Genomic DNA, 57,671 nt, shown 5'->3' with positions numbered 1-57,671 from the left:
AAGGTGCGCTGTTCGAGTGCCGGGATCAAACCCGCTTGAAAAATGGAGCTTTTCCCAACGCCTGAGGGGCCATACACAATAGTCAGGCGAAAATCTTTGCGCTCGACCCGCTGAAGCAGAGCGTTGATATCCAGGGCTCGGGCAGACGTTTCAATCTCAGGCGCAATCTGATTATTCTGTTTAGGGGATGGTAGAGAGGGATTAGTGACTTTTTGGTTGGCCTGTAGCTTGCCGGGTCCTACAAAAGGACGAAGGTTGAACTTGCTCTGAATTTCCCGCCTCAACTGCCGCGTTTTATAGGCTTTGAGGTAGTCTTTCTGGCCAAAATAAATCTCTCGAAGTTCATCCAAAATATGGGTGTAGAGGTCAGGATCGTAGCTGGGTTTGGCGCTTTTTCGCGCTTCTTCCAGGTTTTGGGTAGCCGCTACAAGGTGACGATTTTCGCGCTGGGCTTTCCCTAAGTAATAGAGGTACCAAGGACGATGAAATCGAGTTTCCCAGTCTAGAAAGGCGGAGCGATCGCGGATCGAATCGGATAAGTCGATGGCTTTCTGCCAGGTCGTCAGTGCTAGATTGGCCCGATACTCTGCCTGAGCCCAGTTTTTTTCAGCAATGGAGACTGCGGCCATCAATCCCAGTGCCTTGGCCTGCCGGAAATAGTTGCAGAACTGCTGGTGCAGCTTGAATGCTTCACTGGCACGAGCATCTAGGGCAGCCCAGTCTTCTTGACGATGCAGAACTTCACCCAGATAGTTGATGAACTGGGCAACGCGATCAGGCTTGCCCAAACTCTGATAGTTTTGCAGTGCCGCTTCCAGATATTCTCGTGACTTTTGTAGACCTGCCCAACGATCTTGGGCGTGGCGAACTGAATAGTTTCCCCACCAAAAGCCAATGTAGAACTGCACGTGAGCGTAGCGCTCTAAATTGCCCACCTGCTGCCAGAGTTCTAGACTGCGCTCATAGTGCTGCCGAGCTTTCTCCTCGTTATTGTCAGCCGCGCGACCCAAAATGAATTGGCTGCTGGCTTCTACGTCAGGCGGCAAGGGGTCTAAATATCGATGAACTTCTTCACAAGCGGCCTGTAGCTCCATCCGGAGGGGAGAATCTTGACCTAGATCCAGAGCTTCGCTGTCTAAAAAAACATTTTCTCGGGAGTCCAGCAGCTGACCGAAGATGTCATCAGCCGTGTGTAGGATGAATTGGGTCAGAGCCGTCAGGTCACTTTCAAACTCAATGGTGACTGAAGCCCAGCTTTCAAAATCGGTAGCGTTGCGAATGAGGCGGTTGAGAATATCATCTGTCACCCAAATCACGAGCGGGCAGGGCAAATTGTTCCGGAATTCTTCTCGGGTTTGATTGGCAACTCTGAGCAAGCAATCCAAATTTTCAACGGTTTCTAGACCGTTGATGACGAGAGCGATGGGGGGATCGTCGCCTAAGGTATGGCGAATCGCTGTGTACAGGGACTGGGTTTGGGGTGTTAGGTTGACCTCCTGCAAAGGGACCTGGACCTGAGTTTTGAGTAGAGTCTGCACGCGATCGCGCAACGACCGATAATTACAGCGGGCTAAAATCAGCGAGAAGATGCCCTGCGATCGTTCGATTGACCGAATAAGCGATCGCAGGGAGTCCTGATTAGATGAAGATAGGGGAGACAGATTAGAGGTCGCCATAGAGAATCGGATTTACGTCAAACCAGTGACCGTAATCATCACTGCGGTACTCGAAAACGAACATGCTTTTCAGCAAAACTTCGTAACTCGCCTCACCCCGCACTGTCTTTTTTTGCTTGACTTGCCGCAATAGCGTCATCTCGTCAGGAGTAATTGCCCGCAGCAGTTCGTTGCGTCGTTGTCGAATGACGCGCTCAACACACTGACGTGAGAAGGGGGGATCCATACGCTGTAAGCAGCTAAACCCTAGTTTCAACAGGTTGCGGACATGTCCACCGCTCGCAAGGCATAGCTGATCGAGCGTTTCTAAATCTTCAAACACTTCTTCGACCTTGGCTAAGCGGTCTGATGAAGCGAGCGTAGGAAACGATCGCGCCAATATCACCTGGCGCAGCAGATTCAGCCCCGAATCGCAAATCCTTTCGTCGGAGTAGCGCACGATCACCATGGGCAAGACCTGGGGGTCAATGCCGAAGCGATTGGCTAATGGGTTCACTTCATTAGAAAACACCAGCACGATGGGAATCGTGTAGACGACGTGACAATTCAGCCGTCGCAGTTGTTCTCCTCGGTCTACGAACAGATAAGCTGACTGGGGTTTGCCCGCTTTTTGGGTGTTATCAAGACGGTCTAGGTTGTCGATGAGAACCACTAGACCTTTGTATCCCTTTTGCTTTAGTACTTTTTCTGCTGGCCCCAGAAGCTCTAGATTGATGGACTCTAAAATACTGTTGGTGCGGGGTTCCATAATCTGCCGCATTTGCCGCCGCAGCTCTGGACTATCTTTTGTGCTGGCCGCAACGCTAGCGAGTCCCACCGAAAACTGAACGTTGCTAATTTCAATAGGGGTTTTAAGGATCTCACTGACTTCTTTGAATAAGCTAACGAAGTAATTCGGTTTAAGGGAAATATTAATAGACTCTAGGCTGGCGCTGACCTGACGGGCGATCGCAATCAAAATATCAGTCACATCCACGTCGTTGAGGTCCATTTCGTCGCTAGATTCGAAAAAAACGACGTGAAACCCTTCCTTCGTGAGATGGTTTTTGAGGCACAGTAGCTCTGTTGATTTGCCACACCCAATATGACCTGTGAATAGTTGACAGGTGGGGCTATCTTTCAATCGCTCAATTGTTCTGGCCAATTGTCGAGTGACATTTCCCCCCCGAACGTCTGAGAAGTCAATGTAGTATCTCAAATCTTCAGCATCGGCGATATTGAGTGGCTTTGATGGATTAAACGCTTTCCAGAACCGATCTTGGTCTAGGGGCATGGCTCTTCTCGCAAATTTTGCCTGATGGCGACTAAGATGCTGCCATTGTAGAAGGCCCAGAAAAGATGCTCTTACAGATTACTGGAGATCTTCATTTTGCCAACAACTGGATTAGCATCTGCTTCGTCCAAGGGGGATCTTCAAGGGTGGACACCAGGATTTCTGAAGAAAAGCGTCGTTGACGCAGAAATGAATTCAACCCGCCTATGGCGACCTGGTAAGGCTAGTAGAGCAGCCTCCACTCACGTAGGACCATCCAAAACAGGAGGAGCAGCGTTAGGCTCATGGTGCCGATTAGATGATCGAATTGCTCGACTACACGGGGTATTTTGACTGATACCTTTTGAAAAATCAGGAGATACGCTAGCCACCCTGCTGCAATGGTGGCGAGGGGTTTGATGATGTTACTTAAGCTATAGGCTTCATAGTAAAGACTATTAGCCAGCACGAGTCCACTCAATAGCAGCACCAGAGCTGGCCAAAACCCTTTTTTGACCGTGTTATCGGGAAGATTTGAGGTGCGAGGCAGAAAAATAAACTTGGCGAATGAAATGGCTGTTCCCAACGCGGCGATGTTCATGCCAACTACTTGCCACGGGACAAGATTTTTTGAGGTGAGCACTTTAGCGCCAAATCCGGCCAGGAGTGGAAAACCTGAGATGGAAAAACTGGCGATCGCTAGCGTTATCCAAATGGGAAGCGGTATCGGATTTTGTTTCAGGACTTTGATGTCGCGGCTTGACAGGTTGCCTGCAATCAGAAACAAGGCTGATTTCACCAAACCGTGAGTGAGCGCATAAAAGCCGCCGACAGCGGGTGCGGCCAAAATGAACCCAATCTGCGAGACGGTATGAAAGGCTAGAATACGCTTCGTATCTTTGTCAAAGACCGCATAGCTAACACCTAAAACCGCTGTTGCCACCCCAAAAAAGCGCACAATAGGATCGACCTCGGGGACCATGAGTGCAAATCGGACTAGGGGAAAGACCCCTGCTTTGACGACGACACCCGACAGCAGGGCGGATATGGGTGTTTCCGATTCGGAATGGGTCAGGGGCAACCATAGCCCTGAGACGAAAATACCGCCTTTAGCCAAAAGGCCCAGAAAAATGAGTGCGATCGCATCGGTGGGCGCTTTTGCTAATTCCTCAAAAGCGAACGAATTACTAGCTTGATACACCAGCACCGCGCCGATTAGGTAAAACAGCATGGCTGTATTACTCACAAATAAATATCGCAGTCCAACCCAAATAGAACGCTCAGTGCGAGGGTAGGCAACTAGCAGAAATACCGCAATGCTAATAACCTCTAAGGCGACATAAACGCTGATCAAGTCGGCGCTGGCAAAGACGGCGTTGACACTGCCATGCAAGATAATGGCTTGTGTGTAGAAGAAAGCGTCTTTTTGACTGTGCCAACAGTAAATAATGACTGCTAGGGTGACGACGGCATTGGTCAAAATAAAGAAGCCGCTCAGACTGTCGATGAGCAAGCTGACACCAGAATGATCTAATAGCTGTAAGCTGACAGGCGCTGAATTGAGTACATGCCATAGCCCATACCCCAAGGAAATTAACGAAACTGTGATTGCCAGGACGCGATCTAATTGGGGGAAAAGATAAATACCAAACCCTACGAATAGGGGCAGGACAATCCAGATGAGGCTGAGAGCTTCATAGTCTATGATCATGTTCACTTTCAAAGCAGTCTACTGTAGGAATATCATGCGATGGTCCTATGTAGAGTATTGATGTAAAGCTGAGCTTTGCATCTCGTGACTAACTTTGATTGGTGTCAGGGCTGAGGGTTCTTAGCACCTTCGACTATGGTGAATTACGCTGCGCTAATGACACCCTACCCTCGGTAAATTCTTTTCTGGAGGTCCCTGAAGCTGAACCGCCATGGGTTTAAGACTCAATTTTCACCAAGACTAAATCGTCTTCAACTTTGGCTTCAAAGGTGCCCAGGGCGTCTGTGGCTGGCCCGGATGCCACGGTGCCATCTGGGTTGAAACTGGAACCGTGGCAGGGACAAGCAAATGATCCTGCCGCCCAATCAACACTACAGCCTTGATGGGTGCAAAGAGAGTTGACGGCAATCAGGGCGGAACTATCAACAGGGTCGCGAACAACCAAAACTTGCTGACCTTGGAAGCTTTTATCGGAGACAGAGCCTGCTTGATCCAGTTCTGCAACGGTTCCGATCGCGGCAAACCCATCTGGACGGGGTGTGGAGTCTACTTCGACAGCAGCCTCTGGGGTGTCTTCGGCAGGACCATCGGTGGGAACCGACGCTGTGTCTGGCTGACAGGCCGCGATCGCGGCGGGTAGCGAGGCTGCTAGAGTGCCTGTGCCTATCCAGTTCATAAATTCACGTCGATTCATTGCAATACCTTCTCAAGATTGTCAGCCGTGGTGAGTGGTTCGGACGGTTTGAACCAGCCGTATTGACGAGCAGCAGCGACTAATACGATCAGCAGGTCAAGTCCTACAACACTCGCGATCAGTAGTTCTGAGCCGCCCGTGCCGAAGCCGTAGCTGTGTAGTCCTGTTCCCAGGACAAAGTTCACGCCGTACCAGGCCATCAGGACCGCGTTGAAAGACACAATGCTGGCGACGTGAATGCCAAAATCGCCAATCCAGCCCACTAAACGCCCATGCAGAGGCGCGAGATAACAGAGCAGCGCAATGAGTGCCCAGGTTTCTTTTGGATCCCAGCCCCAGAAGCGTCCCCAGGAAAAGTGCGCCCAGATGCCGCCCAGAATGATGCCTGCGGTGAGCAACAGGACGCCGACTTGCAGGACTCGGTAGTTGAGTTGGGACAGCAGTTTGATGCGCTTGCTGGCTTGGGGGGTAAACAGATAGTTGCCGATCGCCACATGCCCAACCCCTAGCGCCAACGCAAAGCTGGCGTAGCTCAAGGTGATCGTCGGAACGTGGATGCTGAGCCAAAAGTTGTCTCGCAGGACGGGAACCAAGGGGGCAATGCTGGGGTCGAGCACTGCCGGCAGGCTATCTGCCAGCACCAAACAGACGACTGATAGAGGAGCCGCTGCTAACAGGTAGAAGCGATTGCGAGAGAGAAGTTCCAGCATTAGGGCGATCGCGGCAATGCCAAAGCCAACCCACACCACCGACTCATACATATTTGTTACGGGTGGGCGGTCAGCAATCTGCATTCGGAGGAAAAACCCATAGCTTTGGACGGCAATGCCTGTGGTGAAAAGACCTATGGATAGCCAATAGAGATGGGAGCGAGCAATCCACTGACTGATGAGTAGGGTTGTGAAGGCGATCGCGTAGAGCCACCACGCTTTAGCAAAGGGATGAAAGTGATTAAAATGAACCTCTCGATTCAGAACCGTATCGGTGGGGTAAATCGACTGGCTGAGCTGTCGCAATCCTTCCTTTAGTCCATCCGCTAAAGAAGCCACCATGGGAATATGGGTGGCGCCACCCTGTAACAGGGTTTGCTGCATCATGGCAAAGTTTGCCATCAGGGGCGCAACGGTCTCAGGGGCGTATAGGGTGGTCGCGTCATTCAGTCCGGCCCATTTGCCTTTGATATCGTTGGGATGAGGCACGATGGGCAAGCGGTTGTCGCCGACAGTTTGAAACAGTAGATTCAGTCGGTCTTCGATGGTCAGTGCTTCGCGTTCATTGCGAGTCAACGTCTCTTCGTTTATTTCCCTTTGATGGGCTTGTCCGGCGATCGCGCTCAACTCGCGATTCTCCATCAGCTCTCGAAAAGTAAAATGCTTGCGTTCCAAATCTAGCCCTACGGCTTCCTTCAGAGGACGATAGCTCACCAGCACAAAGGGTTCTTCGTTCCAGTTGCGGGTGTTGAACCACATTGTCAAATAGGTGCTGAGGGCATCTTCTTTGCTGCCATCGGTTGTTTTGTAGGTTGCCGACCCGTGAATCTTAGCCACGGTTTCTTGGGCAACGGTATCGAGTGGCTTTTTGCGTCCGTCGAGCTGGACGGCAAGGGATCTAAGGGCGTCTAATCCGTCTGGTTGAAACTGGCTGAGGGGACAGAGCAGTAGTAAGCAGCCCAGACATAAACCAATGAGAAATGTGATGAGTTTCATAGGTTGATATGACAGTAAAAAGAGGGGCAGGAATGAGGACAACGGGATATAGCCCTATGCAGCTTGGTCAAGTTTTAAGGGACTAGGGAGCAGGGAGTAAGGGTGTGCTTGACTCAAATGCTGCCGCTATATCGCTTTATCCCATAGCGATTGGTTGGTCCTCTGCGGTAGATTTTCGATATGGTCTATTTGCTGAAAACAGCGAGGATGGGGATGGTCTTGGGTTCGTCTATGTTAGGGGCGTCTATACCAGAGGTCTCTTTGTTGGGGGCTGTGGTTCTAGACCATTTGCGACGTTTTTTCATCAGGCCAGGACCATAGAACATGGTGCTAATGCCCAGAACGACGAGGACAGATCCAGTCCAGGTGAGTGCGGTGACCCACCAAGGCTCGCGTTTGAGCTGCAGGGTGGATTGTTGGAGATCGCCTGGATTCCAGGATGCCTGGGCAAGCTTCCAGCCTCGGAACCAGGTTGGGTGATTCATCCAGACCGCGCGGTTCACTGCGGTATCGGTTTGAGGGTCGAAAAGGGTAACTTGACTGGTCCACATGGCAACCGATTCACTGCCCTCATTGCGCTCCACAATGAAGTCATTCAGCTTGACGTAGAAGGGAAGCTGAATCATTTTGGGGCTAAAGGCCGCAAAGTAATCGCTTGTGGGAGTCTCTAATGTTGTCGGTTCTCCCCAAGGCAGCCAAAACTCTTGTCCGCCTGGTATTGCCACATGCAGGGCGGGCGATCCTGCATCGGTGATCGCCCCATCAGCAACGGGCGTTACCGGAACAACCTGCCGCTGGACCTGAGCTTGAGTGAGTTGGTCTACCAAAGAGATTTGAAAGTCTGCCCATCCTGGTGCAATAGCCTCATCAGGCGAAAAAGCACCGGACTTGAACCCCTTTGAAGAAGCCGCTGCGTAAAAGATGTGATGATCAGGTGTGGTCACAATACGGAAGTAGTCGGTGGGCGACTGTTGGGGTGCTTCGTAGGTCAGGGTCAGGTCGATGGCGTTGCCCGATCGCACTGGCGGAAATTCGGCATTCGCAAACACAAACCACTGCTCTTGAGTTTCTCCCTGGACGAGAGTGACCTGAATCGCCGGATTGTGGAACTGACTGGATGCCGATGCAGGTTGCCCTCCTTCCAGACGAAAATCTGGCCAGACGTTCGTAACCTCAAGGGTTGTGTCGGGACGGATAGCGATAGAACGGCCTAAAGTCTGCTCGATGTCAAAAACGCGATCGCCTACTTTTAGCTCACCGTAGCGACTTTCAGGGGCTGATGGCGGACTGAGAAGGTGCCGCCGCTCAGCCTCGGTTGCGGCGGCAAAAATCTCTAGGTGAGCAGGACCGATGTCCATTTGGCTGTAGCCAGCGGGGGCAACTGCCAGCCACCGGTCCAAGGTTTGGCCCATGCGATCGCTCTGCAGCCGAATCTTGACGGCTGGATTATCAACGGCACCTCCATCAACAAACTGCACTGTCTTGATGGCGCTCTCGCTGTAGCCCAGCAGAGTCAATCCTGCAAACTCGTGTGGATAAACGGAGCCATCGGGTCGGATGAAGATGTCGGCTTGTTGCCGAGTTTGCCTGGGGGCAATCACCTCTAGGAGGTCACCCTCAACGCGAATCTGATTGCCAGGTCCGCTGTCTGTCCGTACCAACAGCATTCCTTCGGTGCTGAGATGAATCACCGCTGCTGAACCTGCAATGATGATGACTAACCCCCAATGGGTCAGTGCGAATCCTAGCTTTCGTGGCCCCTTCCAAGGAAATCTACTGAGTGTAGAAAGCCCCAAATTAACGGCCAGGAGAAACATCAAAGCACCGAACCAGGCACTTTTGTAAATGTCTCTTTGTACGGTTGCAGAGCCGACTTCAGACTCATAAAAAGTCGCGCCTACTAGGATAAGTGCGATCGCGACCAACAACGGAACTGCTAATCGAATTGAACTTAAAAAGCGAATAAGCCTAGATTCCATAAGTCAACTGATTAACCTGACAAAGAACATGCAAATCTAACGTTATAAAATCCCGAAGGCACCCATAAGCTTCTGTATTAGCAGCTACTAAAAAGATCATGCCATGCATCATTCGAATTAAATCCATGCAAGAACAACATCTAAAAAAATGGCGTCGCTTGTGTTAGACAACTTTAGAAAGCAGATAATAAAAGAAATATAAGTTTATTCTTTGCTTCACATCTAATATCAAAACTTAAGTGATTAGGCCAGTTGAGCGGTGTCTATAACGAAGAAGAAGAGGCGGAGAGTCAAGTAGTGAGGCTTTCTCATGAGCAGTTCATTGGGTATCGCAAGTAATTATGAAACAGTAAAATCCTTGCCCAACAAGGATTCTGTCGATTATTTCAAGTTGGACTGATTGATTAATCCGTTTATTGCATGACTTTGATGCAATATAGGAATAACAATTTTTGATTTGGTCGTTCCTGCTACAAAAAAACAAAATTTGCTTCACTAATCTCATTCTCATCAATTGGATAGGTCCAACTAAAAGAATCTAATTTGTTAGGAATTTCGATTCTTTTAGTTCGATAAGACTAGTTTTAACCTCTGTTTGTTTTCAGCGGCAGGTGCAAGTTTGGGGCACTCTTTTTTGTGCTGCTGACCAATTTCTGTTCCTTAAGCTTTCCCTTAAGCATTTTTTGAAAATAGTTTCTAGATCGCTAACTCTGACTCAACGCCAACTCTGGCGAATGTCAGAGCGCGATTTCTGGGGCTTGAATGTGCGTGTTTGTGAGAAAAATTTTGGAGAATTTGATGGTTTCTGAAGTACAGAAGGATGTGCAGGAGACGACTTTACAAATAGAACTGCTAGAAAGCAGTTTTGAGAAAATAGCTCCCCAGGCTAATGAATTTGTGACGAGCTTTTACGGCAATTTGTTCACAGATTATCCCGCTGCCAAGCCCTTGTTTGCTCACTCCAACATGACGGAGCAGGGCAATAAATTGCTGAAGTCGTTGGTGTTTGTTGTAGAAAACCTGCGGCAGCCTGAAGCCTTGGCTGGGGCTTTGAAAGGCTTAGGGGCGCGTCATGTGAAGTACGGTGCATTACCGGAGCACTATCCCTTGGTGGGCAATACTTTGCTCAAAACGTTCGAGCAGTATTTAGGGGATGAATGGACTCCTGATACTCGGCAGGCTTGGGCAGGTGCCTATGGGGTGATTACTGAGGTCATGCTTGAGGGCGCTGATTACTCCAAGACTCAGGTTCAGCTAGATTCTCCTGAACCTGAAATCGATGAGGCCACTGGTTTGAAGGTTAGGCTGCTGGAAGAGAGCTTTGAGAAAGTGAAGCCCCACGCCAATGAATTTGTGACGAGCTTCTACGAGAATCTATTTACGGATTATCCTGCCGCCAAGCCCCTTTTCGCCCACACCGATATGAGTGATCAGGGGCGCAAGCTGTTGACGTCTCTTGTTTTCGTCGTTGAAAACTTGAGAAAGCCGGGGGCTTTGACAGGAGCGCTGAAGGGTCTGGGAGCACGTCACGTCAAGTATGGTGCGCTACCCGAGCACTATCCCCTAGTCGGCAATACTCTGCTCAAAACGTTTGGCCAATACCTCAAGGAGGATTGGACCGCTGAAACGCAGCAGGCTTGGGTGGATGCTTATGGTTTAATCACCACTGTCATGCTGGAAGGGGCTGAGTATGACGAAACGGCGGTTCAACTCCAGTCTTCAGCGGCAACGGTCGAAGTCCCCGAAAGCAACATTACTACGGGAACTGCTGCGGGTTTGATCGGGGGTGGATTAATCGCGTTAGTTGCCCTGTTCCTGCTGGTTTAACGCTTTAACGCTAGGAGACGTACGGAGCAGAATTGATGGCGTTAAGAGGTCGAGCGTTGAAATGGCGGTCTGTTCTGAATTTAAGGACAGCGATCGCCCTGACCTGCATCCTTCTGGTGAGCTGGTTTGGGGCGGCCTTTGCTCTGGATAACAAGCAGGTTTTTCTCCCTGGGGAAACCTCAGTTGGCCACTACCTGTTTGAAACCTCTTGTAGTTCCTGCCATGAGGGTTTCAAGCCTGTGAGCAACGACAACTGTATGCGCTGTCATGAGGCGGAAATGGCGGAAGACAAGCACGGTGCTGCTAAATTTCGGGATCCGCGTTGGGCCGGGGAGCTGGCGAAGGTCGAAGCCCTGACTTGCACGACCTGTCATAACGAGCATGTGCATATGTTCGGACGGGGCGTCCATTTGCAGCCTGATCTGTGTATGGCCTGTCATGAAGGCATTATTCAGGGTGATCTCAAGAGTCACGATGGCTTTGCTGCCGATGGCTGTTGGACGGCAGGTTGTCACAATTACCACGATCATCGCTCAATTTCGACCGGATTTTTGAGGGAGAATTTGGATCAGCCCCCCCTGCTGCCTGTGCAGCAGTTGCCGGAGCGGACTGTTCTGACTCAGGTGGAAACTGCGCCTGCACCTGACCTCAGTCGTGAGTTTCTAGGGGGTGCGGCATGAGGTTATTTGCCAGCTATCGGACTCTAAAGGTCTCGATTATGTCCAGAGTTTTGAGGTTTGCTTCGGCGGGCTGGCGGAACCCGAGACAGGCGAGACGGGCGATCGCTGCACTCGTCATGGCGATGCTGCTGCTTTTAGGATGGGCAACACCTGCGTGGGGTAGTGGTGTTGACCCAGCCAAGCTCGATGAAAGTACCCAGCTTTGGCAAACCAGTGCTCATGCTTTGAACAACGTCAACTGTTCTAGCTGTCACCAGGCTGATGATACGAAGGCGTTTGTGGCTCAGCCGGGAATCGAAAGCTGTCAGTCCTGTCATGAGCAATCGGTTGATACGTTCCTTTTGGGAAAGCACGGTATTCGACAGCTAGAAGGCGCATCGCCATTGACGCCAGCGATGGCACGGTTACCCATGCAGGTTGCCGCCCACGATGTGCAGATGAATTGCAGCACCTGCCATGATGTTCACTCGGTCAATACGGTGCAGGCGGCGGTAGATTCTTGTTTGGGCTGTCATAGTGATACCCATTCTTTGAACTATCCCAACTCTCGCCATGCCGAGCTATTTGCTGCGGACCGAAGTCTCCCTCGTCCGTCTGCGGCATCCGTCAGCTGTGCGACCTGTCATTTACCGCGTCACGAGCTGAAAGTCGGCAGTGATAGGGTGACACAGGTCAACCACAACAATACCTATACGCTGCTTCCCCGCGATCGCATGGTGCAAGAAGTCTGCATGAACTGCCATGGCGTGGAGTACAGCTACAACAGCATTTTTGACGATGACTTGGTGGAGGCCAACTTTGATGCCCCACCCGCCTTATCCCTAGAAACCTTTGACTTGGTCCGAGCGCTGGAGGTGCGGCGGACTGATCAGGAGGGTAGCTAGGGCGATCGTCAAATCCAGTGTTCGCATTGCCGGACTTACACAATCACACAGTGATACAGCACGGTTACGTTCCTTCAAACCTATCAACGTTTAATGATTCACTAGAGGAGATTAGTTTCCATGACACTTGTAGACCGATGGATGAGTACGATTCGGACTCGTACCGTTGCCTTCATGGCCATCATCATGGCTGTAGCTATTACAGCTATTTCCTGTAGCAGTAGCGGCACAACGGCAACAACAACGCCTGGTATTGCACCGGAAATGGTAGTTGATTACATTCATACCGTTCTGGAGGCTGACCGAACGGCTTACACTAAACACGTCGTCAACCGCTCCAAGACCCTTGAGGGTAAATCTAAGGAAGACGGTGTTCTCACCATTGAGGCAACTGAAGGCTGGCAACAAGCTGACGGTATTCCTCTGCCAGCGCAAATGTTTCGCTTGGGGTCTGAGATTGCCAACGAAGCGGGCTTTTTTACCTACAACTTGATTTCTCCCTGGTATATCAACGACAGCCATGCGCCTAAGGGTGAATTTGAGGAAGTGGCTATTGAAACCATGATTGAGACGGGTGAACCGGTGAAGGATTATCAGGAAATTGGTGGTCAGTCCTACTTTTCGGCAATGTATCCCGATGTTGCGGTGGCTGAAGCCTGCGTGTCTTGTCACAACACTCACCCTGTCCACCTGGAGCGCTATCCTGACAAGACATTTGTAATGGACGAAGTGATGGGTGGCATCGTCATCAACATTCCCCTAGAGGGCGCTTAAGGGGAGCGATCGCTGGTTACCCATGTAGCTGGCCCTTCACGTCTCCTAGTGAAGCGGACTGGAGAGGCCAATAGCCCTCGCAACTAGCCTCTCTGGTCCTGTAGAAATTGATGGTTCTAAGGCTCTCTGGCTGCCTAATCCATCTGATTTCAGCCCTTTGAGCTATTTTTCAACCCTTTTGGCTATTCCTTAAGTTTTTTCCATTTCACCCATGAGCCAGTCCCACCCCTCCCGGAACATGCTTAATCCTCAATCGCAGATAGACTCTAGCCCTGAGGATACTCTTTCTACGGATCTTGCTGCTGAGGTCACGGCAGCGATCGCCCCCCAGCGTCGTCGTCCTGCCAAGTCCAAGGGTATCCAACCTAGCTTTAAAGCGCTGATTGGACTGACGCTGCTGACGGCCCTGTTGCTAACGCCCTTCGTGTTTAGTGACTATTACTTGGATGAGTTGCGATCGCGCTCTGTCGAACTTCACCGTTTCCTGAGGGGCGAGCTATATAAGCAAGCGACGGGCTACGTTGCCCTAGCGTTTGTAGTGCTTGAGATGCTGCTAACGGTCCGCAAGCGAGGTCGAGGCTGGATTGCCAATATCAAGCTACCTGGTTCTGTCCTTTTTTGGCGTAGTTTTCACATTTTTGCTGGTGTAGCCCTTCTTGCTGTCGTGTTAGTTCACACGCTAGGAGCTAATGGCCTTAATTTTAATGCGGTTTTCCTATGGGTCTTTTTTGCCACCACTTTGACGGCTTTGGTCGGCGTTGGGACAGAGACGGGCATTGTGGAGTCGACTCGGAAGTCCTTTGGAAAGCTACCCATCACTGGCCGAGTTCTCACAAAAGGTCCCCTGATTCGAGGATTAAGGGCTGTCTGGCTAGCGAGTCATATTTTCTTTGTCTGCGTGTTTGCCGTGATGCTCGTCTTTCATATTGCTCTGGCCTATTACTACCAGTAATGTCGGTCCATAAATAGCAATCTCTTGAAAAGGAGCCAGCGCAGCAGGTCTCCCAGTCTACGCTAAACGGATACCAGGAAAACCTGATTCAAAAAGCCTTCTCATCCCTAGAGATCATCTGAGATGGCGATATCAGTCCACTGAGTTCGGCCCAGATAGCTCAGGAACACCGTGAGATTTACGCAGGAATTTTATAGGGATAAACCAGAATCGGTGAGATTGACTACTGCCTCTTCGTGGAATTGTGGGCATGGTTTAGCAATCGCTCTTTCGATGTTCTGGTACTGTCGCTCCTTTTTTTGTCGATGCTTTGATACCGGAGAGTTCTCTTATGACAATCGAGCCGCTTTCATCTAAAAACCGCCCCCAGCAGCTTGAAGCCAGCAGAGTTGGAAAATTTGCGATCGCCCTCGTCATCCTATTTGCGATCGTGGCTTTTTCCATTACCCGCTCCGTGACGGTTACTCAGAGCCTTTCTCCGGTCTCTAATTTGGTAATGCTAAGGGCGAGTGCTAGGCAAGCGTTGCCTTTGGAAACCGCAATGACGAATGGAAAGCCGACTCTGATTGAGTTCTATGCGGACTGGTGCACGACCTGTCAGGCGATGGCGCCTGCCCTGAATTCGGTGCATCAGCAGTTTGACTCAGCGCTTAACCGAGTCATGCTGAATATTGATGATCCACAGTGGCGGCATCAGGTTCAGCAGTTCAACGTCACAGGGGTTCCTCATTTAGCGTTGTTGAGAGGTGACGGAGCGATCGCGGAAACGTTTGTAGGGAAGGTGCCTAAGTCAATTTTGTTGGGTCGGCTTCAGGAATTGTTAGGGAATTTGTAGGGACACGATTGTCGCATTCCTACTCTGGCATTGCTTGAAAGTCCCCTCGCTAGAGGCTTGAAGAGGGCTTATGACTACCTCATCCCCGAATTCAGCAACACTAAGGAATTTTATTGAGAGGGGTTTGCAGCGATGGCTATTTTGAACCGTTTCCTTCACCTGCTGAAACTTATTGAAGGGCTTGTTGCCTTTGCTGAGTTTTCTACGACTCCGATTGGCGTTACAGTTGTTTTTTGTATGCTGAGTCATCAAGCCTTAGTACTCATGAGCTGTGACAGTTCTTCATCAGCAGTATTGGCGATCGCGGCTGCTCTCACTTTACACTGCACAGTGAATCGACCTGATTTTTGATTACCACCAAACCATGGCACTACACCTACGACGATGGGGACTTGGCTTTGCATTTCTAGGCGCGGTGTTTTTGACTAGCCCGCTCGCGTGCTCGGCGGATAATGGGGTTGCGCTGGAGCAGCCTGTTTCACTCAGTAGTGTTGAGGATAATGCGTTTCAGGTTTTGCAATCAGCGGATGTTGTGTATTTGGGAGAACAGCACGATAGTGCTGCTGACCATGCGGCTCAGCTTGAAATCATTGAGGGGCTATATGCGGAGGATCCCGATATGGCGATCGCCCTTGAAATGTTTCAACGGCCTTTTCAACCGGCGATTGATCGCTACCTAGCAGGAGAAATCTCGGAAGCCGAGCTAATCGAGCAGACGCAATATTTAGAGCGCTGGGGATTTCCGTGGGAGTTTTATGCCCCCTTTTTACGCTTTGCTCAGGAGAACGGTTTGCCGGTGTTGGCCCTGAATGCCCCTAGTGAAATTACTCGTCAGATCGCTCGTGAAGGACTTGCCAGCCTAGAGGGAGATGATTTTCGCTACATTCCGCCTCTCTCTGAGATTGATACCAGCAATACGGACTACCAAGAATTTGTGTCTGCGGCTTTCGGCAGTCATGGCAGCCACGGCAATTTCAACTTCGATAATTTCTTTGCCGCTCAGGTTACTTGGGATGAAACCATGGCAATGACGATCGCTGATTTTAGAACCGACAACCCAGACACTCAGGTAGTGGTGCTTGCGGGTAATGGTCATGTCATCTATGGATACGGTATTCCTGATCGTGTCGAACGGCGCTTAGGAGAGGACCTGACTCAACAGACTGTGCTGCTGAATCCCATTGAGGAATTTGAGGACATGGGTGGAGCGATCGCTGACGTCTTTTGGTACAGCGAGTAGTTCATAAACCATTGATTTCTGGGAAGTCTGTGGACTGTTTGAATTTAATGGCTATTCATCCAGCTCTAGATGAAAACCGTCCTCATAGCCCTGCGCAGCTTGGTCAAGTACATCTCAGTGTCTTAAGGGAACAGGGAATGGGGTGTGCTTGACTCGAATGCCTGCCGCTATGGCTTGAGCCATCTAGGTTTGTGCACTCAATAGCCTCCGGATGCTTCGTGCATTGCCCGATGGGTTGCGTTTTGTCCTTACGGAACCGGCGACGGCTATAGTTCGATAGAATTCGTTTTACCTGAACTGTTTGGTGACTCATGGATGTCTATGCCTTCGCCGACAAGCTAAAGACTGGCAGTGATGAGATTCAGCTCATCGACGTGCGTGAACCCTGGGAATTACAGAAAGCTGCAATCGCAGGCTTTATCAACCTGCCTTTGAGTCAATTTGCTGAATGGGAGACGCAAATCCATCAGCATCTTGATGTTGAAACGGAAACTATTGTGATGTGTCATCACGGCATTCGCTCGGCCCAAATGTGTGCTTGGCTCAAACAGCAGGGATTTACTCACGTTGAAAATTTGGTTGGCGGTATCGATGCTTATTCAATCAACGTCGATGCTTCTGTTCCTCGATATTGACCTATAGCCTGTTTCAGGTTGCTTGAGTAGGGTGTAAGGGGAGCGGGGAGTAGGAAGTGGGGGCAGGGTGATTTGTCCTCTACTGGTCGAGTACGTAACGGAGAAAGGCGTAGGCTTTGGGTGCTGGAAACCGCAAGGACTCCCCTTGATACTCGATAATGTAGTCGCCTATGACTTGGGGGCAGGCAGTGCAAGTCATGGCTTCGCGACTGAGGGCATCAACGCTGAGATCCTTAATTTGCTGTTCGAGCCAGCTATCAAATTGTTGGAGTGCGGGGGATGAATTGGGGGCAGGATTCATGGTGGATAAGCAGTAATGTGGATGATAGAAATTAGGCGTAAACGCAGTTTTTAACCTACTGAGGAACTATCAGCGAATAGCCGTTACATTTCGCAGGTGATCAGACGATTGAGAAAATAGTTCGTCATGCGGGAGCCGTAGGGAGAATTCCACCATCGGGAAGGATGGCAGCCTTTGGGAGCATCGAGTGAAAATTCTAATTCGTCGCATTTGCGCCAGCGATCGCCTTCTGGCTTTTGTTCACTAACGCCATCGCGCCAGCCTAGAACTGCCCCCCATCGCTGTATGAGTTTGATGTCTTCGCCAATGGTGGTTTCCAGTGTTCCGCCTAGCTCCTGATAGGTCTGTACTTGCACACTAAATCCGAAACGCCCGTTGCTATAGGTTGTCCAGAGACGATCAATAACCTGTAGTTCGCCACAGGAAAAGCCTCGAATGTCGCGAGGGCTTAATTCTTCTAGGTCAGATACGCTGGCAATATCGGCGATAAGCTTTACGGTCTCTTTGTCAGCTGCAAACCACTGTTGCGTTGCCAACTGCTCTTGAAGGGTTTCGTATCGGTAGACATCACCCACCATAAGCAGACGTTGTTCGAGCTGTTCTACCTGTTGAGGCAGTGCTGCAAGCTGGCTGATTTCTTGACGCAGTGACGCAATTTCGCCCATCATCTGCTGAATAGCGACGAGTTCTGGACTGGGAGATGAGCTGTCGGCGGTAGAGTCTTGGGGCATGGGATTCGATTGTGAATGGGAGGTCATGAGAAAACTTTAGGCGATAGTTAGGTGGTTTGAGTTTTGAGTTTTGAGGTTTGGGGTTTGAGTTTTGGGGTTTGGGGTTTGAGATGGCTATTCGGAGATGGGAGTGAGACGGATGAGTTGCCCATTGGGTTCATCCGTCAGCACGTAGAGTAATCCATCGGGGCCTTGCCGAACGTCTCGCACCCGCTGACCGATTGCAATCGACTCCTCGTTTACCACGTTGCCCGACTCATCAATTTCAATCCGACGAATATCTTGGGACACTAATCCACCAGCGAACAGATCACCCTGCCACTCGGGAAAGCGATCGCCCGTATAAATAGCTAGCCCTGAGGGAGCGATCGAAGGAGTCCAGATCACTTTGGGATCGATCATGCCTGGAAGTGATTGTTCTGGAGAAATGAGGCCACCGGAATATTCTCGACTATGGGTTGCTACTGGCCACCCGTAGTTTTCTCCTGCTGAAACCCGATTGACTTCGTCCCCGCCTCGGGAACCATGCTCGGTTGCCCAGACTTGGTTGGTTAGGGAATTGAAGGCGAGTCCTTGGATATTGCGGTGTCCATAGCTCCAGACTTCAGGTTCAGCGTTAGCATCGGCCACAAATGGGTTATCCGATGGGACAGAACCATCATCGTTGAGGCGCAGTACTTTACCGAAATGGCTGCCAATGTTCTGGGCCTGCTGGCGAATCAGTTCACCGTTGAGTTCAATCGGAGGATTTCCCCCGTCGCCAATGGACGCTAGCAGTGTTCCATCAGGCAGCCAAACGAGTCGTGATCCGAAGTGCTGTCCCCTAGGTTTGGGTTGGGATACTTCAAAGATGACGTTCCAATTGTTTAAGGTGCTGCCATCAAAGGTTGCCCGAGCGATGCGAGTACGGTTGGCGTCGTTGGTACCGTGGGAGTAGGTGAAGTAGACTAGGCGATTCTCTACAAAACGAGGGTGTAGAGCGATATCTAGTAAACCACCTTGGTTTTCTGCAAAAAGGTCAGGAACGCCTGCAATGGGCGTTGGATCTAATACGTCTTCACGGGCGATGCGAACTCGACCGGGTCGTTCTGTAATCAACATTGAGCCGTCTGGCAGCCAGACTATACCCCAGGGATGTTCTAGGTTATCCAGAACGGTGACGTTTTGGAAATCTGGATTGGTCCCATCGTTTGTGCTGTCCGCTTGGGCCGTTGTGGTTGGACTGGACGGAGTATCAGTTTCTTCTTCAGGTTGAGCCGCAGTGGTGGATTCGGACTGGGACGGAGTGGTGGATTCTGGCTGGGATTGAGCGGTACATCCGATGATGCTAAGAAGCGCGATCGCACTACCTGCTGTAATCAAACCACAGCGGAAGGACTTAGCTAATTTTCGATTGAGGTTGAACATGGGTCATTAATAGTTGTCATGGTCTTGCAACGGCCATCACTCGATGCTGTTGCAATAGCCCTCCTCTATTCTGAAGCAAACGAATCTGAAGCAAACAAAAGTCAACGCTTGAGTTTGCGGAGCGATCGCTAAACGAAAATCCCTAATAGCGACAATACCGAAACCCATCCTGCTAGCCGTGATGGGTTGTCTTGTAAGGGATATAGGATTGGAATGTGAGCTGGTTGTTCGAAAATTTGCAGCGCGCACCGCCGGGTTAACGTCGCGTTACCCGGTCGGGGTTGACTGTTGATAGTTTATGAAGGCTCCACAATGGGTGACTGGCGACACCACCCGTTTTGTGACTTGTTAGAAGATCTCTGAAAATGAAACCACCCAGCTAGGGTGCATTACGCTGCGCTAATGACACCCTACCAGTGGTCATTCTTTCTTGGAGATCTCCTTGGAAATGCTCGGCTCTCTTGCTTGACGACGGGGCGAACTATGAACGCCCTGACAAACGCTGACGAATTTCATCGAGATGCTGTGTGGTATCAACGCCAGCTCGCGGTTCTGGGATATCGGTGTTAGGCCAAGAGGGGAGATCGGCACAGGGGCATGGAGAATGTTTGATGCCTCTAACAATTTCTGGAAGGGGCATGGAGCAACGAGCACAGCTGTTGACATCCCATTCGTCGCTAAGCAAATCTGCAATGCTTTCGTCTGTTCCTTTCAGGTAGCAGGTGTCAGGTGTTTGCATAATGGCCTGCCAGCACTGTTCAAAACTGTTGCTGAAATCAGCTCCTCGAAAAACGGGGCTAGGCAAACGGGTAGCCTGCGTTTTTTCAAAAACGACGGGTTTTCCTAATTGAAACCAATAAGCCAGATAAGACTGAACTTTTTGAACGGATGCCATAAATTTCTTCCAGGACCTGCAACTATAAGCTGATGAACTGCTTTACTTCAATTAGATCCTATTCGGTTCGCTCAAAAGCTGCTGCTTTTGTAATCCTTTCCTTGGGCCTCCGCAAACTGTTGTAATAATTAGTCTGGCTGGGAATCCGCTTTAGAGAGTGTGGGAATCCCCATTGTGTTTAGGGCGATCGCGAATCCGGCGACCACCAAATAGGTAACATCCGCGATCGCACCGACCTGCCGAGTCAAGACTCCCAAGCGATCGCGAAAGGTGCGCCCCAATGGGTAGGCGGGAACCACACCCCATCCGGTTTCCTCTGCCACCAGAATAAGCGTCCCTGGAAAGCGTGCGATCGCATCGAGTAGGCCATCCGTTGTCTCCTGCCAATCGGTTGCAGATAGCTCAAGACAGTTGGCTAACCAAGTGCCTAGGGAATCAACCAGCCAGCATTCATCAGGTCGGGCTTGCTGAAGAGCTTGAGCTAGCGCAATGGGCTCCTCCAAGGTGCGCCAAGCGTCAGGACGTCGCTGTCGATGCATCTCAATGCGTGCCTGCCAATCAGCGTCTTCCCCATTGACGGATGACGTGGCGACGTAAACGACAGTCTGAGTGGACTGAAGGGCTAATTGTTCTGCCCATTCACTCTTACCTGACTTGGTGGGGCCCGTAATGAGGATGCGCTCGGTCATGTGTCCTTCGAGTGTTTGGGATGTGGCATGGGAGACGTGGTGCTAGGTGTGTCTAGAAACAGCGCAAACGAAACGCGGCTTTTGAACGACTCTACTGATTTTTTTGACGTTATATAAGTTACTTGATAAGTGCGATCGTTTTTTGTAATCAAGAAAAGTAATTTCATGAAGTGCAATGAAATTGCTCGAACTGCAAAGAATATGAAGCTTTTGAATGAGTTGTCGATACAAGCTTCTTTCTTGTATTTGAAAAAATAGGTTTCTTGATTAAATTTTGTATTGAAAAATTTAGGATTCTCTTTCGATCTACCAGTTTCTCCGTATGTTTACGAGGGGAAAGCTTGAGTGTCAGTCAAGTAATCGTTTCATATGGAGACTTGAATCGGTGCATAACCCCTATGTTCCTAGCGATATCGAAACGTCCCCTATTATGGGTAGCCCAGCTAATATTGACCGGATTGCCTATCAGCTCAAAGAACAGGTCCGAAATAACATTGTGACCTTCTTGAGAAAAGAGTTTTCTATCTCAGCGCTTGATCTATTCAGTTTCGGGCCTAAGGGATTGCAAGCTCGCCCTAATCTCTCCCAAGAAACGGCAGAAGCACTGCTCAAGATAGCAGCCTCTTTGACAGACTTCAATGGTCGGCGTTTGTGCTCAAAAGCAGATGCCCAGAGGTTTGCTCCCCTAGCAAGTGCCTATCCCAAAGAACTTCAGTTTCTTTGGTCTCTGTTACAACACAATTGTCTGGGGATTGCTTTGCTAAATGTTGGAACCGTCATGTTTATTCGGTCTTGTCCCTTGGATATTTTGCCGAAAGAGCGGGTTCCTCGTCATGCTGTGGTGACGCAGCCCGGCGGAAGAAAAGCTGTTCGAGAGGGAGATTATGATCGGCCCCTCATAGATTACTTTGTGCCTTACTCGATTCCTGAATGGCATGATTTTGATCACATTGTGGCGACAGCGATTGACGATCGCTTTGGGAATGATCTCGCTACGGTTCAAAAAATACCTAATCAGTACACTCAGCTCAATTCTGCTGATCCCAACTATCTGGTTTATCTGGCACCAGATGATATGACGAAGTTTCCCATTGATTCGGACTATGGCCTTTTTCAACGAATCGCGCCTTGGTTTTATCGACGAGCATTGTTACAGGGAATGGCTGTTGAAGAAACCATTCACTATGTCACAGAAGGTCTGGTTGGTTTTCTCTGTCGCCAGGAGCCTGCCGGAGACTTTCGCACGAGTCGCAAGCTGTTTCTCCCTTCCTTTAGCCATGAATACAATGCTCAAAAAAGAGCTGCTTTGGTCTGGGGATCTTGGGGAGAGGTGCCGTCTAAAGAGGTGTCGCCGTACATCACTTTTCTCGACAAGGAAGAGCCAGGGCTGACGGCTGGGCTGATCAATTCAGATCCGAGGGTTGCTAACAGTGCCATCCGGATTCTCTTTACAATTGCTGAGCATGAGCAGTCTCCGCCTACTGCCAGACGATTGATCACAGAAATGGCCTATGCCCGTGCCAGCATGACGGCTGCCCGGGTATCGCTTGACGCAGCTCAAGATCTTGATCCTCAGTTGAAGGCAATTTTGGTGGAATTTGTTGACGCCTACGACTTTGAAAACCCTAGTAATCGTAGGGAAAATCATCCTGTCGAACCCCTGCGGCGATGGGCGGATTGGTATCATCAAGAAGATGAACAGCCTCAGTTGTTCGACTCAAAAAAGGTGATTCTGCAATGAGCTATTAAGTTAGTTGCAGCCCTGCAAAACCCCTAGTAAGCCTCTTTTGATTGACTGGCAAAACTCTTGCAATGAGCAACTTTTGTCAGTCAATCATCTGTATTTGCTGAGGGCGATCGCTTGTTTGTCTGTAGAGCTAAACCTTTTTCTTTGATTAAGGACTGTTAATCAAGGGAACAAATAAGGGCATCTAGACATACAAAATAACTTGTTAAATAAACTGTTTGTATTAAAAATTCCAATCATTGTTTCCAGTTTTCTAGATAGAAATAGACTTTAGCTACTGATTTAATTTATTATTCAAATCGATTTCCAATCTCCTTGATCCGTTAGTTATTATTAGTTTCTTGGTTCAGTCAACGCATCTCGAAATTGTGTAGACCTTTCTGGCGTTAAGGGGGGGGGATGACGCTCCCCTAACATCATCGACAAGATTGAGCAGAGTAGCTGCATGGTTTTGCGTGCCTTGAGTCTTTCATCTGTGCTTGTAAGGAACCCCATGCTAAATGGATCAACACCGTCTGATTCTGAACCTCAATCTGATTCTCCTTTGCGAATTGTCATCGTAGAAGATGACCCGGTGATGCAGCTGGGATTGGAACAGTTTCTAGCTAACTATGACCATTTTCAGGTTGTTGGTCGGGCTGAAGATGGCTATTCGGGAATTGCTGCCACGCTTACCCTCAAACCTGATTTGGTGGTGATGGATATTGGTCTACCACAGCTCGATGGGATAGCGGCCACCCAACAGATCAAGCAGCAAAGTCCCAACACCCGAGTCGTTATGTTGACCTCTCATACGGCTGATGTTGAAATGATTGCTGCCCTTGCTAGCGGTGCAGATGCGTATTGCATCAAGGGTACTAGTTTGGAACAGCTGGAAATCGCGTTGAGTTGTGCTCAAAACGGAGCGGCCTATCTTGATCCACAGATCGCTCGCCAGGTCATCGGACATCTCCAGTATGCTCATCCACCTTGTCCTGAAATTGATTTGTCTAAGCGAGAACTAGATGTCCTCAGGCTAATTGTTGAAGGGAAAAGTAATCCCGAAATTGCGTCTGAACTGTTTCTCAGTATTAGTACAGTCAAAACGCATTTACGGAGCATTATGAATAAACTGTCAGTGGACGATCGCGTTCAAGCAGCAGTGGCTGCTTTGCGGGGTGGGCTAGTTTGATTTCGCTGTAGGGTAAACCGTACTCGCCTAGGGAAATATTGCCCTTGATGAAAAAGGCGATCGCCGATGATGATAAAGCCGTTTATGCTGACTTGAAAACGTAGATCGCAGGACTATGGCAACAATCCTTGAGAAAGGCAACATCAGTATCCATACTGAGAATATTTTCCCCATTATCAAGAAATGGCTTTATTCTGACCACGAAATTTTTCTGCGAGAGCTGGTTTCCAACGGAGTAGACGCGATTCAAAAGCTCTCCCTTCTGGCTCGCTCAGGGCAGTATTCGGGTGACGTGAGCAGTCCTGAGATTCGAATTACGATTGACAAAGACGCGAAAACCCTCAGCATTTCGGATACGGGCTTGGGAATGACTGCCGAGGAGGTCAAGAAGTACATCAACCAGGTGGCTTTCTCCAGTGCAGAAGAGTTCATTTCTAAGTACAAAGAGAGTGGTGACGCCAGCATTATTGGACACTTTGGTCTTGGCTTCTATTCCTCTTTTATGGTGTCTAGCCAAGTTGAGATTGATACCCTCTCTTATCAAGAAGGGGCTGAGGCGGTTCACTGGAGCTGTGACGGTACGACTGAGTTTGAGCTGTCTCCTTCAGAGCGAGTCAGTGTGGGCACCACGGTGACGCTGCATTTGTTGGAAGACGAGCAGGAGTATCTAGAAGATGCTCGTGTTAAGCAGCTCATCAAAACCTATTGCGACTTCTTGCCCGTTCCCATCAAGATGGAGGACGAGGTTGTTAATAAGCATGAAGCGCCTTGGAAAAAGTCTCTGAATGCGATGAGCGATGAGGAGTATTTAGAGTTCTATCGCTATCTCTATCCTTTTCAAGAGGATCCACTGCTGTGGGTGCATCTTAATACGGACTATCCCTTTGCTGTGAATGGGATTCTTTACTTTCCTAAGCTCAAGCCTGATATTGATGTCACTAAGAGCAGCATCAAACTTTTCTGCAGCCAGGTCTTCGTCAGCGACAATTGTGAAGAGATTATTCCTCGCTTCTTGATGCCTTTGCGGGGTGTGATTGATAGCCCTGACATTCCGTTGAATGTTTCTCGAAGCTTTTTGCAGAACGATCGCACCGTCCGCAAAATTTCTGACTATATTGCTCGTAAGGTGGGTGACAGTCTGAAGGGCCTCTATCGAAGCGATCTTGCTAAGTACATTATGTCGTGGCAAGACTTGGGCACTTTCGTCAAGTTCGGCTCCATGAACGACGATAAGTTTAAGCAGCAGGTAGAAGACTTCATTATCTTCCGTACGACGGCAAAACTGGGCGCAACTAGCGATGAGTCGGCTAAGGTTGAAGTCCAATCTGATGAAGGGGATGCTTGGGCAGAGGTGAATTCTGAGTCCGATGTGCCGACAGATGCAAACGGGTATTACTACACCAATCTGAAGGACTATCTGGAGCGCAACAAAGAGCGCCATGAGAATCGCGTCTTTTATGCGACGGATGAGGCCTCACAGGCGACTTACATTGCGCTGCATCAATCTCAGGGATTGGAAGTGCTGTTTCTGGACACGTTTATCGACAGCCATTTCGTCACTTTCCTGGAGCAGCAGTACTCGGATGTTAAGTTCTCGCGGGTGGATGCTGATCTGGATGATGCGCTGCTCGATAAGGATAAGGACAGCGAAATTGTTGATCCTAATACCAACAAAACTCGCGATGAAGAGATCAAAGGACTGTTTGAAGCGGCCCTTGGCAGACCTCAGGTCACCGTAAGAACCGAGGCGCTGAAAACAGACAATCCCGATACGCCGCCTGCCATGGTGCTGCTGCCGGAGGCTACTCGTCGAATGCAGGAAATGATGGCGATGATGCAGCAAACCAATGCTGAGTTTCCTGAAGATCACGTTTTGCTAGTTAACACGGCTCATCCGCTCATCCAGAATCTGTCTACGATGGGCAAGAGTGCGATCGTGCAGCCTGATGGATCTAGCTCTCCGGCAGGCGAGATGGCAAATCTTATTTGTCAGCATGTGTATGATCTTGCGCTGATGGCTCAGAAAGGGTTTGATGCTAACGGCATGAAGTCGTTTGTGGAACGGTCTAGCAAACTGCTGACTCAACTGACGAAATAGTACTGCTGGGTTGAGTTAGACAAGGACACGTTTGAAACAAAAGGCAGGAAGCACGATGCTTCCTGCCTTTTGTTATAAATGGAGTTTTGCTGAAGGGTAGCACCGCCGCGCTGATCGGGGCATTTTGTGCTGGATGACGCGATCCTAATAGTTCAAAACTGACGTGAGCTTTACGTCAATGCCGAATTGTCTCTTATTTCGATCCATTGGGCTCAAGCACTTGTCTCTGAGTTTTTGCGTAGGCCGTTATAAGACTGTAACTGTGCTCAAGCACGATTCGATGTCTCAGGATCCTTTGCAGCAACAGCTCTCGGGACATAAAGTTCCGAGAGCTAGTCATCTTACTGACGCCGGTAGCGTTTTCTCGGTAGGCTTATGTAGGCATACGGAGCTTAGAAAACACCTGAATTTAACTGAACTTTTCCCTATGGTGACTGAAGAATAAGTGGGCCATGATCAAAACATCCTGTAGACTCGCGTGTGCTCCTTGAGCACGGCTCGGGTTGGAGCTTCTTTAGAGATGTCTTCAACCCGACTTTTTCTTTTTAAAGCAGTTGTGTTCTGTAAAGTCTATGCAGGCAAGCTTACGGCTTGGATTACCGTAACAGCGTGGTGGCACTGCTAATTTCCCCATAATCGGTACTTTGATCTAAAAAGAAGGTCCCTCGCACCGCAATCCCTTCCTCTCGCTTTTGAAACCATAAAGTATCAATACCCGTGTGGCCAGCGAGGGGACCGTGGCTTTCTTGCCAATGAATGAGAAAAACTTCGCCGCCATGAGGATGTTGCCCGTGGGCGATGTAATGAAGAATTCCCTTCTCACTATCATCTGGAGCCGCGTACTGTCCCTGGTCATCCTCTAGCGTAATGTTGATGAGCTGCCATTCTTCTTCACCAACTCGAAACTGGGCTTCAACCTTTTGTGATTTCAACCAATCTGGAATAGGCACCTTCAATACTCCTTTAATGTGTAGACTAATGTGTAGACGCCTTTAAAGAATTCAGACGAACATTCAAGCACTTCTGGTCTTCCACCTCGTTCTGATTCACCGCATTATCGATTCATCCCATTGAGTTTAACAACAGTACGTTAGTGCTTTAAAGAGACCGCTCAAATAGGCAAGGATGGGTTAAACGAGTTCGCTTTAAGCTGAAGCCTAAAGATTTCGTGAAAATGCCTAATTCTTGACTGTCTCTTAGGAATGAATGAATTTTAAGTTCTCACTTTTGAGTTTTGAATGATTGAGTCATCGGCAAATCCAAAGCTCAAAGTTGATACTTAAACACGTTCCCGTTCGTTAGGACGAGAAATGGCTTTTTCCTGAAAAGCTTCTCTTTCACGCTAACGTAGGTTTTCTGGTCTCTTCACTGAAAATTAACAGGTTCAAATCCAGGTAGCGAATCTCGAACCTGTTCCCATAGGGTTTGGGGTCCGATGCCGAAAATGATTTGCAAAATCAGCAGCGTTACCGCAACTAGAATCGCTGTTTTGAAGGTTGCTCGAACGATTCTGAGCAGCCAAGTGAAGACCAAAAAGGAAATGACGATCGCGCCAATGACGATAACGAGTTCCACGACGCTAACCCATGGAGACGGCAACAGGTCGTGTGAGAGTTTCGCTGACCGCTAGGGTTTGCAAGCGGGCCCAGTCGTCTACTGCCAAGATGTCTTCCAAAGAGGGCTGAGCATTGAGGTCGATGCGGTGGCGATCGCATACTTGCTCGATCACTTTGGGAATGTCTAGATAGCTGATTTTCTTATCTAGAAACAGCGCTACGGCTTGCTCATTAGCAGCATTTAATACAGCCGTCATGGTGCCTCCGGCCCGACCTGCGGCATAGGCAATATCCATGCAGGGATACTTAGCGTGGTCGGGTTCGCGGAAGGTCAGGTCGCCAGCTTTGACCAAGTCTAGCGGTTCCCAGTCGGTGTAAATGCGATCGGGCCAGGAGATGGCATACAGGAGGGGCAATCGCATATCGGGCCAGCCTAATTGTGCTAGCACTGAGGTATCTTGCAGCTCAATGAGCGAATGAATAATGCTTTGAGGGTGAATCACAATATCAATATCGTCGTAATCCATCCCAAATAGATAGTGCGCCTCGATCACCTCAAGGCCCTTGTTCATGAGGGTGGCAGAGTCCACCGTAATTTTGCGGCCCATGCTCCAGTTAGGATGTTTGAGGGCATCAGCGACTGTTACCTGAGGTAATTTCTCAGTGGGCCAATCTCGGAAGGCACCCCCAGAGGCAGTGAGGATAATCCGTCGCAGACCGCGATCAGGAACCCCTTGCAAGCACTGGAAGATGGCGGAGTGTTCGGAGTCGGCAGGTAACAGCTTGACACCATGCTTCTCAACCAGAGGCAATACGGCTGGACCGCCGGCAATAAGCGTTTCTTTGTTGGCGAGGGCAATGTCTTTGCCTGCTGCGATCGCCGCTAGTGTTGGTAAAAGCCCAGCACACCCTACTATGCCTGTGACGACGGCTTCGGCGTCCCCATAGCGGGCGACCTCTACAACGCCCTCATCTCCGGCTAATATCTGCGGTTGGGGATCAAGGTCGGCAAGTGCTTCTCTCAGGCTTTCCAACTTGCTCTCATTGCAAATGGCTACAATCTCTGGTCTGAACTGACGCACTTGCTGAGCGAGTAATTCTACGTTGTTCCCTGCTGCGATCCCCACTAGCCGGAAGTCCTCAGGATGGGACTCTAAGATGTCTAACGTTTGGGTCCCAATTGAACCAGTGGAGCCGAGCAAAGTGATCGCTTTCACGGTATTACCAGAGTGCAGGTCATCTCTAATTTACAATTTTCGGGTACTTGTCCCAAATGTTTAGTACCCAGGGTTCTCCAAAATCTCAAGTGCTGAACTAGCGATGTAATTTTGCCAGTGATTAGATTTTCTAGAGGTATTCTCACACGATGACTCAAGTCTTTTAATTTGACCTATGCGCGTGATAGTGCTGGCATCCGCTGTGCGGTAGACTACTTAGGTTTGCTTATCAGACTTTTTGGGTGTTTTTGGCTGTTTGTTATTTTTCCTTGATGAAAATTATCAAAATGACACCTTCATGGTGTTAGTCCTGTGATTGAAATTGGAACGGGGAAGCTTCTTCTCTAACAGCATGCTGACGAAAAGTCTGGTTTTTATTCGAGGCTCTGAATGACTGCTACACTTCCCCCCACTGCTCAGGTGTCTACCCTAGCAGATCCTTCCTTAGCGTTGAGTGACTTAAAGCTGAGTGACGTGATTCGAACTATTCCTAAATCCTGTTTTGAGAAAGATTGGCGAAAAGCTTGGCTGTCAGTCTTAGTTACGGTGATAGGTGTTGTCATCGGATACTGCGCGATCGCTTTCTCTCCCTGGTATTTACTTCCGGTTGCTTGGTTTTTTACAGGTACTGCTGCAACAGGTCTCTTCGTCGTTGGGCATGATTGCGGACATCGTTCCTTTGCTAAAAAGCGCTGGGTCAACGATTGGGTTGGGCATATCACGATGATGCCGCTGGTTTATCCGTTTCACTGCTGGCGGATTCTGCATGACCATCATCATGTCCATACCAACAAGCTGCATGTTGACAATGCTTGGGAGCCATGGACAGTAGAAGCATTTCAAGCCGCTCCGAGCTGGTTGCAAATGGGCTATCGAGCACTCCGCGGAGTCTTTTGGTGGACAGGGTCGATCGCACACTGGGCCGTATTGCACTTTAAGCCAGAGAACTTTTCTAAGCGCGATCGTCCTGCTGTCAAAGTTTCCATCGCAGTCGTTGCTATTTTCGCTGCTATTTTCTTCCCCACGATGTACTTCACTCTGGGCCTCTGGGGCATTGTGAAATTTTGGCTCATGCCTTGGTTGGGGTATCACTTCTGGATGAGCACGTTCACTATCGTGCATCACACCATTCCTGAGATTCAGTTTCATCCGAAAGAGCAGTGGTCTGCTGTGCCGGCCCAGTTGAGTGGGACTGTTCACTGCACCTATCCTAAGTGGGTCGAAGTTCTTTGCCACGACATCAATGTGCATGTCCCACACCATATTTCGGTCGGTATCCCTTCTTACAACTTACGAGCGGCCCACAGAAGCCTGGTACAAAACTGGGGTGAATATATTCATACTCGCCGGTTTTCCTGGCAGCTCATGACTCAAATCACCCAAAAATGTCACCTTTATGACGCGGATAGAGCCTATCGACCGTTTGATAGTCTTCGCTAGCCCATGCTTAAGGTGCTTTAGAGACTGTTGCAGAAGGCTTTCCGGTATTCATCGTCTCAGAGAAACTGAGGCAGCTCTCTAGTACACGACGGCAGCAGTAGGCTCACCTTGTAAAACGTTTGGAAAGCTTATCTGCCTTAGTTTTGAATTCTGAATTCCGCATAGCGGTACTAGTGTGCTGAGACCTAGTTTGCTGATAACGATGAGTCCTTTTAAGCTGCCTTTCTGATCAACAGAATTGACCGACATTTGAATCGATTCTGACTGTCTGTCAGAGCACACCTCTATTGGAATTTGAAAGACGCAGTGCAATTACAATCTAGTCCACATCCAAACCGCTCATCTAGAGATTTACCGTTCACCTTGAAGGAGATTCGAGCCGCAATTCCTGCTTATTGTTTCAAGCCGTCTGCTTTACGATCGCTCGCCTATTTTTTCTTGGATATCGGCATCATCGCAGGGCTATATGCTCTGGCCGCCGCTATCGATTCGTGGTGGTTTCTGCCCGTCTTTTGGTTTGCTCAAGGCACGATGTTCTGGGCCTTATTTGTCGTTGGGCATGATTGCGGTCACGGATCGTTCTCTAGACAAAGATGGCTTAACAATCTCATTGGACATCTAAGTCACACTCCGATTTTGGTGCCTTTCCACGGCTGGCGCATTAGCCACCGTACCCATCATGCTAATACGGGTAATATCGACACTGATGAGAGCTGGTATCCCATCACCGAGTCGAAGTACAACGCGATGTCTTGGCCTGAGAAACTGGTGCGGTTCTATCTGCCTCTGCTGGCCTACCCAATCTACCTATTCAAGCGATCGCCCAATCGTAAAGGCTCCCACTTCTCACCTAATAGCCCTCTTTTCCAGCCTTCTGAAAGGCGATGTGTACTCACGAGTACCTGCTGGATCATCGGTATGGTGTGCTTTCTGGGATGGCTGGGATACCAATATGGGTTGGGTTTCTTGACGACGTACTACCTCATTCCTTACGTCATCTTTGTTATCTGGCTAGACTTGGTAACGTGGCTTCACCATACAGAAGCCGATATTCCTTGGTATACCAACGATGATTGGCATTTTCTAAAAGGCGCCTTGTCTACCATTGACCGCGATTATGGTATCTTCAACGGAATTCACCACAATATTGGAACCCACGTTGCCCACCATATTTTCCTGAGCATTCCCCACTATCACCTGAAGGCAGCGACCAAAGCCATCAAGCCTGTTTTGGGAGACTACTATCGCAAATCGGATGACTCTATTTGGCAAAGTTTCGTTCGTTCTTACAAAGATTGCCACTTCGTTGCAGATCAGGGATCGCCGGTGTACTACCAGCCTCGTCCTAAACGCTAGAGCAGAATTAACGGACATCTTGCAGTCAGCATTAACGGCAAGATCTGAGATCAGTCCATTCGGGGGGAGTATGTCAGCTCTTAACCGCTGACATACCTCAGAATGACGACCAGGAGCGTGCCCAAGGTACGCTCTTTTTTTTGTCCCGGATTGGATACAAAAGCTTTGAAAAGTTGATAGAGTCCCCAAAACTACTCTGTTTGAAAAAGCTTGCGATGATACGTCACTGATGCAGTTTTTGCGGATTGCCGAAGTCTGATTCCTGTTTAGCCAGAAACACTACGTTCGCTGGCAGAGGTCACTCGTTTTGCTAAAGGGATCCTTCAAGCTTTCGGAGAGCTTCTTCGATGAATCCGGCGTTGTTGAAAGGTCACTGAAAAATTTTGCAATGCTTTGGCAGAGGTTCCCTGTTTGTTATCGGTTTTTGCAAATCAATTATGAAATTGGAAGAGTCTGAGATTACTGCTCTAGGAGCCTCCCTGCGACCAATTAACCCCGGAATGATGAAGCCGACCGAGGGCGATACTGCAAAGAAGCGGATTTGGTATCAGGGCAATGAGTCTTATTTTGATGTCACTGCTGAGGCAATCGCGGATCAGATCACTTGGTTTCAAATCACCCTCAGAGGAAAAGTGGTGTCGTGGCGATCGCCTGACTATCTGCAAACGGGCGAAACGGATGAAATGGACGTGCCGCCAGATGTGGCTTACTATGCGGCCAGTAAAACAATTCGAGATGGTGCTGCTATCAACTGGCCTTTGGTTGAAACGGTACAAGCGATTTTGGCACACCGTCCGGAAGAAACACCTCTGACTCAACTCAACCACATCCTTAAATCACATCTTGAGAAATGTTCAGGGAGTTGAACTGGGGTCTGTTGTGGGCAGATAGACATTAGAGCGGGTCAATCCGCCAGCACATCACGGCAGAAATGGGCTCAGCATTCAGAATGCTAGGAAAGCCCATCTGCCTTAGTTTTGAGTTTTGAATTCCGCTACTTTAGGGCTTTTGAGGTCAAGAGCGGCAGTGATGCTTTGGTTGACCTCCTGGATTGGATGGTGACGGCGCAAAGCCTCTACCCAAACTCGGTGGCGACGATGAGGCAATGGTTTGGTGAGATTCTGCAATACTTTGAACATAGAACCACCAGTGGTGTCGTTGAGGTCTTGCAGGCCCTCGGCCACACGACTTGGCAAACTCTGGCGACAGAAAAATAAGCTGAGAGGGTTGAATAACTTTAAGCGGGCATCATCACCTCCAAGACCTCCTCAAGCGATCGCCCACATTTATCTAGAATTCAGTTAAGGAGAAATCGCTATGGATGAATTTGTTGGCAAAGCCGCTGGAATTGGACTCCCTATCGTCGTTTTGCTCATCACTATGTCTACGACTGGACTAGCCGGAGCAGCAGCCATCACAGCATCTCTAGCATTCTTAGGTCCTGGCGGCATGATTGGCGGTATCATTCTGCTCAGCATTGTTGGACTAGCCGCTGATATGCTCACCCGCTTTGGCTTAGACGTGCTGCTCGTTGCCATCTACAAGGAACGTTGCGCCAAGGGCGAAACCACTGAAACGCTAATGGGCGAGATTGATTGGTTGCCTCTTTCCAATGATTTGAAGCTGAAGCTGAGAGAAGCGATCACTTACTGATTGCTAGCTTGTTCTTACTTATCATTTCATTCAGATTAGCTTTAAAGGAAAAAAGGCTTATGCGTACCCTTAAGATTCGCTCCCACGTCGATCAAAACGGCATTCTACAGATTCAGCTCCCAGATTATCGCGACGAAGATTTGGAAATCCTGGTGGTCTATCAACCCGCTGAACCCCAAAAACGTCAATGGTCAGAAGGGGTACTCAACGCTTTCGGTGCTTGGCAGGGGGAACCGCTCGTTCGTGCTCCCCAGGGTGATCAAGCTGAGCGGGATGCCTTTCTATGATCTACCTGCTGGATACCAACACCTGCATTTGAAGAGTCAATGAATGAGCTTGGTGAAGAAGGGTGGGAACTTGTATTTGCACGTCGTGCTCAAGACTCGCTCACCGATGAATTTAATTATGAGTGTATTTTCAAGAAGGTGAGATAAATTCTTGGCTGGGATCATGGTGGAGCGCGCTCGCCGCTATCCACCATGATCCCAGCTTCGCTACTTTAAGACCTACTAGAGTTTCAGGCGCGATTGAGTGACTGAAACTCTACTCCAGGATGGTACGGCTCAAAGTGCCTAGCGACCGCCAACCGTGATGGAGTCAACCTTGAGGTGAGGTTGGCCAACGGTGACGTAGATGCTGCCGCTGATGGATCCGCAGAAGCCTGGAGCCAAGCTGATGTCTTCTGAGCACATGGAGATGCGCTGCATAATCTCTTTGGCCTCACCAATCAACGTGGCTCCTTTGAGCGGCTTGGTCACTTTGCCGTTCTCAATCAGGTAGGCTTCGTCTACCCCAAAATTGAATTGTCCAGTGGGGCCAACACTGCCACCGCCCATCTTCTTGCAGTAGATGCCCTTTTCAACTGAGCCAAACAGGTCGTCCATCGAGAAGTCGCCGGGCGCAATATAGGTGTTTCTCATACGCGAGGCGGCGGCATAGGTGTAGCTTTGGCGACGCCCACTGCCCGTACGGGGATGGCCTGTCCGCATGGAGCCAGCGCGATCGCTCAAGAAGTTCTTCAGGATGCCGTTCTCAATCAGGAGTGTGCGCTGCGTTGGCATTCCCTCATCGTCCATGTCGATTGTGCCAAAGGCATCATCAGATAAGCCTTCGTCCCATGCCGTCAAATTCTCATGGGCGATCTTCTCCCCCTTCTTGTCAATGAAAGGAGTCGTGCCCCGCTCAATTTGGGTGGTTTCTAGCAGGTGACCACAAGCTTCGTGGAAGATCACGCCGCCGAAGTGATTCGCCATGATGACGGGATAATTGCCCGACTCAACGTAATCGGCGTACAGCATTTTGCCCGCTGATTCGGTCACTTCCTGAGCGGTCGTAGCATAGTCCCAGGTTCGTAGAAAAGCGGGGTCGCTGGTATCGCCGAGTCGCTGACCGATTGAGGAGCGATGCTCACCATCGGCACAAAGCAAATTGCAGCCCACTGACTGTGTGAGGCGAATGTCCCGAGCAAAGGTACCGTCACTCGCGGCGACTAGTACTTCCTGCCAGTCTCGGAAATATCCGGCACGACGGGCCTGGATATGGATGCCGTGTTGGGCCACAGCGCCATTGGCAGACAGGAGAACTTCACCCATTTCCTGCATGGAACTGCAAGCCCCTAGCCAAGCCTCTTTGCCCTTTGCCGTGGCATAGTCTCGCAAGAGTTCTAAATTTGCTTCGGGGACTGAAGCAGCAGGTCCCGGCAGATAAAGCCCCATAATGGAGAGCGCTTTCTCCAAGGCATTCCGTAATCCGCTGAAGGTTAGGTCGTTGGTGCTGACGTAACAGTCTGCTTTGCCTTTGAACACGCGCACCCCAGCTCCTGTCACCAAGCGAGGCGAGATGCTGGTAATGGCATCGTCTTCAGCCATACAGCTGATGTACTGATTCCGTTCTAAAAAGAATTCAACGAAGTCAGCTCCTGCAGACCGTCCTAACCCCAGCAGCATGGAAAGGGGGCTACGCCATGACTCATCGAAGCGATCGCGAGTCGCGTCATAGTCTAAGCTCGGGATTTCTTGAGTTTGGATCGGTCTGCGGGGGATGATGGCGACGGTCATAGATGCCGTTTCCTTCCTTAAATGTGCATTCAGAGTTGATGTTCAGTCTAGCAAAGGCCGTCCTGGAAATGCGATGTGAAACGTAGCTTTCGTCTATCGGTGCGGGATACCTGATAGGACTGAGGTTTGTCGTGAAGTTGGAGGTTGGAGTTAGAGCGTCTTGAGGAAGACGGTGCTAACAACAGGGATATCAGCCTGCTCTCAGGGAACTCTTATCTATTCCTAAATGTGCTCCCCCGGAGCTCCTATTGCTGACTCAGTAATATTGATTGAGGTTCCTGTCGTTACCATCCAGCAGCGCTATGGCTAGCATCCTGCAATCATCAATGGGGCTTTTGCGCTCTCGCCTGTCGCGTCGCATTGTGACCTGGGTTTTTCTTAGCATCATTGCCATCGAAGCGATTATCTTTATCCCATCTTTCTATCGGCGATACCAGGAAAAGCTGGATGAGCTGAGCGATCTATCCTCTGAAGTTCTCTTGACTGTGAAGGCGAGCATCATGTTAGGAGACAACTCGATAGGGTTGCTCAACATTATTCAGCAGAACCTCAAGCCCGATTCGGTTATTCGAGGAGCTGTGCTTTGCCTGTCCAATGGTGAGGTGGTGGAATCCTTTGGCGAAACACCTGTGATTGACTGTGCAGCTGTATCGCCAGGTGCAACGGTTACGGAGCTATCGTCGGACCGTCAGCGATATGATGTGGCCTGGCCGAGCGATCGCCTTTCTGATCAATACATCTTGATTGTTCGTCATGATGCGTCAGGCGTGATGTCCGAGATGCGTCAGTATGCCTTAGCGATCGGTGGTTTGGTCATCATCATTTCGGTCTTCGTCACCTTCGTCACAATTGTGGTGCTGGAGCGAATTTTGATTATTCCAGTTTTGCGCCTGCGAGATGATTTGAAACAGGCCCGGGATGCTGTCGGACAAGCACAGCCTCCTAATTTTCAAACCCAGGCAATGAAGCGTCGAGACGAATTGGGCGAAGTGTCCAAAGCTTTTTACGAACTCTTTGAGCGGGTCCATCGAGAAATTAGCGATCGCAAACAAGCGGAGATGGCGCTTAAGGTGGAACAGGAGAAGTCGGAAAAGCTATTGCTCAATATTCTGCCGATTACAATCGCTGAGCAGCTCAAAATGGAGGTGGGTGCGATCGCGTCTCGTTTTGAGGAAGCCACTATCTTATTTGCAGACATTGTGGACTTCACTGGCCTTTCGACGCAGATGTCGCCGAATGAATTGGTTTGCTTACTCAATGAAGTTTTTTCTGCTTTTGACTGTATTGCGGAGTCTTTGGGACTGGAAAAAATCAAAACGATTGGGGATGCCTATATGGTTGTCGGCGGACTGCCAAACCCCCAACCGGATCACGCTCAAGCAACCCTGGAAATGGCCATCAAAATGCAGGAAACTATTCAGTCATTCAAACGCGCCGATGGCAGTCCTTTTCGGCTTCGCATTGGCATTAATACTGGGCCTGTCGTAGCTGGCGTGATTGGCATTAAGAAGTTCAGCTATGACCTGTGGGGTGACGCGGTAAACATTGCTAGCCGCATGGAGTCCCACGGCATTGATGACCGAATTCAAGTCAGTAAGAGTACGTATGATCGCCTCAAAACGCGCTACGATTTTGAGGACCGAGGCCCTATCAAAATTAAAGGCCGAGGCTATATGCAAACCTACATTCTCAAGGAGCGGCAAACTGCTGTTCTTAAAGCTGAAGGCACAAAAAAGCGACTCAATGAAGACATCCTGTAAGCAGCCTAGACGCTAATATTCAGCCAATCTGCATTAACGTACGTATTTTATAGCCGTCCCAGTTCCATTAGGATAAGACGGCGAGCCATTGGGCTACACCAATAGGCACCGGATGCCATTGGGTGCAAAGCACGCCTATACTGCTAGCCATTCGGGCGATAGCCAATACAAAACTGATAGACCTAAAAGCGTTAGCAGTGTCACGCCCAGGATTAGCAGTGGAATGGAGCGATTGGTTTGCAGTCTCATGGGTATTGGCTCAATCAACGGTCGACGCTGAGGTGTTAACGGTCGTTTGTTCTGAGGAGATCTCGGCTTCGGACTTTGCGGCTTTGAGATTACGACGACGCTCTAACAGGATCTCTGTCACCCCGGTTACGAGGAGCGCTGTCAGGACGCCGTCATCAACCCAACCTAAGATGGGAATAGCGTCTGGGGAGATATCGACTGGACTCACTAAGTAAGCGATCGACCCTAGGATCACGAACCAGCGAGCAATAGGATGCCCTAGAAGCGAGCGATAAATGCGCTGAAAGACAGACTGTTTCATGGGATTAGAAGAGCGATCGCTTGAATTTAACGTATGCTAACGCTCTCACCAACAAGTAACGACTCTCTACCGAAAGATTTTCACGTCCATGAGGGCGCATCATCTATTGATTTCAGAAGCCTTGTGGTACAAGCATTGCTGTGCCCATTCTCCATTAATAGCTAGTACACTACGGCAGAATAGGCTCACCCTGCAAAATGCTCGGAAAGCTTATCTACCTTAGTTTTGTAGAGCTTTGCTCTTCTCGCAGAGTATTTTGAATTTTGAATTCCGCGTAGCGGTACTAGGGTGATCAGTTAGGGGCTGGAAACCCGTCCAATACGGTATTTGAGCGCTAAACGACGACAGCTTCTAGGATTGGGAGATGTAGAGGGCATGCATTATGTCCATAGAAGATGAATTTCGCCAAATTGAGCCAATTCAGCCGCCTTAGCCCAGCCTTAAGTTTTATTTGAGAGGATACTCACTGGCAAGCGGAATAGTGTTGAATAATTGGGAAAAAGTGCGTCAGAAAGAAGCTAACGGACTATTCATCTCTCTGAATATCGATAGCTTTAGAGGGTTGTCATCTCGATTGCGTTGCCCCCAACAGATGACTTTTAGAACAGCTTCTAATCGCTGTAGCCAACATAGCTAGGACGGTTGAGAGCGTTAAAGCCAATACAGGGAAGGGATTGATGGGTCTGCTGCTCCGCAGAGGCAAGCTTTATGCGTCTGCCTTCATCCCTGAGCTGTGGCTGCTACTGTTCCTCTAAGTCGCACGTTTATAAGGACAAGGAGTTCTCAGAATGATCATTGCATTTTTGATTACCGTCGTTGTGTTAGCGGTCAGTCTATGGATCGTCTCGCTGCTGCCAACCGGGGTTGAGGTGGATAGCCCAGCTAAAGCACTCATGGGAGGCGCTGTGATTGGCATTCTAAATGGCCTATACCACTTCCTTCCTCAGGGACTCCGTAGTTTTGGCGCAATCATCAGTCTGGGACTGGTTCCGCTCATTATCAGCATTGTGGTGTTTGGCTTGTCTGCCATGCTGATTGAGGGTTTCCGGCTACGATGGGGCATTATGAGTGCCATTATTGGCGCGATCGCGCTGTCCATCATCAACAGCATTTTGGTGTTTATCCTACAGGCCGTTGGCTTGCTTTAACGAGCTGACCCATACGTGTGGTCTAATGAGGGCCAATTAACAGCCACCTCCATTAGCGGTTCTACAGTTCTGCAATTCTTCTTCCAGCATGGACTGATAGATTCCTCCGAGATAGGGGGTCATAGCATTGTCTTCAATGCCGTATCCCAGACTCGTCCAAGTTGGAGAGAGCAGATGCAAGACGTCTTCTAGCTTGTCCTGACGGAGCAGTGTGGGAATATCGACTCCCCAGAAGGTGGCATCACTGAGCCACCGATAGACTACTGTGTCCTGATAGATAGGCTCGAAACTATACTCGGCCCACCAGGAGTACCACTGGGGCGGTTGTGGGTGATAGTGATGGGCCTGCTCTATCCAAGTTGTGGTGATGAACTGGTAGCGTCCGGCAGCGGTTGTGCAGTCGCCTAGATTGGGACCGGCCACAATCTCAATGCAATGATCTGGATGCTGGGTCAGATCGTTAATCAGGTCGCCGCCATAGAGTGTGTGGTAAGGCTCATTGGTATTGGACTCTGCGGCTGAAATGGTCCTCATCAATGCCCGAACATAGGGATCACCGCCTTCCATTTCTAGTGGAATTGGCTCAGTGACCGAAGTGGATGAATGGAGATGAAGCGATCGCCCAAAGATAAGCGGATGCTCTGTCGAGATGAGCCATGCCACCCCCAAAAACATCAGGGCCGTCATGATAATGGGGCCATGATCTGTCTTTACGGGTTTGGGCTGTTCTTCGGAGGGGCGATCGCAGGAGGGCAGAGAACTCACGAAACCTCACACTACATAGTCAGCTTAAGATGTCAGACGCATTGGTTTGAGTTTGGTTCGGTGCCCATACTAACGTACGCTTCGTGAAAAGGAGAGGTGGAACATCTTTGATTTTGGGTTCGTGGCATAAATTGTCAATCTTTTCTGCGGCAGGAACAAACTGATGTCTATGGGGTCAATTAGACTGCAAGAGCTCAATCTGGCAGCACACTTAGAATCTTCTGGGTGTGCCTTTTTCTTGGAAAATTTTCAATTTGTTAGAACTTACGCACGGCCCCCTTGCATCCCCCAATTTTGGGGGACGTTGCATCCGGCTTCCCCATATTTGGGGATTAAGGGGCCAAAGTCGGATGCAACTGCGTAAGTCCTGTTTGTCTTATCAGATGCAATACGCTTTGTTTTCCCGGGTTCTATGTGCGATTGATCCAAGGGAAAACAACTTCTCGAAAACTTGAATAAGTTTTGACGCGCTTGCGATCGCACTCTTGTACAGGGCTTCTAAGATTAAAGTGTCTAGGGGAATACTCGGCACGATCACTGTTTGTCCTGTGTTGCGGATTGCAAAATCAGCAGGATAGTTGATTTCAGTCTCGTGATAGCAAACCGTCTCTGAGGCGTCTGATTTTGACAGAATTACTTTCTAGGGGCGATTGCGTTGCAAGCTGACTTGTTTGCTAGCCTGAGTATCGATTTGCGATCGCCTCTACGATCACATGAATGCTGGGGGGAGCAAGCATGAACACATTACACGTATCACAAGAATCCGTTTTGGCGATGACCCAAGAGTCGGTTGCAGAACTTGCAAAGCGGTTGGAAAGGGACGCTTACGATAATGCCTTCGAAGGTTTAAGAGATTGGCATCTTTTGAGAGCGCTTGCTTTTCAGCGTCCAGAACTTGTTCAGAACTATACTTATCTGCTTGATATCGAATCTTATGACGAAGCCTAAGCGATGTGAGCGAGATGGGAGCTGGCGCGTCCAATAGCCGGAAGCATCGAGTCATCTTGGGCATCGGGGGCGGCATTGCTGCTTACAAGGTCTGTGAGGTTGCGTCTACGCTGGCAAAGGCGGGAACTGAAGTGATTCCAGTCTTGACGGAGCAGGCCCAGCGGTTTGTCACGCCGCTGACGTTGGCGACTCTTTGCCGTCACCCTGCTTACACTGACCAGGAATTTTGGCAGTCTCATCAGGCCCGTCCGCTACATATCGAGCTGGGGGAAACGGCTGATCTGTTAGTGCTGGCTCCTTTAACGGCCAATACGTTAGGGAAGCTGACCTATGGACTTGCTGATAACCTGCTCACGAATACGGTTTTGGCCTCTAGCTGTCCGGCTTTGCTAGTTCCGGCTATGAACACGGACATGTGGCAGCAGCAGAGTGTGCAGCGCAACTGGAAACAATTGCAGACGGATCGGCGATATCACACGATCGCGCCAGGAACTGGGTTGTTGGCCTGCGATCGCGTTGGTCAGGGTCGTATGGCTGAACCTGCTGAAATTTTGGCGGTTATTGACTCCCTGCTGCTGACTGAGGGAAAACGCGATTTGGCTGGGAAGCAAATCCTGATCAGCACGGGGAGCACTCATGAATATATTGATGCGGTTCGGTTTATTGGTAATCCTGCGACGGGCAAGATGGGGGTTGCCTTGGCGCAGGCGGCTAGTCACCGGGGCGCTACTGTCACCCTTGTTCATGGTCCTATGGCGACGGAGCATCTCACAGCGACAACGGGGATTCAACAGGTTTCGGTGACCACCTCTGACGATATGCAGCGGGTGATGATGGCCCATCTTCCCCGAGCCGATTGGATCATCATGGCGGCGGCGGTGGCGGATGTGAAACCCCGCGATCGCGCGCTGGGCAAACTGCCTAAAGTTGCCTTGCCTGATGATTTACCGCTTGTTCCTGTGCCTGATATCGCGGCTCATCTGGCGCAGGAGAAAAGCTCAGCCCAAGTTTTGATTGGCTTTGCGGCTCAAACGGGGGACATTGAAACTCCGGCATGGCATAAGTTGAAAGCTAAGGGATTGGATGCGATCGTGGCGAATCCTATTGATCAGGAGAACAGCGGCTTTGGCAGTGACTCGAACCGAGCGATTCTTCTTAGCAAAACGGGTGATAGAAGAGCGGTTCCTCAGTGCTCAAAGCGTCGCTTGGCTCATCACATCTTTGATTTTGTGCTGCAAGACCGCAGCGGGAAGGAGGCCTGAAAGTACAGCTATTGTGATGGTCTCGGTGCTGACATCGAAAATCGAGCACGGGTCTTAGCCCGATCCAGGTATGGAGGTTGCAGCGGCCATTGATCGTACTTCGCCCGGAGTGTCATCAGGGGTTGCCGCATTGGTTAACAATCGATCCACGTTGAATCGATAGCCGACGTTTCTAACGGTTTGAATGATGCTGGGTTGACGGGGATCAGCTTCGATTTTTTTGCGGAGAGACAGGATGTGAGTGTCCACCGTCCGAGGATTGTCTATGGCATCGGGCCAGGCCCGCTTCAACAAGTCGCTGCGGCTCAGGGGTTGACCGCTGGCTTGGGTGAGCACATAGAGCAAACTAAATTCTTGCGGCGTTAGGTCAATATAGGTTTCGTGATATTGGACGCGGCGATGCACTAAGTCGATATGCAGTGAACCATAGGTAAGAGCTGCTGGAGCACTCAATCGACTCAGCCGTCGGGTCAGCGCTTCAACTCTCGCCAAAAACTCTCTCATACCAAATGGCTTTGTTAAATAGTCGTCTGCGCCGGCCTTTAGCCCAGCTACAATGTCAGCTTCCGTATCGCGGGCGGAGAGCATCAATATATAGGCTTGTCCCTGTTGGGCGACCCAGTTGCAAAACTCTAGGCTGTCGCTGCCGGGCAGCTGAGCATCCAAAATGAGCAGGTCGGGCTGATGCGTTTGGTAAGTATCACGGGCACGGCTCAAGTCGGCAGACTGATAGACTCGATATCCAGATTGCTGCAGGTGCCAGCCCAGGAGCGATCGCAAATGAGGGTTTCCCTCAATAACTTGTATAGTCGCTGTACCCACCAGTCCTCTTGGCCTAGAACCAACAAATTTGGTTCAACATAACAAAGCACTAACCAAATTTTTGTAACGGCAACTACTCATCCCTAGCTTAAATTCTTCTAAACGAGTAAACCAGCGGCTCAGCAGACGTGGGTAACGTTCAAAATACTGCTGTGTAAGCATTCTGCAAATTTGAGGTTGTTTGTATCCTTTTCTTTAACAGGTCGTAGTCTGAAGAATTTCAGACAGGCTATGTAGAAGAATTTCATACAGACTAAACATTCGCTAGAACCCAAACTTCAGTAAAGTATTAAGAAATCAGCAGATTGTGAAGGAGTGCAGCTTTTTCTTGAGCTGGCTCTTCCACGGTCCTTTAAACCCTAGTTTTCAACTGTTGCTCAGGTAAGAATCACTCAAAACCATGCTCCAGGATGCTAGATCCGTCCGATACTATCAGCGAATCACTGACTCGCTCGTCGATCACTGGAATCGGGGCTATCGTACGGATGAACTTCGCCTTTTCCTTGAAGGCTATATCGCGGCGCTACGCCATGCAGATGCTTTAGAGTCGTACCTTATTAACCGCTTGGAGGAAGAAGCACTCCGGTTCATGATGGACCCGTCGAACTTCTATGAACCACAACCTGAACCCGATCGCGATTATTACTAAAGTTTGGGGGGATACTCAGCCTCAAGGGTTTGCCGGTGACAGCGGCGATCAATGAATTCGAACTGGATAGATCGATCTCAAAAACCAGTGCAAAAGACTATCAGTGATTTTTGGCAAGCCATTCTGCTAGCCATGCAGCGTCTGTTTCTGGCAGGGGAGGCACTGGCGGAATGGTGTAGTCAATCACTAGGTCATAGCCTGACTGATCATAGATGTCGCTCAGTAGATTTTGCAGGTTAACGATGGGTTCTGACTCGGTTTCCTGAAGCGGTAGTGGGAATGCGGGAATTGGGTTTGACAAATTAAAGGCGTAAAGGCTTGCCTGCGGGCGTTGGGAACTGGCACTCACCAAAATCCGATAGTGCGTTTTTAGCTGCTCAGGTAGCTGAACAACGGGCGGCCACTGGCGCAATAGGTCAATTTCGACCAGGCTGGTAGCACTGGCTAGAATGACCTGGCGTTTTGCTTCATAGGTTCGTCGTCCCTCGCCGGGACGTTTATTGGTCGGTGAGAGGACTTCGATGACGGTAACAACTTCACTGGTGGCAACTTCTCGAATTTCTAGATACCCCTGTCGAATAACCTCTGGCATCGGCAAATCAACAAGGATGGGCTGAGCCGCCGTCATACTCAAAGCTGGCTCGCTACCGGCATTGGCTTGAGCGCGTTTTGCTTTTTGGACGGTAACATCAGGGACACCTACCAAGACGGAGTTCTGTCCTTCAGTCTGGTAAATTGCCTCTTCAACGACCACGCGATATTTGGGACGTAGTTGTGGGCCTAGATCGATCGCGATCGCGCTAATCAACCGATGATGAAAATTGGGCCAGGAACGCGGATGTTCTAAGTAGGGATCCATTCCGGGTAACGGTGAAGGCATTGTTGCATCCTTGAAGAGAGAGGCTTTAGCTGAGAGCGATCGTAGTCTTCATCTTAAAGTAGTTGAACAAGCACTCCATGTAGTGGTGGAGTGCACAATTTTCTAGCCTGACAGGCTCAGGCACTGGTAACAGCTCTGTCTCATGCGCTTGATCTCTACAGAGGCGACATTACTGTTGAAGAATTCCGTGACAAGATAATTGCTGCCGCTGTTCGTGCAGGTGTTGCCACCCCTATCTTTTTTCTACTTTTTGTCGTGGTAATGGCACTCTTCCCTGAAATTGTGGTTGTTCTATCTGCTCCGGCAGGTGTGGCAGGCTTTAATGCCCTTTTCGTTTTGGGAATTGCATTACCGATTATCCAATCTCTTATTCGCCATGTAGAGGCAGGTGGCTTTGGAGAAGAAGCGAAAGCCTACTATGCCACAGCCATTCAACAGGGAGATGAAATGCTGAAAACAGCGTCTGAAGTAGTCCAGCAGTGGTGGTATGACCTGTTTAGCGAAGATAAGGAGTTAGCACCTTCTAGTGTCTAATTGCTCAGTAATGCTTATTGAGCAAAGCTGCTTTCACGCTTTCAAGTCAAATAAAAGTCTAAGTCCTCTCAGGACCCTGAGGTTGAAAACACCGTTGTCAGATTGAGGCGGAGCTTCATAGCCAAAGCACCAGGCTAGTGCCTAGGCATTAGCCTGGCAATAATCCATTCAAGAAAAGTGAGCTAGAGTTAATTAGTCTTATTTTAAGACTTATGGATCTCCAATAAAGTCCTAAATTGTTTTTCATGAGTCTCTCAGAAAGAACGGATAATCCATAGACAATGCACAGTGCTTCAATTCGGAGGCGCTCTTGAATAGTTGCGGGATACGCAAACACTCTAAACCCTCAAACCCTAAGCCGAAGTGGGTTAAGATCTCTCGTATTGATTGCCGGACTACTTTTGGACTAATTTGAGCTGTGCTTTGAGAAGGCCCCTTGGGGCGCGATCGCAGCCCCTTTCGTATCCAACTTCCATCCCATCGCAAGGTTAGCGCTAGTAGGCAGAATAGGCACATAAACCCAAAAGCATCATACTTGGCTGAATTGAGATTGGACTCAAATTTCTTGTTTGTAGACTCAATAAAATACTTGTGAGTCTTGAGGCTGGATTGACGTTTAAGCAATATCGTTGAATGAGAAGCTGTCAGACTGTGAGATTGCAGTCAAAGCGGTGTGATTATTTTGAGTGTTAGCTGACAGCAGTTCTAGGTATCGCGTGTGCTGATAGCTTTTGAATCAACCCAGGCATCTCTTAAGGCAACCGAGAGACAGGCATAAAAGTTCTGCATTTTCTCAGTGGTATAGATACTTCCAATACACAAGCTTTTAGTTATGTCAGGTAATCGCGATACAACAGGCTACTACTGTCCTAAAAGGACAGATCTCTTATGGTCAGGTAAGCGATTATCTCGAATTACCAATGATAGTTAATCGACCTTCGACCAGGGTAGGTAAAGCGCTGGAAAGATGATTGAAACCCTTTCAGGTAAAGCTTTGAAACAGGTTTCTATAGCATTGGATTTTGCAAGACGCAATGCTCAGCTTAGAAATTTGTACTTTGTCAATTGCTCTGTAGCCCTATATTTTCTGGAATACTAAGGGCGAGATTTCTATCTCTGGGAAGTCAGTAGTGTAGGATCTGATACGAAATTGATTTCAAAAAAAATCTAATTTATGCTCAGAAAAATGTTGACTTATGGAATGGTTTTTAGTCAGCTAATAGCAAAAAATTAAGAGGGGAGCATAGGGGTGACACAGCCTGGATTGCGTTTACAACGTTTCTTCAAAGGGGCGTTTTTAGAGTGCCGCTCAAAGCCATTGGTCTCAATTTTCCTGATGGCTTTGTTCTTAGTAGCTGGGCCTTCAGCGTTTGCAGCAATAGCCCAAGGAGGTGATGGTAGCCCTGGTTACACCTTTGTAGATGTCTTCTTTGCCTTCATTACTTTGAGCTTTTTGGTATTAGTTGGCCGTTGGATACGTCAGCATGTGGGGGTGTTACAAGCTCTCTTTTTGCCAAGCTCAATTGTGGCCGGAGTCGTCGCGTTGTTGTTAGGACCTGGCGTTCTGGGAGGCATTGTTTCAGCGATCGCTGGCGAAGGGAGCCTCCTTGCTAATGGTCTCTTCCCTCAACCGATCCTGGCTGTTTGGTCTGCAATTCCTGGTGTTTTTATCAATATCGTTTTCGCAACTATCTTCTTAGGCGAATTCATTCCACCACCCAGTGAAATTTGGCGACGAGCTTCACCTCAAGTTGCTTTCGGACAGTCCATAGCCTGGGGCCAGTATGTTGTTGGACTGTTGCTAGCAATGCTGGTACTCGGTCCAGTTTTTGGGTTGCCACCCGTTTCCGGAGCATTGATTGAAATTGGATTTGAAGGAGGCCACGGGACCGCAGCAGGGATGGCTGAGGTATTTGAGGAGGTTGGATTTGAGGCTGGCCCGGATTTGGCAGTGGGAATGGCGACTGTCGGTATCGTCACTGGCATTATCGCCGGCGTGGCCTTATCCAACTGGGGACGTCATCGAGGGCATACGGTAGCGAGTAGGCAAGCCATCGACGATATCCCAGCCGATGCTCAAGAGCGCCTTCCCGTCGAAGAGGAGGATCCAGAAACCACTGAGAAACGTCGCCGTCATTTGAGCAGCTTGCTTGTTGATCCCTTGTCATTACAGTTTGGCTTTGTCGGCGTCGCGATCGCGATCGGCTGGGTCATCTTAGAGCTTCTAGTCCTCATTGAATCCTTGACCTGGAACCGAGGCGGAACTGGATTTGAAGTCCTAGGTGGCATCCCCTTGTTCCCAATGGCGTTGGTTGGTGGAATCATTGTTCAACTCCTTCTAAAGCGGTTGAACAAGCAATATCTCATCAGCCGTCAGCTCATGGTGCGCATTGGAGGTGTAGCTCTGGACGCCACAATTGTGGCAGCCTTAGCGTCTATCAGCCTGGCAATCATCGCCCGCAATTTTGGAGCTTTTGCCGTATTGGCGATCGCAGGCATTACATGGAACGTCCTGTTCTTCATCTATTTCGCGCCTCGCATGATTCCCAGAGCCTGGTTTGAGCGTGGCATTGGTGATATGGGACAATCAATGGGCGTTACCGCGACCGGAATTTTGCTAATGCGGATGGTTGATCCGGATGACCGCACAGGTGCCTTTGAAAGCTTCGGCTACAAACAGCTGTTTTTTGAGCCGATTGTCGGAGGTGGATTATTCACAGGGGCGGCTCCTGTACTGATCAATCGGTTTGGTCCCCTCGCTATTTTGCTATTAACAGGCGGCCTGCTCGCTTTTTGGATAATTTTTGGACTGTGGAACTATAAGAAAATTTCCCAAGCAACCGCCATTGAGTCTCAGCGGGAGACCGTAAGAGTTCGCCAATAGCCGACAAAAAAGCTGAAAAACTAACTACAACGACCTCTTAGGACATAAAACCGTTCTAAGGGGTCGCTTTTTGCAGCATTCGCCTATTCATATCGCTATTTCACCAGTGTTGGCTATAGCGATATGATCCAGTAACCTTTTGTCTCATGAATAGACTAATTAGGATCTCAACTAGACTTACAAATAGACTTCTGGGTCTATATACGATTCGTGCTTGATAGCTGATACTTAGATCTTGCAGTTGATCTCTTATTGCGTAGCTCGACCCCCTTTCTGCGAGGTCCAGGACGGCAGATTCGTCCTGGTCGTAGGCCGAAGGACGTTGCGAAGCCGATAGAGTCGTCTTATGACTCCCTGTAAGCAGCAGCCAGAAGCCTTGCCGTCTCAAGCTTTAATCGACTTTTGTCTAAGAGATAACCATTGAGGAGGCGATATAGGATATTGATGTATCGATAGTTCATTCGAGTACGTAGTTTCAAACCGCGATCGCTCCTCCACAAACATTGTTATCAAAAGTCCTGAAGCTAGAGACAAACAGCAATTTTCTTCATGCCCTTTGCCTCACCATGAGTCCATAAAAAATCTTTTTAGGACTATAAAATCAGCTTTTGAGTCTATTTTTGAGATTTACTTATATCTAAGATCTCCGCCATCATCCCTCCCGTTAGAGCAATAAGACTTTGTCTCGCAATTGGACCAGTAAGTTAAATAAATAGACTAACTAGCAGATCAGTAAGTCTAAAAATGAGACAGGTAGATGCTCAAAAGAACAGGTTTCATCCTTTTACCTGTCTTTATTGATTGAGTAGCGATCGCACCTTCTGCACAAGATCCTTCATCAAAAAAGGCTTGCTGACAACGTCTCTGCCGGTCATGCCGATTTCTGTTCGCTCCCTAAGATCCAAAGCGCGGGCAGTGACAACGACGACGGGTACTGTGAAGCCTTGTCGCCTCATGTCTTCCAGAATCTCTATTCCATCCTTATCAGGGAGACCTAAATCAAGCAGTAGTAGATCAAATGTTCCGCTCACAAGACTGTCTACAACAGCAGAACCGTTTGTCACCACTACCGTTGTAAAGCCTGCACGTTTTAACCCCTTCTCCATGAAAGCTGCAATTCTAGGTTCGTCCTCTGCAATTAGGATGCAAGACATAGATTCCGACTAAAAAGCACCTAACAGTAGCCTTGAGAAAAATAAATAGGACGTATTGAAGTATACCCTGCAATCTTTTTCGAAAAAAGCTACTAAGTAACCCTCAAATTCCAACACACCTGAGTAAGATAGCCCTTAAGCGGAAATGAGAAACCTCTTACGAACGTAGGCGATACCCCATACCCCTAACCGTCTCAATCACATCATCACCTAATTTTTTGCGTAAATATCCCACATAAACATCAACAATATTTGAACCAGGAGCATAGTCATATCCCCAGACTTGATCGAGAAGTTGCTCTCGACTCATTACCTGATTCGGATGCCTCAAAAACGTTTCTGCTAGGGCAAACTCTCGTGCTGAAAGATCAATCGTTCGTCCATTTGTGTTGAGGCGGCGGGTCTTTAGGTCAAGTAAGATCTGTCCTGTCATCAACACGGTATCCGTCTGCCCAGCACTGGATGCCCCCGTAACTGGACGTAAACGGGCGCGGATACGCACCAGCAGTTCTTCAAAGCGGAACGGCTTCGTCATGTAATCGTCAGCCCCTCGCTCAAACCCACTTACCTTGTCTCGGATGTCATCACGCGCTGTCAGAATAATCACTGGGGCTGAGAATCCCTGACCACGCAGATTCTCCAGAAGATCCAACCCATCCTGATTGGGTAAACCCAAATCTAAAATCATCAAATCAATTTGAGCATCAAGGGCAATCGCGATCGCCTCCTCACCATTAGAAACAGCAGACGTCGTGAAGCCGTTTGAGACCAGCCCTTTTTTAATAAAAGAAGCAATTCGAGATTCATCTTCAACAATCAGAATATGGGTCATTCAGGTCGCCTTTCCTCGGGTTGTTCAACCGGCAAAATCAAACTGAAAGTGGACCCGATGCCAACTTGACTAATCAGCTCCACATAGCCCGCGTGAGATTCAGCAATAGTTTTGACAATTGCTAACCCCAAGCCTGCTCCTTCTGAGCGACGATATGTTTTTGCTGCACGGGCAAAGCGATCAAAAATTCGTTCCTGGTCACTCTGTGAAATACCGTTTCCGGTATCCCTAACCCAAAATCGTAAGAGACCGCTTGTCCTCTCAACACCTAACTCAATCGTGTCATCCAGTGCGGTGTGCTGAACAGCATTTTGGGCCAAGTTGATGAGCGCCCCTGTGATTTGCTGTCGATCGGCGACCAATACGCCACAGTTAGAATTAACCAGCACCCAGTGGCGATCAGCCAAAGCCGTGATCTTGGCAAACACCGCTTTCATAAAGGGTTCAATCTCTATCGTTTCTAGCTTCAAGAAATCAGGACGTTCTGCTTTAGCTAACAGCAGCAGATCGTTGACAAATCGCCCCATGCGAGACAGCTCATCCATCACCAAATCAAGCGTCTCTTGCTGCTCTTCAGGATCCTCGTCCATCAACTCCAAATGCCCCTGAATAATAGTCAGAGGGGTTCGCAGTTCATGACTCGCATCATTGATGAAATTACGCTGGGTATCAAACGCCGTTTGAACACGATCCATCATCGTATTGAAAGTCAATGCCAACTCGGCCAGCTCTCCCGACCCTTTGACATCCAACCGTTGGGATAGATTGGTCTCGTTGATGCTCCTAGCGGTTTTAGAGAGTTGTTGAACAGGATTAAGCAATTGACGGCTGCCTAACCAAGCAAGCAAGAAAGAGACCAGGATTACCCCTATGGCAACTTTGATAAAGATATAAACGCTTGTCAGTGCCTCAGTTCGTTCACCAGCAGACAAATGAGCAACAATATAGGCCCCAACCGGAACATTATCGATTTCTAAAACATGATTTTGATATAAAATGCTGCCAATTTCTGGATTGGGGACGACAATAATTTCTTCAATCGAGGTTGATGATTCAGAACACTGCATCCACTTTTGCATCAGATCTGAATCAGCATCCAGAACACTTGGCAACACACCAGGATTGGCCCCATAAAATTCCCCTTCAAAGACAACAATGTGAAAATTATCATCCTCAGGAATTTGGTTGTACAAATAATTGTCAATGAAACTAACCAAGCCTGCTCTAGATTCTGGAGTAGCTGCATCCCAGATTTCATAAGCTTCTTGAAGCTCCTCGACCTCTTCCCTCAAATCCTCCTGAACCCGAGCATTAATTTCAGAGAATAAAAAATATCGAAAGATTGGGACCGAAGCAGCAACCACTGCTAGCATAGTTGCTGCATAAAGCAACAGGATGCGGGTGCGGGTCTCACGCCTTAGTTTTTGTAGCCACTTAAAAATCCGCAAAGCAGATCCTGATTCTATAACTTCAAATAAGGGACGAACGGTGCTTTTCACGGTAGTTTTAGGGAGAGAGGGTAGAAGATGTCAACATTTAAGATTTCGAGAAATTAGTACCCATAAACTATTTTCTGACATTCTCATCTTCTATCAGTGATCAGTCCTAACTATCTCACCAAGGCGATGATCGACCTTTCAAACCGATTTACTTTTATCTACCGATTTATCGAATGGAAACGACTTATCTTTATTCGCTGATTTGACGAATGAAGCTGATAGAAGTTCCTACTTTAATAACAGGCGATCGCTGTAAAGGTGACTCGCTAAACGCCTCAACTAATCTTAGAGGATCGGTCTCATAACTCTAAAAAAATTCTCATGAAAGTCTAATGAACATTCATTAAATGGATCTCATAAAGACTTCATGGGTGTTTTATGCACGCATTGGAAAGTAAGATTGTCGAACGGTTTATTCGCGCACTCAATATTGACAATTAGTCAATAGGATTACTTAAAACTTTGCTTATTGTTTCTTTGCTCTTGCCTTCTCACGCATTTTCAAAAGGGACATCCCATGAAGTTAATGGTCTATTCCCATGACGCTTTTGGACTAGGCAATATCCGCCGGATGGTCGCCATCTGTGACTATTTGCTGAAAGCCATTCCAAGCGTTTCGATCTTAGTCATATCAGGATCGCCCGCACTGCATCAGCTACGTTTGCCTGAGGGGTTGGACTATATCAAATTGCCCTGCCTAGGTCGGGATGAGCACGGCAACATGAGCGTTAAATTCCTCAGGTCTGAACTGGGGGATGCTCTCAAGTTACGGGGTGAGCTTATCCGCACGGCGGCAGCCAACTTTCAGCCCGATGTTCTGCTGGTTGACAAAAAGCCTAACGGCCTTTGGGGAGAACTTCAGCCTACTCTGGACTACTTAAGTCAACAGTTGCCATCGACTCGATTAGTGCTGCTGCTGCGAGACATTTTGGATAGTCCAACCGCCACGATCGCCCAGTGGCAGCGAGAAAATTACTACACCCTGGCAGAGACCCTATACGACCAGGTCTGGGTTGTCGGCAGTCGCGATATCTTTGATGCTCCTCAGGCCTACCAATTTCCGCCTGCATTGACGGCAAAAACTCGTTTTATGGGCTATATCCGGCGGGGTGGCAGCCTCCGAACGATCGCCGACGTTCGCCAGTCCTTTAACATTGCCCCATCCGATCAATTAGTACTAGTCACGCCAGGGGGTGGTGGTGATGGTTTTCGACTAGTGGACACTTATCTGAAAGCCCAGAGCGCGATCGCTCCTACCCAGTCCATCGTTAGCCTCATTGTTGGCGGCCCAGAAATGCCCAGCCCTCAAAAGCGCGACCTGCTACAGCGAATTGGACAACAGCCCAACCTCCACTGGCTAGAGTTTACCGATGACCTAGCTAGCTACATGACCGCTGCCGATGTAGTTGTTTCGATGGGCGGCTACAACACGGTAGGCGAGATTTTGTCTCTGCGGCGACGGGCAATCGTTGTACCCCGCACCTATCCTGTCGAAGAACAGTGGATTCGAGCACAGCGCATGGCAGAACTGGGATTATTCAGCGCCGTTCACCCCGACGTCCTGACCCCCGCTCACCTAGCTCAGAATCTCCTTGAAGAACTCCAGGCAACTCCCTCAACACCCGCCTACCAGCTCGATCTCAACGCCCTACCTCGCATTACCGAAGCCCTACTCAACCTAAAAAAGTCTACCCCCTTAGTTTCTAAATCAGAACTGGTCGCCTGAAGCACTTTACTGATCCTTCCGCCGTACCCCTTCCCTCTTAGTTAGAAAAACGCTTATGACCCCTCGAAGACCAATTGTTGGTTATCTCCTGAAGACCTTCCCGAAGCTCTCAGAAACCTTCATTTTGAACGAAATGCTGGAGCTAGAGCGGCAAGGCATTAACCTGCACATCTTTTCCCTGCGTCAGCCTACAGACCGGAACCACCATCCAGCAGTTAGCCAGCTCAAAGCGCCTGTGACCTACCTCCCTTCCCTATTGCCCGAATGGGACCTAGAGGAAGAAAGCCAGCTTATTGAAAATCAAATTGCCTGGAGCCGTCGTCATCCGATGCAGATGCTGGAAACCTTGCAGTTTTATTGCGATCGCCTGGAAGAGCGGCGCTTCAATGAATTTCTGCAAGGATGCTATCTCGCCACCGAAATGCAGCGGCTCAATATTGATCATCTCCACGTGCATTTTGCCAATATCCCTGCTGCCACCGCTGAAATTGCCAAACGGTTTAGCGGCATCCCCTTCAGCATGACCGCCCATGCCAAAGACATCTATCTGACCGAAAAAGCTGCCCTCAATCGCCGCATTCGCAGCGCCGATTTTGTGCTCACCTGTACGGATTACAACCGTCGCCACTTGGAGTCTATCTCAACTTCCGATACGCCCATCTACCTCTCTTATCACGGCATTGACCTCTCTCGGTTTGCCCCCCATCAGCTTCCTGCTGCGGCAAATCCTGAAGCGATGCCCAACCTCGCTCCAACCCCTAGCCGTTCACCGCTAAAAATCCTCTCAGTAGGCCGATTTTGTGAGAAAAAAGGGTTTCCCTATCTGCTTCAAGCTTGCTGCATCTTAAAGGACGCGGCGATTCCTTTCCACTGCAACATCGTTGGATTTGGTCCCTTGGAAAAGCAAATCCGCCAGCAGATCCAAGACTTAGAACTGACCGAAGTCGTCACCCTCATTGGCAAGCTCACCCAAGACCAGGTCATTGAACAATACCATCGGGCCGACGTTTTTGTGTTGCCTTGCCTGGTGACCGACGACGGCGATCGCGACGGCATCCCCAACGTTCTGTTAGAAGCGATGGCAACGGGCCTTCCCGTCATCACTACCGCTATCTCAGGCATTACCGAGCTGGTGCAGTCTGAGCAAAACGGCTTGCTGGTCTCTGAAAAAGATGGAGCGGCGATCGCCACTGCCCTAACCCGTCTGGCTAACGATCCGTTCCTGGGTGCTCGGCTCGGAAAAGCTGGTAGTCGCACCGTCCATCAAAACTTCACGCTGGAGTTGAACGTCGGCCAAGTCAAAGATTGGCTGTTACAGACCCTACGACGCACCGCCACAACGGTTCCTTATCCCGTATCCCCTTCTCTGTCCCCCAATCTGGAGACCGCTATCCGATGAAACGCCTGTTGTTTTACTGTCAGCACATTCTGGGAATTGGACACCTGATTCGCAGCATGGAAATTGTCAAAGGGTTAACCAAGGATTTTCAGATTTGCTTCATTAACGGAGGTGAGGCCGTCAATAACTTGCCGATTCCCAAAGGGGTCGAAGTGATCCAACTGCCGCCGCTAAAAACAGACAAGGAATTTTCCGAACTCCAATTGCCCCCTGGCTTTGACTCCCTCGAAACGGTCTTTGACAGCCGCCGTCAGCAAATGCTTACCATCTTGGAGCGGTTTCAGCCTGATGTGTTGATGATCGAACTCTTTCCCTTTGGCCGCCGCCGTTTCTCTCCAGAGTTAATTCCTTTAATTGAAGCTGCTCGCGATCGCGGCACCAAAATCGTTTCCAGCCTGCGAGATATTGTGGTCACCAAGCAAGATCAAGCGCGTCACGAAGCCAAAGTCTGCAAACTCATCAACCAATACTTTGATCTGCTTCTCATCCACGGCGACTCCCAGTTCATGCCCCTAGAACGCAGCTTCTCCCGCATTGCTGACCTGAATTGCCCGGTTCACTACACAGGGTACGTCGTTCAATCTGAAAGCTCACAGTCGTTCCGCCGTTCCAAATATCGAACTGTTCATCAGTCTCCTCTCCCTACCATCTTGACCTCCGTTGGCGGCGGGCGCTTCGGTCACGAACTTCTAGATTGTGTGGCCCAAGCCAGCATCTATTTAGAGGGCCTCATTCCTCATCACATTCAAATGTTTACGGGACCCTTTTCTCCCAATACCATTCACGACTACTTCCAGTCCTTTGCCACATTAAGACCAAATCTTACCGTTGAGCGCTATACACCGAATCTCATGGCACACATGCGACAAGCGGATCTCTCCATCAATATGGGCGGCTATAACACGACTCTAAATGTCCTCAAAACAAGAGTCCGTTGTATGCTGCTGCCCTTTACGGGAAACGGCGACCAAGAACAAACCATCCGTGCCGAACGGCTGGAAGAAATGGGTATTGTTTCTGTGATTCGTGCCAATGACCTGCATCCTCAACGCTTGGCCCAGCGAATTGTCAACTACTTGCGAACCCAACCCTCTTCGATTCAGTTGGACCTCAACGGCGTCGCTCAGACGGCTCAGATTCTCAGGGACTTCACAGCAACACCAATAGCGTCAGTTATGGCGCCCACCAGTGAACTGACTGTTCCCAAGATCTAGGTTGGCTCTGTCCAACAATCATGCCGTTGATCCGCTTGCATACCAGCCTTAGTTATCAGCCCCTACGGTTAAGCCCAAAAACCCCTCACACCATGAAAAAAACACGAATCTGCATCACCACCCTTGAATTCCCCCCCGATGTCGGCGGTGTCGGGGAATCGGTCGCCCGCATTGCTCACATGCTGAACGATATCGGCTACGAAGTTCACGTTGCTGTCTTCCACTCAAAGCAGCGGAAAGACGACAACCTACGGCGATCGCAAACCCTCTCCCACCTTCAAGATGACATCTGCATCCACCGTCTCTACCCTGCCATTCGTTCCGACAATCCCATTGTGCAGGACTTCCTCAGCGAAGTTTACTTTCTACTCGAACAGCTCCATCAGCGCTTTCAATTCAGCCTGTTCCACGGATTCTTCATCAACGAAACGGGATTCTTGACCACCCTCCTGGCTAAAGAACTCAACATTCCCGTCATCAACAGCGTCCGGGGGAGCGACCTGCATAAGCACGTCTTCAACCCTAAGCAGCATGGTCAAGTGACATGGACACTAGCCAACTCCGACTGGATCACCTGCGTCAGTCACGCCCTCAGGCACCGGGTCTGTGTTCTCGTTCCTGAAGTCCGTTACCGTACCACTGCCTTTTGGAACTCTATCCTGCCTCTCGATCTCAGCAACCTACCTGTCCCTGAAAACTTGAATCAGCTTCAAGGCACCGTTATCGGCTCTATTGGACGATTTCGAGATAAAAAGGGACTTGAGTTTCTGCTGGACGCCTGTGCCGAACTCGCGGCTCGAATTCCCTTGACCCTGCTCCTAGTGGGTGACTACGCCGATCGCGAACGGTCCTATTGGGAACAGCAAGTTCAGGCGAGTCCTATCCGCGATCGCATTATCCTCACCGGTTTGATCGAGCGCACCCAAGCCCTGGCCTACTTGCCCTACATTGACATCTTTACCGTTCCTTCCCTGCACGATGGCTGCCCCAACGCCATGCTCGAAGCCATGCTGGCAGAACGCGCCATCGTCGGCACTCCGGTGGATGCCATTGGCGAGATCTTGCGCGATCGCCACAACGCCCTCGTCGTTCCACCCGGCGACAGCTCTGCCCTGGCCTACGCTCTCTGGCAGTTGGCTCAATCCCCTAGTCTGCGCCAGCAACTCGGTCAGCAAGCCCGCGAAACGGTGCTAAACCAGCTTGCCCCTGCCATCGAACAAGCCCATTGGGCCGAAGTTTATGATCGCGTCCTGCAATCCGTTCCAGAGAAAATGTTTGCCTTATCGGCGTAGGAGTGGTGGCGAGGTTACTTTGCCGCTAATTGCCCTTACCTCATAATCGTTTTTACTGTTCTACCGCTATGAAATCCAACATTACTCTCATCGTTTCCCCTCGCGAACGATTCAGCCATACCCAAAAATCGCTCGAAAGCATTTACGAAAACACTCAAACTCCCTTCAATTTGGTTTACGTGGATGGCGGTTCCCCCCGTTCCATCAGTAACTACCTTCAGAAGCAATCCGCAGAGCGGGGATTCGAGTTGGTTCGCACCGAGAGCTTTCTCGCCCCCAACCAGGCTCGCAATTTGGGACTTGCCGCCGTTGATCGCGCTTACCCCGATACTCAATATGTCGTCTTCATCGACAACGACGTTGAAGTCGCCCCCGACTGGCTCAAACCGTTAGCTGACTGCGCCGAAGCAACGCACGCCACTGTTGTTTGCCCCCTCACCTGCATCGGTCAGCCCCTCGGCGACACCATTCACCTAGCCGGAGGTGAAGCCCGCATTGTCCTCCAGATAAAAGGTGAGAAAAAACAGCGGCGCGTCCATGAAAAACACTATTTTGTTAATCGTCCTGTGACCGACGTGCAAGACCAACTTCACCGTCGCCAGTGTGAATTTGCCGAATTTCACTGCATGATGGTGCGGCGATCGCTCTTCGATATTATCGGTCCCCTAGATGAAAACCTGATCAGCACTCGCGAACATATTGATTTCTGTCTCACCCTTGCCCAGGTCGGCGGCACCGTTTACTGTGAACCCGCCTCCGTCGTTACCTACGTTCCCGAAGTCCTCTTTCGCTGGTCAGACTTAGCCTACTTCATGCTGCGCTGGAGTGACGAATGGGAAATCCGCAGCCTAAAATACTTCCGCAAAAAGTGGGATTTACCCAAAAAAGACAAATATTTTCGTAAGCGCTATCAGCGTCTTGGCTATCGTCGTCATCAAGCTTTTATCAAACCCTGGGTTAAGCGGTTCCTATGGGGGCAAGCTCCCCCCAGCGTGATGAAATTTCTGATCACGCTGGACCGCCAGATCAACCACTGGGTCACTGATCGCTACTACCGCCTTCATCCCGAGCGAGAAAATTTGCCCCAGCCTCCTGTCTTCTCTGCTGCCGCCAGCCGTGATCGTGCGGCATAAACTTCACGAGTTAAAGGATTAGGGTGAGCCAACACCGCGACGCGGCCGGTCGCGGGG

Annotated in this window: 52 protein-coding genes (1 of these 52 running past the window's edge); 30 read left to right on the top strand and 22 right to left on the bottom strand. The window is 49.5% G+C overall.

Annotated elements, in window-relative coordinates; genetic code table 11:
- From PN498_RS15010 to PN498_RS14985, 6 genes are all read right to left on the bottom strand, one after another.
- Positions 1-1,676, bottom strand: partial view of an nSTAND1 domain-containing NTPase gene (locus PN498_RS15010; RefSeq protein ID WP_272063628.1) — the 5' portion only. The gene continues 3,550 nt to the left of window position 1, outside the view; 1,676 of the gene's 5,226 nt are visible here — the first part of the coding sequence; the start codon lies at positions 1,674-1,676; the stop codon falls past the left edge of the window.
- Positions 1,663-2,949 (bottom strand): ATP-binding protein, encoded by a 1,287-nt coding sequence (locus PN498_RS15005; protein ID WP_272063627.1) that lies wholly within the window; start codon positions 2,947-2,949, stop codon positions 1,663-1,665. The genes PN498_RS15010 and PN498_RS15005 overlap by 14 nt, the downstream gene beginning before the upstream one ends.
- Before the next feature lie 223 nt (positions 2,950-3,172).
- Complete coding sequence (locus PN498_RS15000) at positions 3,173-4,639, bottom strand: cation:proton antiporter (protein WP_272063626.1); 1,467 nt, start codon at positions 4,637-4,639, stop codon at positions 3,173-3,175.
- A 217-nt stretch (positions 4,640-4,856) separates the two neighbouring features.
- On the bottom strand, positions 4,857-5,333 hold the full coding sequence (locus tag PN498_RS14995) for a QcrA and Rieske domain-containing protein (protein ID WP_272063625.1): 477 nt from the start codon (positions 5,331-5,333) through the stop codon (positions 4,857-4,859).
- Positions 5,330-7,039 (bottom strand): cytochrome c biogenesis protein, encoded by a 1,710-nt coding sequence (locus PN498_RS14990; protein WP_272063624.1) that lies wholly within the window; start codon positions 7,037-7,039, stop codon positions 5,330-5,332. The genes PN498_RS14995 and PN498_RS14990 overlap by 4 nt, the downstream gene beginning before the upstream one ends.
- Positions 7,040-7,224: 185 nt before the next feature.
- Complete coding sequence (locus PN498_RS14985; protein ID WP_272063623.1) at positions 7,225-9,018, bottom strand: cytochrome c biogenesis protein ResB; 1,794 nt, start codon at positions 9,016-9,018, stop codon at positions 7,225-7,227.
- A gap of 798 nt (positions 9,019-9,816) precedes the next feature.
- On the opposite strand from PN498_RS14985, the gene PN498_RS14980 reads away from it, so the two are divergent.
- The 9 genes from PN498_RS14980 (at position 9,817) to PN498_RS14940 (ending at position 16,845) form a co-directional block, all read left to right on the top strand.
- On the top strand, positions 9,817-10,845 hold the full coding sequence (locus PN498_RS14980; RefSeq protein WP_272063622.1) for a globin family protein: 1,029 nt from the start codon (positions 9,817-9,819) through the stop codon (positions 10,843-10,845).
- Positions 10,846-10,880: 35 nt separating this feature from the next.
- Positions 10,881-11,525, top strand: a complete 645-nt coding sequence (locus PN498_RS14975; protein WP_272063621.1) for a cytochrome c3 family protein — start codon at positions 10,881-10,883, stop codon at positions 11,523-11,525.
- Positions 11,522-12,409 carry a hypothetical protein gene (locus PN498_RS14970; protein WP_272063620.1) on the top strand — a complete coding sequence of 296 codons (888 nt, stop codon included), beginning with the start codon at positions 11,522-11,524 and terminating at the stop codon, positions 12,407-12,409. The genes PN498_RS14975 and PN498_RS14970 overlap by 4 nt, the downstream gene beginning before the upstream one ends.
- A gap of 120 nt (positions 12,410-12,529) precedes the next feature.
- Positions 12,530-13,183 carry a Tll0287-like domain-containing protein gene (locus PN498_RS14965; protein WP_272063619.1) on the top strand — a complete coding sequence of 218 codons (654 nt, stop codon included), beginning with the start codon at positions 12,530-12,532 and terminating at the stop codon, positions 13,181-13,183.
- 211 nt (positions 13,184-13,394) lie between these two features.
- Complete coding sequence (locus PN498_RS14960) at positions 13,395-14,135, top strand: hypothetical protein (protein ID WP_272063618.1); 741 nt, start codon at positions 13,395-13,397, stop codon at positions 14,133-14,135.
- A gap of 331 nt (positions 14,136-14,466) precedes the next feature.
- The gene (locus PN498_RS14955) at positions 14,467-14,970 is read left to right on the top strand and encodes a thioredoxin domain-containing protein (protein ID WP_272063617.1); all 504 of its coding nucleotides are present in this window, start codon (positions 14,467-14,469) and stop codon (positions 14,968-14,970) included.
- Positions 14,971-15,102: 132 nt separating this feature from the next.
- Positions 15,103-15,321: a hypothetical protein gene (locus PN498_RS14950; protein WP_272063616.1), complete on the top strand. Its 219-nt coding sequence runs from the start codon at positions 15,103-15,105 to the stop codon at positions 15,319-15,321.
- A 13-nt stretch (positions 15,322-15,334) separates the two neighbouring features.
- On the top strand, positions 15,335-16,210 hold the full coding sequence (locus tag PN498_RS14945) for a ChaN family lipoprotein (RefSeq protein WP_272063615.1): 876 nt from the start codon (positions 15,335-15,337) through the stop codon (positions 16,208-16,210).
- Positions 16,211-16,521: 311 nt separating this feature from the next.
- On the top strand, positions 16,522-16,845 hold the full coding sequence (locus PN498_RS14940) for a rhodanese-like domain-containing protein (protein WP_272063614.1): 324 nt from the start codon (positions 16,522-16,524) through the stop codon (positions 16,843-16,845).
- 79 nt (positions 16,846-16,924) lie between these two features.
- On the opposite strand, the gene PN498_RS14935 is transcribed toward PN498_RS14940, so the two are convergent.
- From PN498_RS14935 to cobU, 5 genes are all read right to left on the bottom strand, one after another.
- Entirely contained in the window at positions 16,925-17,146 is a 222-nt protein-coding gene (locus tag PN498_RS14935) for a hypothetical protein (protein ID WP_272063613.1), read from the bottom strand.
- An 83-nt stretch (positions 17,147-17,229) separates the two neighbouring features.
- The gene (locus PN498_RS14930; RefSeq protein WP_272063612.1) at positions 17,230-17,877 is read right to left on the bottom strand and encodes a GUN4 domain-containing protein; all 648 of its coding nucleotides are present in this window, start codon (positions 17,875-17,877) and stop codon (positions 17,230-17,232) included.
- 114 nt (positions 17,878-17,991) lie between these two features.
- Positions 17,992-19,284 (bottom strand): PQQ-dependent sugar dehydrogenase, encoded by a 1,293-nt coding sequence (locus PN498_RS14925; RefSeq protein WP_272063611.1) that lies wholly within the window; start codon positions 19,282-19,284, stop codon positions 17,992-17,994.
- A 481-nt stretch (positions 19,285-19,765) separates the two neighbouring features.
- The gene (locus PN498_RS14920; RefSeq protein ID WP_272063610.1) at positions 19,766-20,179 is read right to left on the bottom strand and encodes a hypothetical protein; all 414 of its coding nucleotides are present in this window, start codon (positions 20,177-20,179) and stop codon (positions 19,766-19,768) included.
- Positions 20,180-20,307: 128 nt separating this feature from the next.
- Positions 20,308-20,868 (bottom strand): bifunctional adenosylcobinamide kinase/adenosylcobinamide-phosphate guanylyltransferase, encoded by a 561-nt coding sequence (cobU, locus tag PN498_RS14915; protein WP_272063609.1) that lies wholly within the window; start codon positions 20,866-20,868, stop codon positions 20,308-20,310.
- A 385-nt stretch (positions 20,869-21,253) separates the two neighbouring features.
- Here cobU and PN498_RS14910 point away from each other — a divergent pair, with 385 nt between their 5' ends.
- The 3 genes from PN498_RS14910 (at position 21,254) to htpG (ending at position 25,884) form a co-directional block, all read left to right on the top strand.
- On the top strand, positions 21,254-22,609 hold the full coding sequence (locus PN498_RS14910; protein ID WP_272063608.1) for a hypothetical protein: 1,356 nt from the start codon (positions 21,254-21,256) through the stop codon (positions 22,607-22,609).
- A 550-nt stretch (positions 22,610-23,159) separates the two neighbouring features.
- Positions 23,160-23,786 carry a response regulator gene (locus PN498_RS14905; protein ID WP_272063659.1) on the top strand — a complete coding sequence of 209 codons (627 nt, stop codon included), beginning with the start codon at positions 23,160-23,162 and terminating at the stop codon, positions 23,784-23,786.
- A gap of 115 nt (positions 23,787-23,901) precedes the next feature.
- Positions 23,902-25,884, top strand: coding sequence for a molecular chaperone HtpG (gene htpG / locus PN498_RS14900; protein WP_272063607.1), 1,983 nt, complete (start codon positions 23,902-23,904; stop codon positions 25,882-25,884).
- A 596-nt stretch (positions 25,885-26,480) separates the two neighbouring features.
- Here the strand turns inward: htpG and PN498_RS14895 are convergent.
- From PN498_RS14895 to dxr, 3 genes are all read right to left on the bottom strand, one after another.
- Positions 26,481-26,834, bottom strand: coding sequence for a hypothetical protein (locus PN498_RS14895; protein ID WP_272063606.1), 354 nt, complete (start codon positions 26,832-26,834; stop codon positions 26,481-26,483).
- Positions 26,835-27,249: 415 nt separating this feature from the next.
- Entirely contained in the window at positions 27,250-27,459 is a 210-nt protein-coding gene (locus PN498_RS14890) for a hypothetical protein (RefSeq protein ID WP_272063605.1), read from the bottom strand.
- Between the two features lie 4 nt (positions 27,460-27,463).
- On the bottom strand, positions 27,464-28,657 hold the full coding sequence (gene dxr, locus PN498_RS14885; protein WP_272063604.1) for a 1-deoxy-D-xylulose-5-phosphate reductoisomerase: 1,194 nt from the start codon (positions 28,655-28,657) through the stop codon (positions 27,464-27,466).
- Between the two features lie 390 nt (positions 28,658-29,047).
- Between dxr and PN498_RS14880 the strand changes: the two genes are divergently transcribed.
- The 6 genes from PN498_RS14880 (at position 29,048) to PN498_RS14855 (ending at position 33,393) form a co-directional block, all read left to right on the top strand.
- Positions 29,048-30,097, top strand: coding sequence for a fatty acid desaturase (locus tag PN498_RS14880; RefSeq protein ID WP_272063603.1), 1,050 nt, complete (start codon positions 29,048-29,050; stop codon positions 30,095-30,097).
- Between the two features lie 306 nt (positions 30,098-30,403).
- On the top strand, positions 30,404-31,453 hold the full coding sequence (locus PN498_RS14875) for a fatty acid desaturase (protein ID WP_272063602.1): 1,050 nt from the start codon (positions 30,404-30,406) through the stop codon (positions 31,451-31,453).
- Positions 31,454-31,890: 437 nt separating this feature from the next.
- A complete protein-coding gene (locus PN498_RS14870; protein ID WP_272063601.1) occupies positions 31,891-32,319 on the top strand; it encodes a hypothetical protein in 429 nt (142 codons plus the stop codon).
- A 111-nt stretch (positions 32,320-32,430) separates the two neighbouring features.
- Positions 32,431-32,670, top strand: coding sequence for a transposase (locus PN498_RS14865; protein ID WP_272063600.1), 240 nt, complete (start codon positions 32,431-32,433; stop codon positions 32,668-32,670).
- Positions 32,671-32,770: 100 nt separating this feature from the next.
- A complete protein-coding gene (locus PN498_RS14860; RefSeq protein ID WP_272063599.1) occupies positions 32,771-33,106 on the top strand; it encodes a hypothetical protein in 336 nt (111 codons plus the stop codon).
- Between the two features lie 59 nt (positions 33,107-33,165).
- Entirely contained in the window at positions 33,166-33,393 is a 228-nt protein-coding gene (locus PN498_RS14855; RefSeq protein WP_272063598.1) for a hypothetical protein, read from the top strand.
- A 285-nt stretch (positions 33,394-33,678) separates the two neighbouring features.
- On the opposite strand, the gene PN498_RS14850 is transcribed toward PN498_RS14855, so the two are convergent.
- A complete protein-coding gene (locus PN498_RS14850; RefSeq protein WP_272063597.1) occupies positions 33,679-35,163 on the bottom strand; it encodes a TldD/PmbA family protein in 1,485 nt (494 codons plus the stop codon).
- Positions 35,164-35,465: 302 nt separating this feature from the next.
- Between PN498_RS14850 and PN498_RS14845 the strand changes: the two genes are divergently transcribed.
- Entirely contained in the window at positions 35,466-36,923 is a 1,458-nt protein-coding gene (locus PN498_RS14845; RefSeq protein ID WP_272063596.1) for an adenylate/guanylate cyclase domain-containing protein, read from the top strand.
- A gap of 259 nt (positions 36,924-37,182) precedes the next feature.
- Here the strand turns inward: PN498_RS14845 and PN498_RS14840 are convergent, their stop codons facing one another.
- A complete protein-coding gene (locus tag PN498_RS14840; protein ID WP_272063595.1) occupies positions 37,183-37,473 on the bottom strand; it encodes a YkvA family protein in 291 nt (96 codons plus the stop codon).
- Between the two features lie 788 nt (positions 37,474-38,261).
- Between PN498_RS14840 and PN498_RS14835 the strand changes: the two genes are divergently transcribed.
- Positions 38,262-38,621, top strand: coding sequence for a phage holin family protein (locus PN498_RS14835; protein WP_272063594.1), 360 nt, complete (start codon positions 38,262-38,264; stop codon positions 38,619-38,621).
- 36 nt (positions 38,622-38,657) lie between these two features.
- Here the strand turns inward: PN498_RS14835 and PN498_RS14830 are convergent, their stop codons facing one another.
- Positions 38,658-39,386, bottom strand: coding sequence for a glycoside hydrolase family 24 protein (locus PN498_RS14830; RefSeq protein WP_272063593.1), 729 nt, complete (start codon positions 39,384-39,386; stop codon positions 38,658-38,660).
- 735 nt (positions 39,387-40,121) lie between these two features.
- On the opposite strand from PN498_RS14830, the gene isiD reads away from it, so the two are divergent.
- Positions 40,122-40,334 (top strand): protein IsiD, encoded by a 213-nt coding sequence (isiD, locus tag PN498_RS14825; protein WP_272063592.1) that lies wholly within the window; start codon positions 40,122-40,124, stop codon positions 40,332-40,334.
- Positions 40,335-40,348: 14 nt separating this feature from the next.
- Positions 40,349-41,596, top strand: coding sequence for a bifunctional phosphopantothenoylcysteine decarboxylase/phosphopantothenate--cysteine ligase CoaBC (gene coaBC, locus PN498_RS14820; RefSeq protein ID WP_272063658.1), 1,248 nt, complete (start codon positions 40,349-40,351; stop codon positions 41,594-41,596).
- A gap of 54 nt (positions 41,597-41,650) precedes the next feature.
- Here the strand turns inward: coaBC and PN498_RS14815 are convergent, their stop codons facing one another.
- Positions 41,651-42,418 carry a response regulator transcription factor gene (locus PN498_RS14815; RefSeq protein WP_272063591.1) on the bottom strand — a complete coding sequence of 256 codons (768 nt, stop codon included), beginning with the start codon at positions 42,416-42,418 and terminating at the stop codon, positions 41,651-41,653.
- A gap of 400 nt (positions 42,419-42,818) precedes the next feature.
- Between PN498_RS14815 and PN498_RS14810 the strand changes: the two genes are divergently transcribed.
- Positions 42,819-43,067: a DUF6761 family protein gene (locus tag PN498_RS14810; RefSeq protein WP_272063590.1), complete on the top strand. Its 249-nt coding sequence runs from the start codon at positions 42,819-42,821 to the stop codon at positions 43,065-43,067.
- 100 nt (positions 43,068-43,167) lie between these two features.
- Here PN498_RS14810 and PN498_RS14805 read toward each other — a convergent pair whose 3' ends face one another.
- Positions 43,168-43,947 carry a DUF4058 family protein gene (locus PN498_RS14805; protein ID WP_272063589.1) on the bottom strand — a complete coding sequence of 260 codons (780 nt, stop codon included), beginning with the start codon at positions 43,945-43,947 and terminating at the stop codon, positions 43,168-43,170.
- 261 nt (positions 43,948-44,208) lie between these two features.
- On the opposite strand from PN498_RS14805, the gene PN498_RS14800 reads away from it, so the two are divergent.
- Both PN498_RS14800 and PN498_RS14795 read left to right on the top strand, forming a co-directional pair.
- Positions 44,209-44,481 (top strand): hypothetical protein, encoded by a 273-nt coding sequence (locus PN498_RS14800; protein ID WP_272063588.1) that lies wholly within the window; start codon positions 44,209-44,211, stop codon positions 44,479-44,481.
- Positions 44,482-45,817: 1,336 nt separating this feature from the next.
- Positions 45,818-47,365 carry a sodium/glutamate symporter gene (locus tag PN498_RS14795; RefSeq protein ID WP_272063587.1) on the top strand — a complete coding sequence of 516 codons (1,548 nt, stop codon included), beginning with the start codon at positions 45,818-45,820 and terminating at the stop codon, positions 47,363-47,365.
- Positions 47,366-48,159: 794 nt separating this feature from the next.
- On the opposite strand, the gene PN498_RS14790 is transcribed toward PN498_RS14795, so the two are convergent.
- From PN498_RS14790 to PN498_RS14780, 3 genes are all read right to left on the bottom strand, one after another.
- Complete coding sequence (locus PN498_RS14790; RefSeq protein WP_272063586.1) at positions 48,160-48,519, bottom strand: response regulator; 360 nt, start codon at positions 48,517-48,519, stop codon at positions 48,160-48,162.
- A 157-nt stretch (positions 48,520-48,676) separates the two neighbouring features.
- Positions 48,677-49,351, bottom strand: coding sequence for a response regulator transcription factor (locus PN498_RS14785; protein ID WP_272063585.1), 675 nt, complete (start codon positions 49,349-49,351; stop codon positions 48,677-48,679).
- On the bottom strand, positions 49,348-50,850 hold the full coding sequence (locus PN498_RS14780; RefSeq protein WP_272063584.1) for a sensor histidine kinase: 1,503 nt from the start codon (positions 50,848-50,850) through the stop codon (positions 49,348-49,350). The genes PN498_RS14785 and PN498_RS14780 overlap by 4 nt, the downstream gene beginning before the upstream one ends.
- A gap of 517 nt (positions 50,851-51,367) precedes the next feature.
- On the opposite strand from PN498_RS14780, the gene PN498_RS14775 reads away from it, so the two are divergent.
- The 5 genes from PN498_RS14775 to PN498_RS14755 all read left to right on the top strand — a co-directional run bounded on the left by PN498_RS14775 (position 51,368) and on the right by PN498_RS14755 (position 57,614).
- On the top strand, positions 51,368-52,576 hold the full coding sequence (locus PN498_RS14775; RefSeq protein WP_272063583.1) for a glycosyltransferase family protein: 1,209 nt from the start codon (positions 51,368-51,370) through the stop codon (positions 52,574-52,576).
- A gap of 55 nt (positions 52,577-52,631) precedes the next feature.
- Positions 52,632-53,975 carry a glycosyltransferase family 4 protein gene (locus tag PN498_RS14770; protein WP_272063582.1) on the top strand — a complete coding sequence of 448 codons (1,344 nt, stop codon included), beginning with the start codon at positions 52,632-52,634 and terminating at the stop codon, positions 53,973-53,975.
- Positions 53,972-55,189 carry a glycosyltransferase family protein gene (locus tag PN498_RS14765; protein WP_272063581.1) on the top strand — a complete coding sequence of 406 codons (1,218 nt, stop codon included), beginning with the start codon at positions 53,972-53,974 and terminating at the stop codon, positions 55,187-55,189. Before PN498_RS14770 ends, PN498_RS14765 begins: the two co-directional genes overlap by 4 nt.
- 92 nt (positions 55,190-55,281) lie before the next feature.
- On the top strand, positions 55,282-56,481 hold the full coding sequence (locus PN498_RS14760) for a glycosyltransferase (protein ID WP_272063580.1): 1,200 nt from the start codon (positions 55,282-55,284) through the stop codon (positions 56,479-56,481).
- Between the two features lie 68 nt (positions 56,482-56,549).
- Positions 56,550-57,614, top strand: a complete 1,065-nt coding sequence (locus PN498_RS14755; protein WP_272063579.1) for a glycosyltransferase family 2 protein — start codon at positions 56,550-56,552, stop codon at positions 57,612-57,614.
- Positions 57,615-57,671: the final 57 nt, after the last annotated feature.

It is taken from the genome of Oscillatoria sp. CS-180 (genome assembly GCF_028330965.1).
GTDB lineage: Bacteria > Cyanobacteriota > Cyanobacteriia > Phormidesmidales > Phormidesmidaceae > Halomicronema.
This window is presented reverse-complemented; position numbering and strand designations above follow the sequence as displayed.

Excerpts from the sequence above, each read along its gene's own strand:
- PN498_RS15005 (WP_272063627.1), bottom strand. The coding sequence starts at position 2,949 with ATGCCCCTAGACCAAGATCGGTTCTGGAAAGCGTTTAATCCATCAAAG.
- PN498_RS15000 (WP_272063626.1), bottom strand. The coding sequence starts at position 4,639 with ATGATCATAGACTATGAAGCTCTCAGCCTCATCTGGATTGTCCTGCCC.
- PN498_RS14995 (WP_272063625.1), bottom strand. The coding sequence starts at position 5,333 with ATGAATCGACGTGAATTTATGAACTGGATAGGCACAGGCACTCTAGCA.
- PN498_RS14990 (WP_272063624.1), bottom strand. The coding sequence starts at position 7,039 with ATGAAACTCATCACATTTCTCATTGGTTTATGTCTGGGCTGCTTACTA.
- PN498_RS14985 (WP_272063623.1), bottom strand. The coding sequence starts at position 9,018 with ATGGAATCTAGGCTTATTCGCTTTTTAAGTTCAATTCGATTAGCAGTT.
- PN498_RS14980 (WP_272063622.1), top strand. The coding sequence starts at position 9,817 with ATGGTTTCTGAAGTACAGAAGGATGTGCAGGAGACGACTTTACAAATA.
- PN498_RS14975 (WP_272063621.1), top strand. The coding sequence starts at position 10,881 with ATGGCGTTAAGAGGTCGAGCGTTGAAATGGCGGTCTGTTCTGAATTTA.
- PN498_RS14970 (WP_272063620.1), top strand. The coding sequence starts at position 11,522 with ATGAGGTTATTTGCCAGCTATCGGACTCTAAAGGTCTCGATTATGTCC.
- PN498_RS14965 (WP_272063619.1), top strand. The coding sequence starts at position 12,530 with ATGACACTTGTAGACCGATGGATGAGTACGATTCGGACTCGTACCGTT.
- PN498_RS14960 (WP_272063618.1), top strand. The coding sequence starts at position 13,395 with ATGAGCCAGTCCCACCCCTCCCGGAACATGCTTAATCCTCAATCGCAG.
- PN498_RS14955 (WP_272063617.1), top strand. The coding sequence starts at position 14,467 with ATGACAATCGAGCCGCTTTCATCTAAAAACCGCCCCCAGCAGCTTGAA.
- PN498_RS14950 (WP_272063616.1), top strand. The coding sequence starts at position 15,103 with ATGGCTATTTTGAACCGTTTCCTTCACCTGCTGAAACTTATTGAAGGG.
- PN498_RS14945 (WP_272063615.1), top strand. The coding sequence starts at position 15,335 with ATGGCACTACACCTACGACGATGGGGACTTGGCTTTGCATTTCTAGGC.
- PN498_RS14940 (WP_272063614.1), top strand. The coding sequence starts at position 16,522 with ATGGATGTCTATGCCTTCGCCGACAAGCTAAAGACTGGCAGTGATGAG.
- PN498_RS14935 (WP_272063613.1), bottom strand. The coding sequence starts at position 17,146 with ATGAATCCTGCCCCCAATTCATCCCCCGCACTCCAACAATTTGATAGC.
- PN498_RS14930 (WP_272063612.1), bottom strand. The coding sequence starts at position 17,877 with ATGCCCCAAGACTCTACCGCCGACAGCTCATCTCCCAGTCCAGAACTC.
- PN498_RS14925 (WP_272063611.1), bottom strand. The coding sequence starts at position 19,284 with ATGTTCAACCTCAATCGAAAATTAGCTAAGTCCTTCCGCTGTGGTTTG.
- PN498_RS14920 (WP_272063610.1), bottom strand. The coding sequence starts at position 20,179 with ATGGCATCCGTTCAAAAAGTTCAGTCTTATCTGGCTTATTGGTTTCAA.
- cobU (WP_272063609.1), bottom strand. The coding sequence starts at position 20,868 with ATGACCGAGCGCATCCTCATTACGGGCCCCACCAAGTCAGGTAAGAGT.
- htpG (WP_272063607.1), top strand. The coding sequence starts at position 23,902 with ATGGCAACAATCCTTGAGAAAGGCAACATCAGTATCCATACTGAGAAT.
- PN498_RS14880 (WP_272063603.1), top strand. The coding sequence starts at position 29,048 with ATGACTGCTACACTTCCCCCCACTGCTCAGGTGTCTACCCTAGCAGAT.
- PN498_RS14870 (WP_272063601.1), top strand. The coding sequence starts at position 31,891 with ATGAAATTGGAAGAGTCTGAGATTACTGCTCTAGGAGCCTCCCTGCGA.
- PN498_RS14860 (WP_272063599.1), top strand. The coding sequence starts at position 32,771 with ATGGATGAATTTGTTGGCAAAGCCGCTGGAATTGGACTCCCTATCGTC.
- PN498_RS14855 (WP_272063598.1), top strand. The coding sequence starts at position 33,166 with ATGCGTACCCTTAAGATTCGCTCCCACGTCGATCAAAACGGCATTCTA.
- PN498_RS14850 (WP_272063597.1), bottom strand. The coding sequence starts at position 35,163 with ATGACCGTCGCCATCATCCCCCGCAGACCGATCCAAACTCAAGAAATC.
- PN498_RS14845 (WP_272063596.1), top strand. The coding sequence starts at position 35,466 with ATGGCTAGCATCCTGCAATCATCAATGGGGCTTTTGCGCTCTCGCCTG.
- PN498_RS14840 (WP_272063595.1), bottom strand. The coding sequence starts at position 37,473 with ATGAAACAGTCTGTCTTTCAGCGCATTTATCGCTCGCTTCTAGGGCAT.
- PN498_RS14835 (WP_272063594.1), top strand. The coding sequence starts at position 38,262 with ATGATCATTGCATTTTTGATTACCGTCGTTGTGTTAGCGGTCAGTCTA.
- isiD (WP_272063592.1), top strand. The coding sequence starts at position 40,122 with ATGAACACATTACACGTATCACAAGAATCCGTTTTGGCGATGACCCAA.
- coaBC (WP_272063658.1), top strand. The coding sequence starts at position 40,349 with ATGGGAGCTGGCGCGTCCAATAGCCGGAAGCATCGAGTCATCTTGGGC.
- PN498_RS14810 (WP_272063590.1), top strand. The coding sequence starts at position 42,819 with ATGCTCCAGGATGCTAGATCCGTCCGATACTATCAGCGAATCACTGAC.
- PN498_RS14805 (WP_272063589.1), bottom strand. The coding sequence starts at position 43,947 with ATGCCTTCACCGTTACCCGGAATGGATCCCTACTTAGAACATCCGCGT.
- PN498_RS14800 (WP_272063588.1), top strand. The coding sequence starts at position 44,209 with ATGGCACTCTTCCCTGAAATTGTGGTTGTTCTATCTGCTCCGGCAGGT.
- PN498_RS14795 (WP_272063587.1), top strand. The coding sequence starts at position 45,818 with ATGGCTTTGTTCTTAGTAGCTGGGCCTTCAGCGTTTGCAGCAATAGCC.
- PN498_RS14790 (WP_272063586.1), bottom strand. The coding sequence starts at position 48,519 with ATGTCTTGCATCCTAATTGCAGAGGACGAACCTAGAATTGCAGCTTTC.
- PN498_RS14785 (WP_272063585.1), bottom strand. The coding sequence starts at position 49,351 with ATGACCCATATTCTGATTGTTGAAGATGAATCTCGAATTGCTTCTTTT.
- PN498_RS14775 (WP_272063583.1), top strand. The coding sequence starts at position 51,368 with ATGAAGTTAATGGTCTATTCCCATGACGCTTTTGGACTAGGCAATATC.
- PN498_RS14770 (WP_272063582.1), top strand. The coding sequence starts at position 52,632 with ATGACCCCTCGAAGACCAATTGTTGGTTATCTCCTGAAGACCTTCCCG.
- PN498_RS14765 (WP_272063581.1), top strand. The coding sequence starts at position 53,972 with ATGAAACGCCTGTTGTTTTACTGTCAGCACATTCTGGGAATTGGACAC.
- PN498_RS14760 (WP_272063580.1), top strand. The coding sequence starts at position 55,282 with ATGAAAAAAACACGAATCTGCATCACCACCCTTGAATTCCCCCCCGAT.
- PN498_RS14755 (WP_272063579.1), top strand. The coding sequence starts at position 56,550 with ATGAAATCCAACATTACTCTCATCGTTTCCCCTCGCGAACGATTCAGC.